At 68.0% G+C, this 57,108-nt stretch carries 54 protein-coding genes (2 of these 54 only partly in view); 22 read left to right on the top strand and 32 right to left on the bottom strand.

Translation table 11 applies throughout. The annotated features are described in order from the left end of the window. The 3 genes in view from AB4879_RS01270 to upp are tightly spaced (each overlapping or abutting the next) and all read left to right on the top strand, a layout consistent with a single transcriptional unit that may run on beyond the window. Nucleotides 1-297, top strand: the final stretch of a protein-coding gene (locus tag AB4879_RS01270; protein ID WP_370506093.1) for a GTP cyclohydrolase II. 978 nt of this gene lie to the left of the window's left edge; only the last 297 of its 1,275 coding nucleotides appear in the window; the start codon falls outside the window, past its left edge; it ends in the stop codon at nucleotides 295-297. Then, nucleotides 297-1,514, top strand: a complete 1,218-nt coding sequence (locus tag AB4879_RS01275; protein ID WP_370506094.1) for a URC4/urg3 family protein — start codon at nucleotides 297-299, stop codon at nucleotides 1,512-1,514. Before AB4879_RS01270 ends, AB4879_RS01275 begins: the two co-directional genes overlap by 1 nt. Then, a complete protein-coding gene (gene upp / locus AB4879_RS01280; protein WP_370506095.1) occupies nucleotides 1,514-2,143 on the top strand; it encodes a uracil phosphoribosyltransferase in 630 nt (209 codons plus the stop codon). Before AB4879_RS01275 ends, upp begins: the two co-directional genes overlap by 1 nt. Nucleotides 2,144-2,168: 25 nt before the next feature. On the opposite strand, the gene AB4879_RS01285 is transcribed toward upp, so the two are convergent. Both AB4879_RS01285 and AB4879_RS01290 read right to left on the bottom strand, forming a co-directional pair. Next, complete coding sequence (locus tag AB4879_RS01285; RefSeq protein ID WP_102808465.1) at nucleotides 2,169-2,438, bottom strand: SHOCT domain-containing protein; 270 nt, start codon at nucleotides 2,436-2,438, stop codon at nucleotides 2,169-2,171. Between the two features lie 21 nt (nucleotides 2,439-2,459). Then, nucleotides 2,460-4,004 carry a multicopper oxidase family protein gene (locus AB4879_RS01290; protein WP_370506096.1) on the bottom strand — a complete coding sequence of 515 codons (1,545 nt, stop codon included), beginning with the start codon at nucleotides 4,002-4,004 and terminating at the stop codon, nucleotides 2,460-2,462. Between the two features lie 125 nt (nucleotides 4,005-4,129). Between AB4879_RS01290 and AB4879_RS01295 the strand changes: the two genes are divergently transcribed. Then, on the top strand, nucleotides 4,130-5,308 hold the full coding sequence (locus tag AB4879_RS01295) for a cell wall metabolism sensor histidine kinase WalK (RefSeq protein WP_233209391.1): 1,179 nt from the start codon (nucleotides 4,130-4,132) through the stop codon (nucleotides 5,306-5,308). A gap of 13 nt (nucleotides 5,309-5,321) precedes the next feature. On the opposite strand, the gene AB4879_RS01300 is transcribed toward AB4879_RS01295, so the two are convergent. Next, nucleotides 5,322-6,011 carry a DUF305 domain-containing protein gene (locus tag AB4879_RS01300; RefSeq protein WP_370506097.1) on the bottom strand — a complete coding sequence of 230 codons (690 nt, stop codon included), beginning with the start codon at nucleotides 6,009-6,011 and terminating at the stop codon, nucleotides 5,322-5,324. A 146-nt stretch (nucleotides 6,012-6,157) separates the two neighbouring features. Beyond that, on the bottom strand, nucleotides 6,158-6,817 hold the full coding sequence (locus AB4879_RS01305; RefSeq protein ID WP_370506098.1) for a hypothetical protein: 660 nt from the start codon (nucleotides 6,815-6,817) through the stop codon (nucleotides 6,158-6,160). A 120-nt stretch (nucleotides 6,818-6,937) separates the two neighbouring features. Here AB4879_RS01305 and AB4879_RS01310 point away from each other — a divergent pair, with 120 nt between their 5' ends. Continuing rightward, entirely contained in the window at nucleotides 6,938-8,848 is a 1,911-nt protein-coding gene (locus AB4879_RS01310; RefSeq protein ID WP_370506099.1) for an ArnT family glycosyltransferase, read from the top strand. On the opposite strand, the gene AB4879_RS01315 is transcribed toward AB4879_RS01310, so the two are convergent. Beyond that, a complete protein-coding gene (locus AB4879_RS01315) occupies nucleotides 8,849-9,946 on the bottom strand; it encodes a fatty acid desaturase (RefSeq protein ID WP_370506100.1) in 1,098 nt (365 codons plus the stop codon). Nucleotides 9,947-9,962: 16 nt separating this feature from the next. Beyond that, entirely contained in the window at nucleotides 9,963-11,009 is a 1,047-nt protein-coding gene (locus AB4879_RS01320) for a ferredoxin reductase (protein ID WP_370506101.1), read from the bottom strand. 70 nt (nucleotides 11,010-11,079) lie between these two features. Between AB4879_RS01320 and AB4879_RS01325 the strand changes: the two genes are divergently transcribed. From AB4879_RS01325 to glgX, 5 genes are all read left to right on the top strand, one after another. Then, nucleotides 11,080-11,790: a TetR family transcriptional regulator gene (locus AB4879_RS01325; protein WP_370506143.1), complete on the top strand. Its 711-nt coding sequence runs from the start codon at nucleotides 11,080-11,082 to the stop codon at nucleotides 11,788-11,790. Between the two features lie 87 nt (nucleotides 11,791-11,877). After that, nucleotides 11,878-12,543, top strand: a complete 666-nt coding sequence (locus tag AB4879_RS01330; protein ID WP_370506102.1) for an HAD family hydrolase — start codon at nucleotides 11,878-11,880, stop codon at nucleotides 12,541-12,543. A gap of 40 nt (nucleotides 12,544-12,583) precedes the next feature. Beyond that, complete coding sequence (locus AB4879_RS01335; RefSeq protein ID WP_370506103.1) at nucleotides 12,584-13,327, top strand: pyrimidine reductase family protein; 744 nt, start codon at nucleotides 12,584-12,586, stop codon at nucleotides 13,325-13,327. Beyond that, nucleotides 13,324-13,749 carry a hypothetical protein gene (locus AB4879_RS01340; RefSeq protein WP_370506104.1) on the top strand — a complete coding sequence of 142 codons (426 nt, stop codon included), beginning with the start codon at nucleotides 13,324-13,326 and terminating at the stop codon, nucleotides 13,747-13,749. The genes AB4879_RS01335 and AB4879_RS01340 overlap by 4 nt, the downstream gene beginning before the upstream one ends. A 100-nt stretch (nucleotides 13,750-13,849) precedes the next feature. Beyond that, nucleotides 13,850-15,979 carry a glycogen debranching protein GlgX gene (gene glgX / locus AB4879_RS01345; RefSeq protein WP_370506105.1) on the top strand — a complete coding sequence of 710 codons (2,130 nt, stop codon included), beginning with the start codon at nucleotides 13,850-13,852 and terminating at the stop codon, nucleotides 15,977-15,979. 235 nt (nucleotides 15,980-16,214) lie between these two features. Here the strand turns inward: glgX and AB4879_RS01350 are convergent, their stop codons facing one another. The 6 genes from AB4879_RS01350 to AB4879_RS01375 form a co-directional block, all read right to left on the bottom strand. Then, entirely contained in the window at nucleotides 16,215-16,538 is a 324-nt protein-coding gene (locus AB4879_RS01350) for a hypothetical protein (protein ID WP_370506106.1), read from the bottom strand. A gap of 46 nt (nucleotides 16,539-16,584) precedes the next feature. Beyond that, the gene (locus AB4879_RS01355; RefSeq protein WP_370506107.1) at nucleotides 16,585-17,190 is read right to left on the bottom strand and encodes a GNAT family N-acetyltransferase; all 606 of its coding nucleotides are present in this window, start codon (nucleotides 17,188-17,190) and stop codon (nucleotides 16,585-16,587) included. Between the two features lie 9 nt (nucleotides 17,191-17,199). Further along, complete coding sequence (locus AB4879_RS01360; RefSeq protein ID WP_370506108.1) at nucleotides 17,200-18,084, bottom strand: SDR family NAD(P)-dependent oxidoreductase; 885 nt, start codon at nucleotides 18,082-18,084, stop codon at nucleotides 17,200-17,202. Next, on the bottom strand, nucleotides 18,081-18,884 hold the full coding sequence (locus tag AB4879_RS01365) for an enoyl-CoA hydratase/isomerase family protein (RefSeq protein WP_370506109.1): 804 nt from the start codon (nucleotides 18,882-18,884) through the stop codon (nucleotides 18,081-18,083). Before AB4879_RS01365 ends, AB4879_RS01360 begins: the two co-directional genes overlap by 4 nt. 385 nt (nucleotides 18,885-19,269) lie before the next feature. Beyond that, nucleotides 19,270-20,508 (bottom strand): NRAMP family divalent metal transporter, encoded by a 1,239-nt coding sequence (locus tag AB4879_RS01370; RefSeq protein WP_370506110.1) that lies wholly within the window; start codon nucleotides 20,506-20,508, stop codon nucleotides 19,270-19,272. Next, entirely contained in the window at nucleotides 20,505-21,329 is an 825-nt protein-coding gene (locus AB4879_RS01375) for a magnesium transporter (protein WP_370506111.1), read from the bottom strand. The genes AB4879_RS01370 and AB4879_RS01375 overlap by 4 nt, the downstream gene beginning before the upstream one ends. 110 nt (nucleotides 21,330-21,439) lie before the next feature. On the opposite strand from AB4879_RS01375, the gene AB4879_RS01380 reads away from it, so the two are divergent. Together AB4879_RS01380 and AB4879_RS01385 are read left to right on the top strand one after the other, a co-directional pair. Further along, nucleotides 21,440-22,735 (top strand): acyl-CoA dehydrogenase family protein, encoded by a 1,296-nt coding sequence (locus AB4879_RS01380; protein WP_370506112.1) that lies wholly within the window; start codon nucleotides 21,440-21,442, stop codon nucleotides 22,733-22,735. Between the two features lie 11 nt (nucleotides 22,736-22,746). Continuing rightward, a complete protein-coding gene (locus AB4879_RS01385; protein WP_370506113.1) occupies nucleotides 22,747-23,412 on the top strand; it encodes a helix-turn-helix domain-containing protein in 666 nt (221 codons plus the stop codon). Here the strand turns inward: AB4879_RS01385 and AB4879_RS01390 are convergent. From AB4879_RS01390 to AB4879_RS01400, 3 genes are read right to left on the bottom strand one after another with little or no spacing between them, the layout of a single operon-like run. After that, entirely contained in the window at nucleotides 23,382-24,182 is an 801-nt protein-coding gene (locus AB4879_RS01390; RefSeq protein WP_370506114.1) for an acyl-CoA thioesterase, read from the bottom strand. The two genes, AB4879_RS01385 and AB4879_RS01390, sit on opposite strands and share 31 nt — an antisense overlap. Then, complete coding sequence (locus AB4879_RS01395) at nucleotides 24,179-25,393, bottom strand: CoA transferase (RefSeq protein WP_370506115.1); 1,215 nt, start codon at nucleotides 25,391-25,393, stop codon at nucleotides 24,179-24,181. The genes AB4879_RS01390 and AB4879_RS01395 overlap by 4 nt, the downstream gene beginning before the upstream one ends. 24 nt (nucleotides 25,394-25,417) lie before the next feature. Continuing rightward, nucleotides 25,418-25,723 carry a hypothetical protein gene (locus AB4879_RS01400; RefSeq protein WP_102808445.1) on the bottom strand — a complete coding sequence of 102 codons (306 nt, stop codon included), beginning with the start codon at nucleotides 25,721-25,723 and terminating at the stop codon, nucleotides 25,418-25,420. A gap of 90 nt (nucleotides 25,724-25,813) precedes the next feature. Here AB4879_RS01400 and AB4879_RS01405 point away from each other — a divergent pair, with 90 nt between their 5' ends. From AB4879_RS01405 to AB4879_RS01425, 5 genes are read left to right on the top strand one after another with little or no spacing between them, the layout of a single operon-like run. Then, complete coding sequence (locus AB4879_RS01405; RefSeq protein WP_370506116.1) at nucleotides 25,814-25,981, top strand: hypothetical protein; 168 nt, start codon at nucleotides 25,814-25,816, stop codon at nucleotides 25,979-25,981. Nucleotides 25,982-26,002: 21 nt separating this feature from the next. After that, the gene (locus tag AB4879_RS01410) at nucleotides 26,003-26,503 is read left to right on the top strand and encodes a metallophosphoesterase (RefSeq protein WP_370506117.1); all 501 of its coding nucleotides are present in this window, start codon (nucleotides 26,003-26,005) and stop codon (nucleotides 26,501-26,503) included. Between the two features lie 26 nt (nucleotides 26,504-26,529). Further along, nucleotides 26,530-26,976, top strand: coding sequence for a MarR family transcriptional regulator (locus AB4879_RS01415; RefSeq protein WP_102808443.1), 447 nt, complete (start codon nucleotides 26,530-26,532; stop codon nucleotides 26,974-26,976). Continuing rightward, nucleotides 26,973-27,782, top strand: a complete 810-nt coding sequence (locus tag AB4879_RS01420; RefSeq protein WP_370506118.1) for an ATP-binding cassette domain-containing protein — start codon at nucleotides 26,973-26,975, stop codon at nucleotides 27,780-27,782. The genes AB4879_RS01415 and AB4879_RS01420 overlap by 4 nt, the downstream gene beginning before the upstream one ends. Beyond that, the gene (locus tag AB4879_RS01425) at nucleotides 27,772-28,596 is read left to right on the top strand and encodes an ABC transporter permease (protein ID WP_370506119.1); all 825 of its coding nucleotides are present in this window, start codon (nucleotides 27,772-27,774) and stop codon (nucleotides 28,594-28,596) included. The genes AB4879_RS01420 and AB4879_RS01425 overlap by 11 nt, the downstream gene beginning before the upstream one ends. Nucleotides 28,597-28,611: 15 nt before the next feature. On the opposite strand, the gene AB4879_RS01430 is transcribed toward AB4879_RS01425, so the two are convergent. Then, nucleotides 28,612-29,058 (bottom strand): nitroreductase family deazaflavin-dependent oxidoreductase, encoded by a 447-nt coding sequence (locus AB4879_RS01430; protein ID WP_370506120.1) that lies wholly within the window; start codon nucleotides 29,056-29,058, stop codon nucleotides 28,612-28,614. A gap of 74 nt (nucleotides 29,059-29,132) precedes the next feature. Between AB4879_RS01430 and sigI the strand changes: the two genes are divergently transcribed. Next, a complete protein-coding gene (gene sigI / locus AB4879_RS01435; protein ID WP_370506121.1) occupies nucleotides 29,133-29,984 on the top strand; it encodes an RNA polymerase sigma factor SigI in 852 nt (283 codons plus the stop codon). Nucleotides 29,985-29,999: 15 nt separating this feature from the next. Here sigI and recD read toward each other — a convergent pair whose 3' ends face one another. From recD to recC, 3 genes are read right to left on the bottom strand one after another with little or no spacing between them, the layout of a single operon-like run. After that, nucleotides 30,000-31,733, bottom strand: coding sequence for an exodeoxyribonuclease V subunit alpha (gene recD / locus AB4879_RS01440; protein WP_370506122.1), 1,734 nt, complete (start codon nucleotides 31,731-31,733; stop codon nucleotides 30,000-30,002). Beyond that, on the bottom strand, nucleotides 31,730-35,029 hold the full coding sequence (recB, locus tag AB4879_RS01445; protein ID WP_370506123.1) for an exodeoxyribonuclease V subunit beta: 3,300 nt from the start codon (nucleotides 35,027-35,029) through the stop codon (nucleotides 31,730-31,732). Before recB ends, recD begins: the two co-directional genes overlap by 4 nt. Continuing rightward, a complete protein-coding gene (recC, locus tag AB4879_RS01450; protein ID WP_370506124.1) occupies nucleotides 35,029-38,292 on the bottom strand; it encodes an exodeoxyribonuclease V subunit gamma in 3,264 nt (1,087 codons plus the stop codon). Before recC ends, recB begins: the two co-directional genes overlap by 1 nt. A gap of 700 nt (nucleotides 38,293-38,992) precedes the next feature. Here recC and AB4879_RS01455 point away from each other — a divergent pair. Next, nucleotides 38,993-42,817, top strand: a complete 3,825-nt coding sequence (locus AB4879_RS01455) for a Calx-beta domain-containing protein (protein WP_370506125.1) — start codon at nucleotides 38,993-38,995, stop codon at nucleotides 42,815-42,817. 32 nt (nucleotides 42,818-42,849) lie between these two features. Here AB4879_RS01455 and AB4879_RS01460 read toward each other — a convergent pair whose 3' ends face one another. The 8 genes from AB4879_RS01460 to AB4879_RS01495 all read right to left on the bottom strand — a co-directional run bounded on the left by AB4879_RS01460 (nucleotide 42,850) and on the right by AB4879_RS01495 (nucleotide 51,383). Beyond that, nucleotides 42,850-44,529: a sulfatase-like hydrolase/transferase gene (locus AB4879_RS01460; RefSeq protein ID WP_370506144.1), complete on the bottom strand. Its 1,680-nt coding sequence runs from the start codon at nucleotides 44,527-44,529 to the stop codon at nucleotides 42,850-42,852. A gap of 46 nt (nucleotides 44,530-44,575) precedes the next feature. Next, the gene (locus tag AB4879_RS01465) at nucleotides 44,576-45,850 is read right to left on the bottom strand and encodes a phosphotransferase (RefSeq protein ID WP_370506145.1); all 1,275 of its coding nucleotides are present in this window, start codon (nucleotides 45,848-45,850) and stop codon (nucleotides 44,576-44,578) included. A 96-nt stretch (nucleotides 45,851-45,946) separates the two neighbouring features. Continuing rightward, nucleotides 45,947-46,921 carry an NADPH:quinone oxidoreductase family protein gene (locus AB4879_RS01470; protein WP_370506126.1) on the bottom strand — a complete coding sequence of 325 codons (975 nt, stop codon included), beginning with the start codon at nucleotides 46,919-46,921 and terminating at the stop codon, nucleotides 45,947-45,949. A gap of 7 nt (nucleotides 46,922-46,928) precedes the next feature. Then, entirely contained in the window at nucleotides 46,929-47,414 is a 486-nt protein-coding gene (locus tag AB4879_RS01475) for a GreA/GreB family elongation factor (RefSeq protein ID WP_102808434.1), read from the bottom strand. Nucleotides 47,415-47,483: 69 nt separating this feature from the next. After that, nucleotides 47,484-48,614: an ABC transporter ATP-binding protein gene (locus tag AB4879_RS01480; protein ID WP_370506127.1), complete on the bottom strand. Its 1,131-nt coding sequence runs from the start codon at nucleotides 48,612-48,614 to the stop codon at nucleotides 47,484-47,486. After that, nucleotides 48,611-49,327, bottom strand: a complete 717-nt coding sequence (locus AB4879_RS01485; RefSeq protein ID WP_370506146.1) for an ABC transporter permease — start codon at nucleotides 49,325-49,327, stop codon at nucleotides 48,611-48,613. The genes AB4879_RS01480 and AB4879_RS01485 overlap by 4 nt, the downstream gene beginning before the upstream one ends. Before the next feature lie 65 nt (nucleotides 49,328-49,392). Then, entirely contained in the window at nucleotides 49,393-50,256 is an 864-nt protein-coding gene (locus AB4879_RS01490; protein ID WP_370506128.1) for an ABC transporter permease, read from the bottom strand. 8 nt (nucleotides 50,257-50,264) lie between these two features. Continuing rightward, the gene (locus AB4879_RS01495; RefSeq protein ID WP_370506129.1) at nucleotides 50,265-51,383 is read right to left on the bottom strand and encodes an ABC transporter substrate-binding protein; all 1,119 of its coding nucleotides are present in this window, start codon (nucleotides 51,381-51,383) and stop codon (nucleotides 50,265-50,267) included. Nucleotides 51,384-51,668: 285 nt separating this feature from the next. Between AB4879_RS01495 and AB4879_RS01500 the strand changes: the two genes are divergently transcribed. After that, a complete protein-coding gene (locus tag AB4879_RS01500; RefSeq protein WP_370506130.1) occupies nucleotides 51,669-52,475 on the top strand; it encodes a HugZ family protein in 807 nt (268 codons plus the stop codon). Here AB4879_RS01500 and AB4879_RS01505 read toward each other — a convergent pair. Genes AB4879_RS01505 through AB4879_RS01515 form a run of 3 tightly spaced genes read right to left on the bottom strand, consistent with a single transcriptional unit; the run spans nucleotide 52,472 to nucleotide 53,980 of the window. After that, the gene (locus tag AB4879_RS01505; protein ID WP_370506131.1) at nucleotides 52,472-52,717 is read right to left on the bottom strand and encodes a hypothetical protein; all 246 of its coding nucleotides are present in this window, start codon (nucleotides 52,715-52,717) and stop codon (nucleotides 52,472-52,474) included. The genes AB4879_RS01500 and AB4879_RS01505 overlap by 4 nt on opposite strands. Next, entirely contained in the window at nucleotides 52,717-52,923 is a 207-nt protein-coding gene (locus AB4879_RS01510; RefSeq protein WP_102808429.1) for a DUF3072 domain-containing protein, read from the bottom strand. Before AB4879_RS01510 ends, AB4879_RS01505 begins: the two co-directional genes overlap by 1 nt. 52 nt (nucleotides 52,924-52,975) lie before the next feature. Further along, complete coding sequence (locus AB4879_RS01515) at nucleotides 52,976-53,980, bottom strand: VWA domain-containing protein (protein ID WP_370506132.1); 1,005 nt, start codon at nucleotides 53,978-53,980, stop codon at nucleotides 52,976-52,978. A gap of 94 nt (nucleotides 53,981-54,074) precedes the next feature. Between AB4879_RS01515 and AB4879_RS01520 the strand changes: the two genes are divergently transcribed. Further along, nucleotides 54,075-55,079 (top strand): VWA domain-containing protein, encoded by a 1,005-nt coding sequence (locus tag AB4879_RS01520; protein ID WP_370506133.1) that lies wholly within the window; start codon nucleotides 54,075-54,077, stop codon nucleotides 55,077-55,079. On the opposite strand, the gene AB4879_RS01525 is transcribed toward AB4879_RS01520, so the two are convergent. Continuing rightward, nucleotides 55,035-56,441, bottom strand: coding sequence for a cytochrome P450 (locus AB4879_RS01525; protein ID WP_370506134.1), 1,407 nt, complete (start codon nucleotides 56,439-56,441; stop codon nucleotides 55,035-55,037). The two genes, AB4879_RS01520 and AB4879_RS01525, sit on opposite strands and share 45 nt — an antisense overlap. 158 nt (nucleotides 56,442-56,599) lie before the next feature. Here AB4879_RS01525 and AB4879_RS01530 point away from each other — a divergent pair, with 158 nt between their 5' ends. Continuing rightward, a complete protein-coding gene (locus AB4879_RS01530) occupies nucleotides 56,600-56,824 on the top strand; it encodes a hypothetical protein (RefSeq protein WP_102808427.1) in 225 nt (74 codons plus the stop codon). Between the two features lie 6 nt (nucleotides 56,825-56,830). Here the strand turns inward: AB4879_RS01530 and AB4879_RS01535 are convergent, their stop codons facing one another. Further along, nucleotides 56,831-57,108, bottom strand: the end of a protein-coding gene (locus AB4879_RS01535; protein ID WP_370506135.1) for a TetR/AcrR family transcriptional regulator. Its footprint extends 349 nt past the window's final position; only the last 278 of its 627 coding nucleotides appear in the window; its start codon lies beyond the right edge, outside the window; its stop codon occupies nucleotides 56,831-56,833.

Below are 57,108 nucleotides of genomic sequence, written 5' to 3' on the forward strand. Positions count from 1 at the left end.
ACGGAATGCGTTGCGGGAGTGCAGGATATGCGGTTCCAGGAGCTGATGCCCGACGTACTGCACTGGCTGGGCATCCAGAAGATCCACCGCCTGGTGTCGATGAGCAACATGAAGTACGACGCGATCGTGGGCTCCGGGATCGAGGTCGGCGAGCGGGTCAACATCCCCGACGACCTGATCCCGGCCGACGCACGGGTGGAGATCGACGCCAAGATGGCCGCAGGCTATTTCACGCCAGGCCCGGTCCCCGATGCCGCCGAATTGAAGAAGGCCAAGGGTCGCGGGCTGGAGCACTGATGGCCGCCGCCATCGAGGTCGACCTCGACAGCCCGGCGGGGGCGGCCGCGGCGCTGCGCAATACCCGCGCCGTGCGTGAGCGGTCCGGACTGTTGACCGAACGGGCCCGCGCCGGCGGCTCGCGCTGGTTCACCGTGCACGACGATGCACTGGACTCGGCCGCCGAGCTGGTCGCCGACGTCACCCGACGCAATTATCCGGATCTGCAGGTCCCGTTCCACAGCCGGTGGCGCCATTTCGAGGCCGGAGGTGTCGATCGCAGGGCCGAGCTACTCGGCGGCGCCGACGCCACGGCGCTGGTCGACCTCACTGTGGTCAGCGTGCTGCTCGACGCCGGCGCCGGCCCGTCGTGGTCCTATGCCGAGCCGGCGACGGGGCTGCAGCTGAGCCGCTCAGAAGGCCTGGGGGTAGCGAGCTTTCACGCCTTCACCGCCGGGCTGTTCTCCTCCCAGCCGGACGACCCGCTACGGGTCGACGCCGCCGGGCTGGCGGAGCTCACCGAGCAGCAGCTGGCCGACGCGTTCCAGGTCGACGACACGAATCCGCTCGTCGGGCTTGACGGCCGGGTGGCGATTCTGCACCGGCTGGGTGCGGTCACCGCCGCGGACCCGGAGGTGTTCGGCCCCGACGGCCGCCCCGGCGGATTGCTCGACGCCGTGGGCGGGAGCTCGGCGCGCGCCTCCGAGCTGCTGTCCACGGTCCTTGGCTCGCTGGCACCAATCTGGCCGGGCGGCAGCAGGATCGGTGACCAACCGCTCGGGGACTGCTGGCGCCATTCCGCGCTGGCCGGTGCTGGCCTGACGGCGGGCTGGATGCCGTTTCACAAACTCTCGCAGTGGCTCACGTACTCGTTGCTGGAGCCGTTCGGCTGGGCCGGGGTCACCGTCACCGATCTCGACGAGCTGACCGGCCTCCCCGAATACCGCAATGGCGGACTACTGCTGGACACCGGCGTCCTCCGGTTGCGTGATGACGCGGATTCCACTCGAAGTGTCAGCGTCACAGACGAATTGGTGGTCGAATGGCGCGCGCTGACCGTCACTCTGCTCGACGAGCTGGCTCCCCTGGTGCGCAGGCGCCTCGGCGTCGACGCCGACCAGATGCCGCTGGCCCGAATCTTGGAGGGCGGTACCTGGGCGGCGGGCAGGACGCTGGCCCAGCGGCTGCGCGGCGGCCTCCCGCCGCTGTCCATCGTCAGCGATGGCACAGTGTTCTGATGCGCGACGTCCACGTCATCGACCATCCGCTGGTGCAGCACAAGCTGACCTTGATGCGGCGCAAGGTCACGTCCACCAACACGTTCCGCAGGCTGGCCAACGAGATGGCCACACTGCTGGCCTACGAGGTGCTGCGTGACACCCCGACCCACGAGATCGCGGTGGAGACGCCGCTGGAGACCACCACCGGCACCGTCATCGACGGCAAGAAGCTGGTGTTCGTCGCCATCCTGCGGGCCGGCAGCGGCATCCTGGACGGGATGCTGACCGTCGTGCCCGGCGCCCGGATCGGACACATCGGCTTGTACCGGGATCCGAAAACCCGCGTCGCCGTGGAGTACTACTTCAAGATGCCCAGCGACCTGCACGAGCGCGAAGTGGTCGTGGTCGACCCGATGCTGGCCACCGGCAACTCGGCCGTGGCGGCGGTGGACCGCCTGAAGGAATTCCGGCCCCGGTCCATCAAATTCGTCTGCCTACTCACCTGCCCCGAAGGGATCTCCGTCCTGCACGACGCGCATCCCGAGGTGCCGATCTACACCGCGGCGGTGGACCGTGGACTCGATGAGCACGGCTACATCGTGCCCGGTCTCGGCGACGCGGGCGATCGCCTCTTCGGCACGAAATAGGTTCCTATCAGTGACCGTGCACCGTTCACTGATACGGGCTGGCACGCAGTGCGGCCAATCTCTGGCGGTATTCCGCTTCGTCGATCTCACCCCGCGCGAACCGCGCCGCCAGCAGCCGCTCGGGCGACTCGCCGTATGGCGGGAACTGGGGCAGGGCCGGACCTTGCGGCGCCCCGGTGGTGTACCGGATCAACATGACGATTCCGGCGATGATCAGGACCCAGAACACCACCATCCCGATCGCCATACCCGCGTAGCCCCAACCGCTCATGTCGTGGCCATACCAGAACATCATCGGTTTCTCCTTCCTCGCCCGTCAGCGGACGTAGTTCAAGGTCGTCATCATCCCGGCCGCCATGTGATACGTGTTGTGACAGTGCAGCATCCAGTCGCCGGGATTGTCCGCGACCATCCGCACCGCCACCGTCTGCATCGGTTGGACGATCACGGTGTCCTTCCGCGGCCCTGCGCTGCCATCAGGCTTGAGCACCTGGAAGGTGTGGCCGTGCAGGTGCATCGGGTGCCACATCATCGAGTCGTTGACGAACGTCAGTGTCGCGTGCTGGCCCTGATGGACCGTCAGCGGAACCGTCTGATCGTAGGGCCGGCCGTTGATCATCCAGTCGTAGCGCATCATCATGCCCGACAGCCGAACCTGCAACGTGTGGTCACTGGCGGCCGGCAGCTGGACTTCCGGTGCTGCGGTGAAGGTGTCGACCGTTCCGATCCGCCCGGTGAGTTGCGGGGGCCGGAACGCGGCGTCCGGCACGGTGCCGCCACCGGCCGACAACAGCGCACGTGCGACCGCGTTCTTGCCCTCCGCGGCGGCAACGAGGGGAAACACGCCTTCACCCGCGGTCACGATGACGTCGTAACGTTCGCCCATACCTATCAGGAGCGCATCGACCTCCTCCGGCCGGACGGGGAATCCGTCGGTGTGGGTGACGGTCATGCGATGCCCGGCCAACGCGACGCGGAACGCGGTATCGGCTGCGGCATTGATGATCCGGATGCGAATGCGGTTTCCGGGTTTCGCGGTGAATGTCGTGGCAGCCGAAGGGATTCGGCCGTTGATGACGTAGTACGGGTAGCTGACGTCACCGGCGTCGCCGCCGAGCAGGTCACTGGTTCCCACACCGCCGACGCCGGGAACGCCAGGCATCGATCCCATTCCGCCCATACCGGGCATGTGTCCCATGCCGCCCATCCCCGGTCTCTGCATCTGCCCCATGCCACCCATCGATTGCAGCCCTGCGAAGATCTGCTCAGGGCTGGTACCGACGCCGGAGGTCCAGTCGTCGAGCATCACGATCCACTCGGCGTCGTAGCGTCCGGGCTCCGCCGGATCGTCGACGATGACCGGTAGGTACAACCCGTAGTCGGTGTCCAGCCCGGTATGCGGGTGCGCCCAGTACGTTCCGGGATGAGGGGAGCTGAACCGATAGGCGAAGCCGGTGGCGGGTCCGATGTTCGGCGTGGCCGGGCTGGCCCCGTCCATGTCGTTGCGCAAGGCGATCCCGTGCCAGTGCACCGAGGTCGGGTGATCCAGTCCGTTGTCGACGATGACCGCGATGTCGTCGCCGACGTTGGCTCTGATCAGCGGGCCCGGGACCTGACCGTTGTAGGCCAGCGTGCGGGCTGTGGTCCCGCCGAGGTCGATGTCGGCAAGGCCTGGGGCCAGGTGTGCGGTGACGGTCCTGCCGGTGTGCGGCCGGGCTGCCTCGGCCGCGGCGATCGCACTCGGCGACGGGGAGCCGCCGGTGGCCGGGGGATGGGTCGTCCGACCGCAGGCCACCAACGCCGCGCCGCCGAGGACTCCTGCTGCCAGAAAGCCGCGCCGGGTGAGCGCCTGTCGACTCATCACAATCCTGTCTACTCGAGGGTTCGTCTTCCAGATTGCGGCGGCCCCTCGGCGGGTTTGGTGTTGGTTCTGTGAAGATTCGCTCAAGACCCGATCCCGGTGCGCCGGCACGGCACGATGAAGGCATGAAGCTCTCCTCGCAGGCATCACCGCACGTGACGGTGACCGCCGTCGGTGGATTCGGCATGCGCAGGCGACTGCTGCTCGCGCAGACGCTGGTTCTCCTCGCCGGCGGGGTGACCACCTGGGTCGTCGCATCAGTGGTGGGGCCGCCGCTGTTCCGAGAGCACCTGCACATGGCCGGCGTCGCCCATGATTCCAACGAGCAGTATCACGCCGAGCAGGCCTACCAACACGCCACTGCGCTCTCGATCGGGGTCGCGATCACGGTGGCCGCCCTGACCGCGCTGATCGCCACCGCCTACCTGAGCCGGCGGTTGCAGCACTCCGTCGCCGAGGTTTCGGCAGCCGCGTCGGCGGTGGCCGAGGGTCGCTACGACATTCGGGTCGCACCGCCTCGGCTCGGCCGTGAATTCGACGAGATGGCAACCGCTTTCAACAAGATGGCGGATCGGCTGCAGGCTGTGGAATCAAGCCGGCGCCAGCTGTTCGGCGATCTCGCTCACGAGATCCGCACGCCGGTGGCCGTGCTGGAGGCCTATCTGGAAGCCGTTGAGGACGGCGTGCGAGTCCTGGACCAGCCGACCATCGCGATGTTGCGGGAGCAGACCGGCCGCCTGGTGCGATTCTCGGCCGACGCCGCCGCCCTGGCCCAGGCCGAAGAAGCTCATGCCACGATCACCCCGGGATGGGTCGAGGCCGACGAGGTCGCCCGCTCCGTCAGTGCCGCAGTGACCGACCGCTACGCTGCGAAGAATGTCACGCTGAGCCTCCAGGTGAGTGAAGGGACCCGGTTCTGGGCCGACCGTCAACGCCTGACGCAGGTGTTGAACAACCTGCTGGACAACGCATTACGTCATACTGCGCCCGGCGGCCACGTTCGACTCACCGCGGAGCCGATGGGTAACGATGTCGTCTTCACGGTGAGCGATGACGGCGAGGGTGTTGCGGCAGAGCACCTTCCGCACGTTTTCGAGCGTTTCTACCGTGCCGACTCGGCGCGCAACCGCGATCGGGGCGGCTCCGGCATCGGCCTGGCCATCGCCAAGGCATTGACCGAAGCGCACGGCGGGACCATCACCGCGACCAGCGCCGGCCCCGGGGCAGGCACCACCTTCACGGTGACGGTGCCCAGCCTGCCGGTGGCCGGGGCCCGCCGCGGCAATCAACGCGAATACGCGTGACCTACTGCTGCGACTACAGGGAACTCAGAATCTGGTTCATGGTGTCGATCTCCTTTTGCTGGCTGGTGGCGATCGACTTGGCGAGGGCGATGGCGTCGGCGAATTGTCCCCCCTTGATCTCGTTCTGCGCCATGGTGATTGCGCCCTGGTGATGCTTGATCATCTGGGTCAGGTACAGCTTGCCGGCCTGGACGCCTTGGGCGTTCTGCAGTGCCTGCATATCGGCCGGTGACATCATCCCCTCCATGCCTGGCACGTCATCCATTCCGGGCATATCCGATCCGTGCATGCCGCCGTGATCTGAGGGCGCATTGCTGGTCGTGCCGTTCATCCCCGGCATGTTGTCCATTCCCGGCATGCCGGGCATTCCCCACTGGTTCAGCCAGCCCTGCATCGTGTCGATCTCCGGGCCCTGCGCCGCCTTGATCTGCTTGGCCAGGTCCACCACCCGCGCATCGATGCCCTGCTTCGCCAGGATCATGTCGCTCATCTCGATCGCCTGCCGGTGATGCGGAATCATCATGCGGGCGAACATCATGTCGGCCTGATTGTGGGCGGCTGCCGGCGCCGCGGTCGAACTCTGGACAGTGGACGGTGCCGCCGACGCCGCCACATCCTTGGTGCCCGAGTCACTACACGCGCCGATGGCGGCAACCGCGGCCAACGCGGCCACTCCGGTCACCACAGTCCTCGCTTTGCTCACACCACATCCCTTTCGTCGCACACGGATCACTCGATCCCCGCCCAGCTTCGCCAGACTCCGGCAGGTGCGGCGTAGTGGTTCTGTGAAGATTCGATAAAGAACCCGATTCGCGAGGGCGCAGAGCCACACCTGCCGTGGAGGTGCCGTCAGCCGTGGTGATCGTGCTGGTGCCCGTCAGAGCTCGACGGAGGGTGCTCGCCGCCCGTGCTCAGCTTCATGTCCGTCACCGGTCTGCCCGGCTCCGCAGGTGCCCCGTGCGCCGCATCACGTCCGGCCTCGGCGTCGACGGGCGCGCCATGGTGATGCTGGTGGCCCTGGAGGCCGGAGGCCAGGCCTGCGGTCACAGCGAGTGCCATCACGGTGTTGGCGCCCACAAGTACCAGTGTCCGCCCGACACCCGAAAACGCGTGCGCCCGGTAACGCCGAAGCAACACCCAGGCGGCACCCATGACCACGTAGCACTGCAGGAGCAGAACACAGATCCCTGCTGCTTCCACGCCCTCCGCAGCACCTGCGTTGGGACCGAACGGCGCACCAGCCGTTCTGGATACCACCCACAGGGCGGCGGAACCGACATTGGCGGCGATTCCGGCCGCCAACAGCAGTCGCGTCGGCCGTGACCAGGCGAGAAAGCCCCAGGCGAGCTGGAACACCGCGATGGACGCGAAGAACACCCCGGAGGGCACCCAGTCTTTCCAGTGCATCGGCGCGACCGCGAAGTGGATGGCTGCGGCACCGATCGACGACACCGCCGCACACCGTGCGGCCAGCCGGTTATCGATCTTTCTCGCGTCTTTCGCGGTCACAGCGTCGACGCTGACACAGCAGGTGGGCCCGGACGAGCAGCGGCCGATAACAGTCAGATGCCGGATCGGCTACGGCGCTCGCAGCGTCCTTTCAGTCAACCGTCAGCCGCAGATGGGTCAATGGGCGTTGTGACAACGACGTTTCCGGCCGAAGCACCGCAGGATTCCGCCGAAGTCGCACCCGCGGTGACCAGCCCGTCGCGACGGGACCGCATCGGGCTGATGGTGCTGCTCGCCTCGACCACGGTCATGTACCTGTGGAACATCACCGTCAACGGAATGGGCAACCAGTTCTATGCAGGCGCCGCACAGGCCGGCTCCAAGAACTGGGAGGCGCTGCTGTTCGGGTCGCTCGACTCGGCCAACTTCATCACCGTCGACAAACCCCCGGTGTCGCAGTGGGTGATGGGCCTGTCCGGTCAGCTGTTCGGCTTCAGCAGCGCCAGCATGCTGATACCCGAGGCACTGATGGCCGTGGCGACGGTGTGGCTGCTCTACTCCGCGGTCGCGCGCATCTGCGGCCCGCGGGCCGGGTTGCTGGCCGGTGCCGCGCTGGCGCTGACCCCGGTCGCCGCGCTGATGTTCCGGTTCAACAACCCCGACGCCGCGATGGTGCTGCTGATGATGGCCTCGGCGTACTGCACCGTGCGCGCGCTCGAGCGGGCAGGGGGCAAGTGGCTGGCGTGGGCGGGTGTCGCGCTCGGGTTCGCATTCCTGGCCAAGATGCTGGAAGGCCTGATGATCGCCCCCGCGGTGGGCCTGGCCTACCTGATCGCGGCACCGACGCCGCTGCGCACCCGGCTGCAGCATCTGCTGGGCGCCGCGGCGGCTTTCGTGGTGTCGGCGGGCTGGTTCGTGATCCTGACCCTGGTGTGGCCGTCGTCGTCGCGGCCTTACATCGCCGGGTCGACCGATGACAACTTCATGAATCTGGTGCTGGGTTACAACGGATTCGCGCGCGTGCTCGGCCGCAATCACATGAATTTCGGGCCTGGCGATCCGCTCGGCAATTCGGCCGGCGACGAGCTCCGACACCTGGGCGGCTTCGGCGGCATGGGCAATCAGAAGGAGGGTCTGGGCCGGCTGTTCGCGGGCGAGTTCGGTTTCGAGATCGGCTGGTTGATCCCGGCAGCCCTGCTCAGTCTGGTTCTCGCGCTGATCGCCCGCGGTCGTGCGCCGCGCACCGACCCGGTTCGGGCCGGCGTCATGCTGTTCGGCAGCTGGCTGGTGATCGACGGTGTGGTGCTCAGCTATATGAAGGGCATGGTGCACCCGTACTACTGCCTGTCGCTGGCGCCGGCGGTGGCCGGCACGGCTGCCATTGGCGCACAACAGATGTGGATCCGCAGACAAACCTGGTTCGGCCGAGCCGGATTGACGGGGCTGATCGCGGTGACGGGTGTCTGGAGCTGGTGGGTGCTCGGCCGAAACGAGGACTGGTTGCCCGCTCTGCGGTGGACGGTCTTGGTCGTCACCGTGCTGGCCGCCGCCGCACTCGCCCTGTCGGCGCCGCGGTGGCGCCGGGTCACGATGGCCGCGGCGGTAGTTGGTGTGGTGGCCGTCTTGGCCGGGCCGACCGCCTACGCCGTCGCCACACTCGGCGCTCCGCATCGCGGTGGCGGGCCGACGGTTGGCCCGGTCCGATCGACGACCGGGTTCGGAGCAGGGTTCGGTGTGTCGAAGGACAATCCGAAACTGGACGCACTGCTACGCGCGACCACCACGCAGTGGTCGGCGGCGATCTCCGGCTCGTCGGCCGCTGCAGGACTCGAATTGTCCACCGGCACAGCGGTGATGGCCATCGGCGGGTTCCTCGGCAGTGATCCCGCCCCGAGTCTGGGCCAGTTCAAGGCGGATGTGGCTGCGGGCAAGGTGGCCTACTACATCGTCGAGCGGGACTGGCGGGGCCGGGCCGGCGGGTGGCCGGGCATCAACCGCAACCACACCGGCATCACCGACTGGGTGAGCGCGACGTTCCCGGTCACCCAGGTCGGCGACGACGACGTCTACGACCTGTCCCGGCCCAAGTGATCAGGCCGCCTCGACCAGTGCGGTCTGCGCACTGCGCTGGCGGGTGGGCAGTGCCAGCTTGACGATCTTGCGCACCACGGTGGCGAACTGCTTGGGCAGCGGTCCCGCGTTGTAGGGGATGCCGTAGCGCTCGCACACCTCGCGGACGTGCGGGGCCATCTCGGCGTAGCGGCGCGCAGGCACATCCGGGAACAGATGGTGCTCGATCTGGTGGGACAGGTTGCCCGACAACAGGTGGAACAGCTTGCCGCCGGTCAGGTTGGCCGAGCCGAGGACCTGCCGGAAGTACCACTGGCCCCGTGACTCGTTGCGGGTCTCTTCGACCGTGAATTCCTGTGTGCCGTCCGGGAAGTGGCCGCAAAAGATGATCATGTACGACCACACGTTGCGGATCAGGTTGGCGGTCATGTTGCCGGTGAACACGAACGGCGCCATCGGCCCGGCCAGCAGCGGGAAGGCCACGTAGTCCTTGAGCAGCTGGCGACGGGTCTTGCGCCAGATTTCACTGGCGATGTCGCGCTTGTCCGCGATCGAGATCTCGCCGGAACGGATGCGGTCGGCCTCCAGCTCGTGCAGCGCGACGCCGTATTGGAAGAGCACCATCAGCAGGAAGGCGTACACCGGATTGCCCAGATAGTAGGGCCGCCACGGCTGATCCGGGCTCATCCGCAGGATGCCGTAGCCGATGTCGCGGTCCATGCCGACGATGTTGGTGAAGGTGTGGTGGGAGTAGTTGTGCGAGTGCCGCCACTGGTCGGCCGGGCACGCGGTGTCCCACTCGAAGGTGCGGCCGCGCAGGGCCGGGTCGCCGGTCCACTCGTACTGCCCGTGCATGACGTTGTGGCCGATCTCCATGTTGTCCAAGATCTTCGAGATCCCCAGCAGCGCGGTGCCGGCCAGCCAGGCCGGCGGGAAGATGCCGGCCATCAGCAGCGCGCGGCCGCCGATCTCCATGGCGCGCTGAGCCTTGATGACCCGGCGGATGTAGTCGACGTCGGTCTGGCCGAGGTCGGCGATCACCCGTTCCTTGATGGCGTCGAGTTCACGGCCGAACTCGTCGGCCTGCTCGCGGGTCAGTGTGATGTGTTGGGTGTTCATGGTCGTCCCTTTCTGCTCAGAGCGCGATCTCGACGTCACCGACAGGCACCGACACGCAGATCTGCACGTCCTCCTCGTCGGCGGTGGAGACCGCTCCGGTGGTCAGGTTGCGCACGGCGCCGCGATGCTTGCGGCGAGTGCAGGTGTGGCAGATGCCCATTCGGCATCCGCTGGTCGGGTTCAGTCCGGCGTCCTCGGCCTGGTCCAGGAGGGGACGCCCGTCATCCTGGGCGTCGATACCGCTGTCCCGGAAGCTGATTCGGCCGCCCGACGGTGCGTCGGGGACGACGAAGGGCACCGGGACGAAGCTCTCCGACAACGCGTTCGGGCAGTGTTCGCGCACCGCCGCGACCAGTGCGGGCGGCCCGCACACGTAGACGGCGTCCGGATCGGGCATCGCGACGCCGAGGTGCTCGGGGCCGAAGCGGCCGTCGAGCTCGCCGCCCGGCGCGCGGGTGTAGCCGTGCAGCACCCGGACACCGGTGGCGGCCAGTTCGGCTCGGTAGCAGGCCTCCGCCGGCGTGCGGGCGTAGTGGACGAAGGCGATCTCGCCGTCGAAGCCCTCGGCGTGAAGGGTTCGCAGCATGGACATCACCGGGGTGATGCCACTGCCGCCGGAGACGAACAGGATGCGGCGGGGCCTGACCTCGGGGAGCACGAAGTCGCCGGCGGGGTCGGACAGGTCGACCACCATGCCGGGGCGGGCGTGCCGGTAGAGGTGGTTGGACACCAGGCCCCCGTCGTGGGATCCGATCGTCAATTCGATCAGCGGTGATCCCTCGGCGCTGGCCGGTGAATAGCAGCGGGTGTGGCGACGGCCGTCGATCTCCACCGTCAGGTTCAGGTGCTGGCCGGCGCGGTAGCCGGTGACGGCCGAGTTGGGGTCGAGGAGCAGAGTGACGCTGCGCGGCGTGGAGCGACGTACGTCGACCACCCGGGCCCGGGCGTCGGTGGTCCAGGTCGGGTTCACCAGCTCGGTGTAGCGGTCCACGCCATGCGGGCCGGTGAGCAGATCGACCAGCGGCGAACGGAGCACCTTCTGGGTCAAAGTTTGAGTGAACATGTGTACACTCTGGGTCGTGAAAGTGCACGTCGTCAAGGAATCGGACCAGTCTGTGGTAGGGTTCACACCGGTGAACAGTCGTACGCCCAGCTCACGTCGTGAGCGTTCAGGGAAGTCACGTTCCCGCGACACACCATCGCGGGAAGAGCGCAAAGAGGCCACCCGCCGGGCCATCATCGCGGCCGCGCTGAAGCTCCTCGACGAGCGCAGCTTCAGCGGTCTGAGCCTGCGTGAGGTCACCCGCGAGGCCGGGATTGTGCCTGCCGCGTTCTACCGCCACTTCGAATCGATGGACGCCCTCGGACTGGTGCTCATCGACGAGTCGTTCCGCACCCTGCGCGAGATGTTGCGCAGTGCCCGCGCGGGCAAGCTGGACCCGAACCGTGTCATCGAGTCGACGGTCGACATCCTGGTCGCCGGGGTGGCCGAGCAGCGCGAGCATTGGCGCTTCATCGGGCGCGAACGCTCCAGCGGTGTGACGGTGCTGCGCTACGCGATCCGCACCGAGATCCGGCTGATCACCTCCGAGCTGGCCACCGACCTTGCCCGGTTCCCCGGGCTCAACGAGTGGAGCACCGAGGACCTCAACATCCTGGCCAGCCTGTTCGTGAACTCGATGATCATCATCGCCGAGGCCATCGAGGACGCCCATGACGCGGCCGCGCTCGACGAGATCAAACGCACGGCGGTCAAGCAGCTGCGGATGATCACGATCGGTGTCAACGCCTGGGAGCCGGCGCCGGTCGTCGACGAGGATGACGAACCGGACACGCGAGAGTGAACTCACGCGCGGAACGTGCGAGTAGCGTGCCGCGCCAGTTCAATCTCGCGAAGCCGAGCCATCCGCAAAACCGGGTACACCACGCCCATGGACAAGCCCGCAGTGCTCTTCGACATCGACGGCACCCTCGTCGACTCGAACTACCTTCACGTCCACGCCTGGCAGCAGGCCTTCCATGAGGTCGGGCTTCCGGTCCAGGCCTGGCATGTCCACCGCTCGATCGGCATGGACGGGTCCACCATGGTCGAGGAGCTGTCCAACGGCGCCGATGACGATGCGCAGAAGCGTCTCAAGGACTCTCACACCCGCCACTACGAGGCCGGCGCCGATCTGCTGACCGCGTTGCCCGGGGCGCGCGAACTGCTGAAGCGGGTTGCCGACCTGGGCCTGCAGGTGGTGCTGGCGACCTCTGCGCCGGAGAACGAGCTGGCCCTGCTGCGCAAAACGCTGGGGTGCGACGACCTCGTGTCGGCCATCACCTCGTCCGAGGACGTCGAGGAGGCCAAGCCCCGCCCGGACATCGTCAATGTCGCGCTGGACAAGGCCGGGGTGCCGGCGCAGCGGGCGGTGTTCGTCGGCGACACCGTCTGGGACGTCGAGGCCAGTGCCCGCGCAGGAGTGCCGTGCATCGCGGTGCTGTCCGGCGGCGTGGGCAGAGGTGAACTCGAAAAGGCCGGCGCCGCAGCCATCTTCGACGACGTCCGGGAGTTGCTCGACAACCTCGACAGTTCACCCATCGCCGCCCTGCTCTGAGGTGGGTTTTGCCCCATCCACGGCCGGGTAGAGACTGCCCATGACTCAGGCGGTGCAACAGCCGAAACGGGCCACCGCACCGGAAGAACTGGTAGCGCTCTACCGCGATCCGCCCGACGGGCTGCGCGCGAACATGATCATGTCGCTCGACGGCGCCGCGGCGTTCGACGGTGTGGCCGGTCCGCTTTCGGACGCCAACGACCAGAGCCTGCTGCTCGCGTTGCGCGGCTACGCCGATGTCGTGCTCGTCGGCGCGGGCACCGTGCGCGCCGAAGGATATGGCCCGGTGCGATTGACCGCCGCTCAGGTGGCCGAACGCCGGGAGCGCTGGGGCACCGACGTCGTCCCGCCGATCGCGGTGGTCACCCACACCGGCCGCGTCCCGGCATCATTGTTCGCCGAGCCCAGCCAACGGCCCATCCTGATCACCACCGCGGTCGCCGCCCGCGAACGCCCGCGGCTGGCCGAGCACGCCGACCTGCTGATCGCCGGTGACAGCGCGGTCAACCTGGAGTCCGCGCTGCGCACCCTGCACGCCCGGGGCATGCGCCGAATCTTGTGCGAGGGCGGCCCCACCCTGCTCGACGAGCTGGTCGCGGGCGATCTGGTCGACGAGATGTGCCTGACGGTCTCGCCCACGCTGGTCGCGAGCACCACCACCGCCCGGCCGGGCGGCCCGGCGCTCGCGGTTCCTGCCCGCCTTACGCTGGGCCATGCGGTGACCCTCGAGAACTACGTCTATCTGCGTTACGTGCGGGACCAGGAGAGGCAGGTCGGTACATGAGCGGCGACGAATTACTGAGCCGTCGGCCAGAGGGCGTCGACGACGACACGGTGGAGGCGGTCGGATCGCTGTCCGAGGCGCTGGAGTACGTGGAGCGCGCCCGCGGCCACCTGTACTCCTTTCACCAGCTGATGGGCCACGCCGACCTGCTGCTCGGCGAGGCCTGCGACAAGCTGCGCGGTGCCGGTCACGCCGACATCGCCGACAGCCTGACCGAGGAGATGGTCGGCCGCAATGTGCTCCACGGCCGCTGGACGTTCCAGATCGTCGAGGAATTCGACGACGACTACTGGTCGGTGCTGCGCGAACGCGAGCGCGCCGTACGTGATCAGCTGATGGGCGGGCACCGCCACGTGTTCGAAGCCGAGATGAAGGAGCGCCGCCGGACCAGCGGCCGGCCCGGCCACGAAGCTGTTCCGTGACGTACCTTGTCACCCCTGTCACAAACCTGTTCCGACTGATTTGGCGCGACCCATTGCGGGGTACACGCCACAGTCCACCCGCCTATTTAGGGAGTCCCACGTGACCAACGCTGCAACTGAGGTATGGCCGGGTAAGGCCTACCCGCTGGGCGCCTCCTACGACGGCTACGGCACAAACTTCGCGGTGTTCTCCGAAGTGGCCGAGCGGGTGGAGTTGTGCCTGTTCGAGGAAGACGGTGCCGAGACACGTATCGCCCTGCCCGAGGTCGACGGATTCGTCTGGCACGGGTTTCTGCCTGGCATCGAACCGGGCCAGCGCTACGGCTACCGGGTGCACGGCCCGCATGATCCGGCCGAAGGGCACCGCTGCAATCCCAACAAGCTGCTGCTGGACCCGTACGCCAAAGCCATCGACGGTCATTTCGACTGGAACCAGTCGCTGTTCGGCTACAACTTCGGCGAACCCGACAGCCGCAACGACGACGACTCGGCCGCGAGCATGCCCAAATCGGTCGTCATCAACCCGTACTTCGACTGGGGTGTCGACCGGCCCCCGCAGCGGGAGTATGCCGACAGCGTCATCTACGAGGCGCACGTCAAAGGCCTGACGCAAACCCATCCCGACATTCCGGACGCCATTCGCGGGACGTACTCGGCGATCTCACACCCGGCGATCATCGACCACCTGAATGCGATCGGCGCCACGGCCATCGAGTTGATGCCGGTGCACCACTTCGCCAACGACTCCACCCTGATCGACAAAGGCCTGTCGAACTACTGGGGCTACAACACAATTGGGTTCTTCGCCCCGGACAGCAAGTACTCGGCCAGCTCGACGCCCGGTGGGCAGGTGCAGGAATTCAAGGCGATGGTTCGCACGCTGCACGAAGCCGGGATCGAGGTGATCCTCGACGTGGTGTACAACCACACCGCGGAAGGCAACCACATGGGGCCGACGCTGTCCTTCCGCGGCATCGACAACGCCGCCTACTACCGGCTCGTCGATGACGACAAGCGCTACTACATGGACTACACCGGCACCGGCAACAGTCTCAACGTCGGGCATCCGCACTCGCTGCAGTTGATCATGGATTCGCTGCGGTACTGGGTGACCGAGATGCACGTGGACGGCTTCCGGTTCGACCTCGCCTCAACCCTGGCCCGCGAGTTCTATGACGTCGACCGCCTGAGCGCGTTCTTCGAACTCGTGCAACAAGATCCGACCGTCAGTCAGGTGAAGTTGATCGCCGAGCCGTGGGACGTCGGGCCCGGCGGCTACCAGGTGGGTAACTTCCCGCCGCAGTGGACGGAGTGGAACGGCAAGTACCGCGACACCGTCCGCGACTTCTGGCGCGGCGAAGACGCCAGCCTCGGCGAATTCGCCTCCCGGCTGACCGGCTCGGCCGACCTCTACGAGCACACCGCCCGCCGACCGGTCGCGTCGATCAACTTCGTCACCGCCCACGACGGCTTCACGTTGCGAGACCTGGTGTCCTACAACGAGAAACACAATGAGGCCAACGGCGAGGATAATAACGACGGCGAGAGCAACAACAAGTCGTGGAATTGCGGGGCGGAGGGACCGACCGACGATCCGGAGATCAACGAGCTGCGTAATCGCCAGCAGCGCAACCTGATTGCCACCACGATCTTGTCCCAGGGCGTTCCGATGATCTGCCACGGCGACGAGCTGGGCCGGACCCAGGGCGGCAACAACAACGGCTACTGCCAGGACAACGAGATCACCTGGATCGACTGGGATTCGGCCGACGACGAGCTGCTGGAGTTCACGGCCTCGGTGTCGGCACTTCGCGCGGCCCATCCGGTGTTTCGCAGGCGGCGGTTCTTCAACGGCCGACCGGTGCGGCGCCGGGGCAGCGAAGGCCTGCCGGACATCTCCTGGTTCCGCCCGGACGGTTCGGAGATGAACGACGAGGACTGGGATTCGGGCTTCGGCAAGTCGGTGGCTGTATACCTCAACGGCCACGGCATACCCGATCGTGATGCCCGCGGGCAGCGCGTCTCCGACGACTCCTTCGTGCTGTGCTTCAACGCCCACCACGAACCGATCGAATTCGTCTTGCCGCCGGCCGAGTTTGGTAAGGCTTGGCAACCTGTCGTCAACACGTCGGCGGGGGCAGGCGAGATCGACGAAGCGGCGGTGGTGAAAGCGGCCACACCGGTGCGAGTCGAGTCCCGCTCGATGGTGGTGCTGCGCGCAGCGGAGTAGGAAAAGCGAACGGACCATGGCCGATCCCCTCCCCTCCGGGGGACCGCCATGGTCCGAAGCACCGCTGGCCCGATTATCACAATGGGGAACGCGCGATGCGCAGTTTTCACCAACTTGAATTCAAGATTTTCCGGCACTCAGCAAACGTTCAGGCGAGATCGCCGCAGATGTCAATTCCGCTTAACGTGAAGCGGTTACGGCACGCCCGCGGCGCCAGGGGTCGTCAGTCCACAACTCAGTCCACAAGGGGGTACAGCGAGTCACCGTCTTCGGGGGTCCCGCTGATCTGGCCGCGATGCGCCCGATCCGAGGCGGTGTCGTCCGTCTCGATGTCGGCGATCACGTCGGGCTCTTCTTCGCTGAGCCGGGCGTCCAACGACTCGCCCTCGCGTTCCTCCCGCGCTGTGATGCCGAACTTGGTTGCCCCACTCCATCCTTCAGGTGGGTCCACAACATCGTCGCCGTCGCTGTTGCGCACCTCGTCGGAGTCGAGCGACTCCGAGCCGCTCAGGGTGTCGCCGGGGCCACTGTCATCTGCGAAGTCGGCTGGATTGGTCATGCCGACGGGCTGCCCGGCTGCCGGGACGGTTAAACCGCCCGCGGTGTCATCGCGCTGCGCGCCACATCGGCCACAATGACGGGCCGCCTTCGGGCAGCGTGATCTCCCCGGTCACCTCGAAACCGAACCGTTGGTAGTACGGAATGTTGTCGGGGTTGCTGGACTCGAGGTAGGCGGGAGCGTATTCGGCGTCGCAGCGATCCAGCCGCGAGCACATCAGCGCGTGACCGAACCCGCCACCACGCACGCTGGGGTCGCTGCCGATGACGCCCAGGTACCAGTGCGGCTCCTCCGGATGGTGCTCTTTCATCAGGTCGGTCACCGCCCGCCCGGCGGCCAGCCGGCCGCGAAAGGCGCGGATGACGCCGGGCAGCATCGCCAGCTGTTCGCGCGGCGACTGCTGCCACCGGCCGGGCGGATCCCACAGCGCGGCTGCCGCGATCCCGTCGTCGAATACTGCCACCTCGGTGCCACGACCGGCCAGGAAGTGGTGGCGGGTCAGGGCGCTGAACATTCCGGGCAGTGCAGCCTTGCGCCGCTCGACGTCGGGTTGCACCCACGCCATCACCGGGTCGTCGTGAAACGCCCGACCCAGGACCCGCGCCAAAGCCGGGATGTCAGCCTTGCGGGCGGGACGGACGTCGATGGGCACCACTGCAGGTTAGTCACCCAAATTAAGCGTGGCCTGGCGCGCAGACCACTCCCACAACCGGGCGGCCTGCCCGGGGTCGACCGCCCAGGGCGCGTACCCGCCCTCGACACCGTCGACCATCGCGTCGGCAACGTGGCAGTCCTCGAGATAAAGACCGCCCCGCCCGTCGAGTTCGGGGCTGGTGGCCGCCCACACCGTGGTCGCCGCTCCGTGCTCGACGTCGGTCACCTCGAGGTTGGCCAGCGTGCCGCCCGCACGGAAATCGTCGCGGGTCATGTGCCGGGCCAGATCGGTGAACACCACCCCGGGATGCACGGCGAACGAATGCACGCCCAGCGGTCCCCACCGCCGTTCCGATTCGACGGTGAACAGCACATTGGCGGTCTTGCTCTGCCCGTACGCCTGCCACTTGTCGTAGGCGCTCTCGTCGTCGTAGTTCGGGTCATCCCATCGGATCCCGCCGAGCTGGTGTCCGCGGCTGCTGAGGTTGACGATGCGCGTGCCGTCCCCAAAGCGGTCAGCCAGTCCGGTGGTGAGCACGAAGTGACCGAGATGGTTGGTGCCGACCTGCATTTCGTAGCCCTGCACGGTGCGGGTCAGTGGCGGGGCCATCACCCCGGCGTTGTTGATGAGCACGTCGATGCGGTCGTGACGGGTGGCGATCGCCTCGGCCGCGGCGCGCGCCGAACGCAGGTCGCCGAGTTCGAGGTGCACGGTCTCGCAGTCGATCACCGAGCGGGTCTTGTCCAGATCGCGTACCGCCGCGACGATCTCGGCGCCGACGGACTGCATGGCCCAGGCGGTCTGCAGCCCCAGGCCGGTCGAGGCGCCGGTGATGACGACCGTCCGGCCGGTCAGATCGACTCCGGAGAGAACCTCGGCCGTGGTGGTCATGCGGGGTCTCCCGTCTCGCCGGCCGTGGACCGCCACACCGGGGGCCGCTTCTCCCGCCAGGCGGCCGGGCCCTCGGCCGCGTCCGGGCCGCCCATCAATTTCAGGTGCACCGTAGTCTCCTCGTCGGCCACCGCGTCGAGGTCGGTCTCAGTCCACAGCAGTCGCTTGCTGTATGCCACCGAGGCCGGGTTGGCGGCCAGCGCCACGTCGCGGGCGAGCTCCAGCGCGGCCGGCAGCACCTCGCCGGAGGGGAGCGCGCGGCTGGCGATCCCGAGGGCGGCCGCCTCCCGGCCGGTGAACGTGCGGCCGGTGAGCAGGATGTCGGCGGCCACGGCCAGGCCGACGGCGCGCTTGAGGGTGGCGTGCACGGCGCAGTCGCCGATCATGCCGCGGCGCACCTGCGGGATCGCGAGCTTGGCGTCCTCGGCGACCAGCCGGATGTCGCATTGCAGCGCCAGGGTCAGCCCGATGCCGATCGCCGGGCCGTTGATCGCAGCGATCACCAGCTTGCGCACCCGCCAGGCCGGCGGCTGGATGGGCGAGGCGCTGAAGCCCTCGTCGGGGGCGTCGAACGCCGCAGCGGCGGCGGTCATGTCGGCCCCGGCACAGAATGCCCGGCCTGCGCCGGTGACCACCACGGCGCGGACGGCATCGTCGGCGTCGCACCGGCGATAGGCCTGGCCGAGTTGGCGGGCGGTGTCGGCGGAGAACGCGTTGAGCCGTTCCGGGCCGTCCAGAGTGATCAGGGCGACGCCGGAGTCGTCGACGTCGAGCGCGACTGTCGTGGCGTCGTTGCTCACGCGGCGATCCTGACATACCCGCGCGATGGGCCCGTGAGGCGAGTCATTCGACACCGTCGCCGGGGACAAATGTCCCTCGCTGCCAGTGACTGCCGACTGTGCCCACACCTGATGCCACCGACATAGCGTCGATGATCTGGGATACCACACGGGGTATCCGGGGACTGGAGGGGCTCACCAGTCCAAGCATCGAGGCAGCGCGTCTGCGCGGCGGGTGTGCAGGTAGGTGAGCAGCGGCGGGGCGGCGACAGTCGCGGCGCAGGCGACACGGGTGGCGACGGCGCGAGGGGTGCTGCCGGCACACCGGCAACGGTGGCCATGGGGGGCCTGTCGCCTCGACCGCGCACGCTGCCCCGTCGGCTCCGGCAGCGAGGCTCGCCTGCTGTCAGCCGAAGGCCGTCGTGATGCCCAGTGCCGCCACACAGACCACGACCACGACCGTGGTGACGCTGTAGACGATCGTCCCGGAACGGCGCATCGCGAACCGGCCCATGAGTTCACGGTCGCGGCCCAGCCCGATCATCGCGACCATCAGCGGAATCAGCAGCACCGCGTTGAGCACCTGGGTACCGATGAGGATCGGTACCAGCGGGGCGTTGGGGGCCAGGACGATGACGGCGCCGAGCACGGTGACGATCCCGTACGTCAGATAGAACGTGCGGGCCTCGCGGTAGGGATCGTCGATCGCGGCCTCCACGCCGGCGTATTCGCAGACGGCGTAGGCGGTGGACAGCGGCAGGATGGAGGCGGCCAGGAACGCCGCGCCGATCAGTCCCACGGCGAACAACGTGCCCGCCGCCTCACCGGCCAGCGGTTGCAGGGCGACCGCGGCATCGGCGGCGTCGTTGATGCCGCGCCCGTCACGGTGCAGGGTCGCCGCGCAGGCGACCACCACGAAGAACCCGATGACACCGGTCAGCACCGCGCCGGTGATCACGTCCACCCGCTCCAGCGGGAGGTCGTCGGTGCGGAGTTTCTTGTCGACGGCGTAGGACTGCATGAACGACAACCCCCACGGCGCCAGCGTGGTGCCCAGCGTGGCCGTCACGATTGCGATCGCCGGTCCGGTCATCGGCATCGTCGGCACGAACGTCCCGTGCAGTGCAGCCCCCCAGTCGGGTTTGGCCAGGAATCCGGACGCGACGTAGGCGAGGAAGACTGTGGACAACGCCAGCAGCAGCCGCTCGACGCGGTGGAAGCTGCCGCGCAGCACCAGCAGCGAGACGGCGACCGCCGCGGCGGGAACACTGATGTATCGACTGAGGCCGAAGAGTTCGAATCCTGCTGCGATACCGGCGAATTCGGCGCAGGTGGTTCCGACGTTGGCGATCACCAGGGCGGCCAGGATGGCTGCGCCCACCCGGACGCCGTAGCGCTGCCGTACCAACCCGATCAACCCTTGACCGGTGACCACCCCCATCCTGGCGGCCAGACTGTGGAAGACGATCAGCGCGACGGTGGACAGCAGCAGCACCCACAGCAGCTGGTAGCCGTGGTCGGCACCGAGCACTGAATAGGTGGTGATACCGGCCGGATCGTCGTCGGACAGCCCGGCCAGCAGTCCGGGGCCGAGGACGGCGAGCAGTGCGCCGACCCTGGTGGTGGTGCGGGCCGCCGCGGTCATGACGTCACGTCACCGAGGTGCCGGCGCCGCGGCCACACCCGCGAGCGCAGAAAGTGCCGGCCGGGAGCATGCCTGAGTCGTTCGCGCCACCGCCCGGCGTGCTCGTCGGACATGGCCGCCACGATCTGGGCGGCGTGCGCGCCCGGCATCGCGCGCAGGACGCGTTCAGCCACCGACGGATGGGCGGCGCGGACGACGTCGGCGGCCAGCCGGGGACCTCTGACCGCGAGTATCTCGGTGGCCGATTCGGTGTCCACCCGGCTGACCAGTGCCGCCAGGCCGCGGGCGTCGAGGCGGTGCACGGCCGAGCGCCGGCAGGCGAGCTGGGCTGCGTGGCCGCGTTCGGAGGTCAGGTGGAGGTCAGCCCAGTCGACGATGTCGCGACCGACGCGCACACCGAGCGGTTCCAGCCGCAGGCGCCGCAACACCGCGCCGAAACCCACCTCCACACCGACCAGTTCGAGGCGGTGGGCCTCCGTTCGCGCCAGCACCACGTCCGCGACGCGGGCCACCCGCTGCCCCACCACGTCGACGACCTGGGTGTCCAGTACGTCTCGCACCAGCCGGATCTCGTGCTCACGCAGCTCGAAGTCGGCGTTCTGGACGTCCCCGGCGATCGTGAGTTTGTCGCGCTCGAAGCTGATCACCTGGTCCCACGGCACCAGCAGCGGGGGCTCCCGGCGGCGGGTGATCAGTAACCGCTCGACGAGAAGGCGTCCCGACGGCTGGCTGAGGAGCACGGTCAGGTCAGCGAGTCGGCCGATGACCCGGTCACCGGCCGCCCGCACGTCCTGGCCGGCGATCCGGCTGAGCAACAGCACGCTGGAAGCATGCCTGATCCGGTGGGCCGGTGATCGCCGGTCATTGATTAATGCAGATGCATGAAGTTATGATCGCGGCGCCTTAACGCTGCCGATCCGAGGACGTCACCATGTGGGATTTCGAAACCGACCCCGAGTACCAGAAGAAGCTCGACTGGGTCGAGGAGTTCATGCAGGACAAGCTCGAGCCGCTGGACTTCGCCCCGCTGGACCCGTACGAGAAGACCAATCCCCAGGTGCTGCGGGTGCTGCGTCCCCTGCAGCAGGCGGTCCGCGAGCAGGGGCTGTGGGCGGCGCACCTGAGCCCGGAGCTCGGCGGCCAGGGCTACGGCCAGGTCAAGCTGGCGTTGCTCAACGAGATCGTCGGCCGCTCACGTTGGGCGCCTTCGGTTTTCGGCTCACAGGCGCCGGACTCCGGTAATGCCGAGATCCTCGCGATGTTCGGCACCGAGGAACAGAAGAAGCGCTACCTGCAGCCGCTGCTCGACGGCGAGATCTCGTCGTGCTACTCGATGACCGAGCCGCATGGTGGTTCGGATCCCGGCCTGTTCACCACCCATGCCGAGCGCGACGGGGACGAGTGGGTCATCAACGGCGAGAAGTGGTTTTCCTCCAATGCCCGCAACGCCAGCTTCTTCATCGTCATGGTGGTGACCAATCCGGAGGCCCGCACGCATCAGAAGATGTCGCTGTTCATCGTGCCGGCCGAGACCCCGGGTATCGAGATCATCCGCAACGTCGGCGTCGGCGGCGAGTCCGACGACCGCGCCGGCCATGGCTACATCCGCTACAACGACGTCCGGGTGCCTGCCGACCACGTGCTCGGTGGTGAGGGGCAGGCGTTCGCGATCGCGCAGACCCGGCTCGGCGGCGGCCGGGTGCACCACGCCATGCGCACGATCGCGCTGGCCCGCAAGGCATTCGACATGATGTGTGAGCGGGCGGTGTCGCGTCAGACCCGCAGCGGTCCCCTCGGCGACTACCAGATGACGCAGGAGAAGATCGCCGACAGCTGGATCCAGATCGAACAGTTCCGGCTGCTGGTGCTGCGCACCGCGTGGAAGATCGACAAGTACCACGACTACCAGAAGGTGCGCCGGGACATCGCCGCGGTGAAGGTCGCGATGCCGCAGGTGTTGCACGACGTGGTGCAGCGGGCCATGCATCTGCATGGGGCACTGGGTGTTTCCGACGAGATGCCGTTCGTGAAGATGTTGGTGGGCGCGGAATCGCTGGCGATCGCCGACGGTCCGACCGAGGTGCACAAGCTGACCGTCGCGCGCCGCACACTCAAGGAGTACGAGCCGGTCCACACCCTGTTCCCGTCGCAGCACATCCCGACCCGGCGTGCCGCTGCCCAGGCGAAGCTGGCCGAACTGCTCGAACACGAGGTCGCCCAGCTGTGATGGCGCGCTGAATGGCCGCCGACACGTCGGCCAATCTGGTGGCAACCGCCGAGCGGTTGTTCGCCGAGCGTGGCGTCGACGCGGTCAGCCTGCGGGAGATCGCCCGCGAGGCGGGTGCCCGCAATGTGATGGCGGTGCAGTACCACTTCACCGACCGCGCCGGGGTGCTCGCGGCGATCGCCGACAAGCACCTGCCGGTCGTCGACGCGCGCCGAGATGCCCTGCTGGACGGCATCGAGGGCGAGGCCACGCCGTCGATGCGGGCGATGGCCTCGGCGCTGGTCCGCCCGCTGGCCGCCAAGCTGGCCGACCCCGACGGCGGCCCGGCGTTCCTGCGCGTCCACGCCGACCTGCTGAACCGGCCGGTGCCGTCGTTCGACCTGACCGGGCGCTCCGGCAGCCTGCAACGCTGGCGCGCCTTGTTGGAGCCGATGCTCGATCCGGTGGCTGTCACCCTGCACCCGCGGCTGGGTGCGCTGGTCTACGCCGCGGTGGAGTTGGGGCGCCGCGCGGCCACCGCGCCGCACGCCGACGACCGGCTGTTCATCAGTCATCTGGTCGACACCGTCGCCGCGATGCTGGGCGCGCCGTTGTCCGACGAGACCCGGGCGTTGGCGACGGAGCGGCAGGCTCGCCGGTCGCGTCCTCAAGACCGGACGATCGCCAGCCCTTCCTGAACCAGGGTGGCGGTCAGCACCTTGTCGGCGTCGTAGAGGTTCAACGTCACCAGACCGCGCCCCCGCGCGGCGGCCGGGGAGCGCGATTCCAGCAGATTCCATTGCCCGGCGTCGATCGGCCGGTGGAACCAGATGGACGAGTCGGTGGTCGCGGTGCGGTGGCTGCGGTCGACCATCGAGTGGCCGTGCACCTGCAGTACCGGATCGATGCCGTAGATATCGGTGACGTAGACCGCCGCGCAGGCGCCCAGCCATGCCGGACCGTCCAGCGGCACGGTGACTCGCCACCACAGCCGGCGCACGAATTCGCCTGTGCTGCGGTCATCGTCGGTGCGGATGTCGATCTCGTCGAGCGGCAGTGACGGCGCCGGGCCGATGGGACCGGTGGCGGGCAGTTGCTCGGGATCACCGGACGTTGTCGCCTGTGCCGCGTGCTCGGGACCGTCCGCCGCGGCGGAGAACGAGATGGTCGCGGTGGTCAGCAGCCGCCCATCCTGGCGGGCCAGCACCCGCCGCGACGCCGTGGTGCGGCCGTCGTAGACGTGGTCGACCTCGTAGTGGACCGGCGCACCCGCGTCCCCGCCGCGCAGGAACTGGACGTGCAGGCTGGTCGGCGCCTTGTCGGCATCGACGGTGTGGCAGGCCGCGGCCATCGCCTGTGCGGCGAGGTGGCCGCCGTAGGCGCGTTTGTCCGGCGGTCCGCTCGCCTCGCCCACGAACACACCGGCTCCGTCGGCGGTGACGTTCAGCAGCCGCGACAGCGTGCTCACGCGGGACCGGTTCCCGTTGTCACAGTGCCGGATTCGACCAGCTCGGTGATCTCGTCGTCGGTGAGCCCGAACTCGGTCAGCACGGCCGCGGTGTCATCACCGAGCGCGGGCGCGGGCTGAGCGGCTACGTGTGCACCGTCGACCGACATCGGCAGCCCCGGTGCCAGGTAGGTGCCGATCCTGGGCTGCTCCACTGCGCTGAACAACGGATTAGCCGTCACCCGCGGGTCCTTCGCGACTTCGGCGAAGTCGAGGTAGCGGTCCCACAGCACCGAGCTGGCCGACAGCGCCGCGCTCACCTCGTCGGCGGTGTGGCTTCGGAACCACGGCGCGAACAGGCCGGTCAGCACCGCCCGGTGCTCGTAGCGCTGACCCTCGTCGGCGAAGTCGGCACCCAGCGCTTCGGCAACGGCGGCAACGGCTTTCGTCGTCCCGGTGAGCTCGGTGAGGTCACGGAAGTGCCGGTTGGTCAGCGCGACCAGCATGAAGGTGGCGCCGTCGCTGCTGGTGTAGTCCTGGCCGTACTGGCCGTAGATCGCATTGCCCAGACGCGGCCGCTGGGTGCCGTTGACCATCGGCTCGGTGAGGAAGCCGAGGTTTGCCGCGGTGGCCAGTGCGACGTCGTCGAGCGGAAGCCGGATGCGGCTGCCCGCCCCCGTCGCATCCCTGCGCCGCAGGGCTACCAGGATCGCGAGCGCGGCATACAGACCGCAGCTGACGTCCCAGGCAGGCAGCACGTGGTTCACCGGACCGCCCTGGCTCGGCGAGCCGGTGACGAGAGGAAATCCGGTGGCGGCGTTGACGGTGTAGTCCACCCCGGTGGACCCGTCGCCACGGCCGACCACTTCCAGATGGATGAGGTCGGGGCGGACAGCGCTCAGCTCGTCGTAGGAATGCCATTGCCGCCCGGCAACATTGGTGATCAATACACCCGCGTCGGCGATCAGCCGGGCGACCAGCCGCTGTCCCTTCTCCGAGCGCATGTCGGCGGCGACCGAGCGCTTGCTCTTGTTCAGGCCCGCCCAATAGATGCTGTCCCCGGCCTCCGTCAGTGGCCAGCGCTTGTAGTCGGCCGCGCCGCCGACCGGGTCGACACGGATGACCTCGGCGCCCAGTTGGGCCAGCGTCATACCGGCCAGCGGAACTGCCACGAAGCTGGAGATCTCGACGATGCGGACACCGGCCAACGGCAGGTCAGGGGTATCAGTCACCTGACGAGTATGGCGGTGACCCGCTCACCACACCCCGACGGGGACACCCAGGCAGAACAGGAACAGGGCCAGCAGGATCCAGCCCGCGCCCTGCCAGATCGGCCAGGTGCCCTCGGTTCGCCACACCCGATAGGTCTTGATGAACGCACCGACACCACCGGTGAACAGGATCACCGGAACCAGCACGCCCGCGATCAGCGAGTGCCAGAGCACGGTCGCCGCGAACGCCACGGCAGCGACCGCGACGACGGATACGACGTAGATCACCGCAGCGCGGAAGGTTGCCGGGTCGTGCCAGCTCTTCTCGACGTCGTCGCTGTCCATAGTCATCCCAGCGTAAAGCGTTGAATGAGCGCTCACGTTCGGCATCCAGGTGAAATATGCGGCGTAAGCGCTCAATCAATGGGGTAACCCGGCCTGATGACGGAACCTACTGACAAGAGCGAAGAGGACGTCCACGAGGACCCGAAGGTGGCGTCGTCGCGGGCCGGCAAGGACGGCGACGACGGCAGCTATGTCGGCGAGACCGGTCCCGACGACACGTTCGACGCCGGCGAGACCGGAGCGGAGGCGCGCAGCGAGGGCTGAGGTTCGTGCAAGGATCGATCCATGCGTCTGCTGCTGTTGGCCGACACTCACATTCCCAAGCGCGCCCGCGATCTGCCCGCACAGGTGTGGCACGAGGTCGAGCAGTGCGACGTCGTCATCCACGCCGGTGACTGGGTCGAGGTGGGCTTGCTCGACGAGTTGTCGGCGCGCTCTCGCCGTCTGATCGCCTGCTGGGGCAACAACGACGGGCCAGAGCTGCGGTCGCGGCTACCTGAACGCAACGACGTGACGTTGGATGGTCTGCGCTTCACCGTCGTGCACGAAACCGGGGCGGCATCGGGTCGGGAAGCCCGGATGGCGCAACAGTATCCGCACACCGATGTGCTGGTGTTCGGCCACAGCCATATCCCGTGGGATACCACCACCAAGACCGGACTGCGGCTGCTGAACCCCGGCTCGCCGACCGATCGCCGTCGCCAGCCGTTCTGCACGTACATGACGGTGGTGACCCGGTCGGGAGTGTTGGCCGACGTGCAACAACACCGGATCGAGAAGACTTAGCTCTGAAACAGAGTTAAGTTGGTGGGGTGACCCTCCGCACCGATCTCGTCGCCGAGCTGTTCGGCACCGTCGGCCGGTTCCGGCGCACGGTCCGCCGAACCGCCGGTGCCTCCTTCGCCGGACTGACCGAATCGCAGGCCGAGCTATTGCGGCTGGTCGGACGGCAGCCGGGGATCTCGGTCAGCGCGGCCGCCACCGAGCTCGGGCTGGCCGCCAACACCGCGTCCACGCTGGTGTCGAAGCTGTCATCCGACGGACTGCTGACGCGCACCCCCGACCCCGACGACCGCCGGGTCGGCCGCCTGACCCTCACCCCACCGGCGCAGAAGCTCGCCGACGCCTCGCGGGCCGCACGAAGAGCGGCCCTGGCCGACGCCCTCGATGAGCTCGACGACGACGACGCCCGAGCCCTGGCCGAGGGCATGCGAGTGCTCGCCGCCCTGACCGCCACCCTGCAGGAGAAGCGACCATGACCGCACCCGCGATCGACTGCCGGCACCTGACCCACCGCTACGGCGACTTCACCGCCGTCGACGATCTGACGTTGCAGGTACAACCCGGCGAAACGGTCGGCCTACTGGGCCCCAACGGAGCAGGCAAGACCACCGTCGTTCGCGTTCTGACCACACTGACTCCGGTTCAGCACGGTCAGGTCCACATCTTCGGACTCGACTCGCGACGCGACACCATGGACATCCGATACAACCTCGGCTATGTGCCTCAACAACTTTCGATCGAACCCGCACTGACCGGCAGGCAGAACGTGGAATGGTTCGCCCGGCTCTACGACGTTCCGCGCGCGGTGCGCAAGCGACGGGTCGACGAGGCACTGGCGGCGATGCAACTGGTCGACGTCGCCAACCGGCTGGCCAACACCTACTCCGGGGGCATGGTCCGCAGGCTCGAGCTGGCCCAGGCCCTGGTTAACCAGCCGTCGCTGCTGATCCTCGACGAACCCACCGTGGGCCTGGATCCCATTGCCCGCGACAGTGTTTGGGACCAGGTGCACAGCATGCAACAGGAGTTCGGCATGACCGTCCTGCTGACCACCCACTACATGGAAGAAGCCGACGTGCTCTGCGACCGGGTGGCACTGATGCACCACGGACGGCTGCGGGCGGTGGGCACGCCGGCCGAACTCAAGACGAAAGTCGGCCCCCAGGCATCCCTGGAGGATGTGTTCCGCCATTACGCCGGGTCGGGGCTCGACGACACCGTGGAGCACAACGGCCTCGGCGGGATCCGGGCCGGACGGAAGGCGGCGCGCAATGCCGGTTGATTCCACGGCAGGCACCCGGCTGCTTCGGGCACCCCGCGGCTGGCGACGGGTGCCCAGCATGGCCGCCCGGATGCAGACGTTCGCCTGGGTCGAGTTGCAGAAACTGCGCCACGACCGCACCGAGCTGCTGACCCGCACGGTGCAGCCGGCGTTGTGGCTGTTGATCTTCGGGACGACGTTCAACCGGCTACACGTCATCGATACCGGCTCGGTGCCGTATCTGGAATTCCTGGCGCCCGGGATCATCGCCCAGTCGGCGCTGTTCATCTCGATTTTCTACGGCATCCAGATCATCTGGGATCGGGATGCCGGGATCCTGGCCAAGCTGATGGTGACCCCGGCGCCGGCGTCGGCGTTGGTGACGGGCAAGGCGTTCGCCGCGGGTGTGCGGTCGGTCGCGCAGGTGATCGGGGTCCTGGTGTTGGCCTACCTGATGGGCATCGGGATGACGCACAACCCGTTGCGGATCGTGGCGGCGATGGGTGTGGTGATGCTCGGGTCGGCGTTCTTCGCATGCCTGTCAATGACATTGGCCGGGCTGGTACGCAACCGGGACCGGCTGATGGGCATCGGGCAGGCGATCACCATGCCGTTGTTCTTCGCCTCGAACGCGCTCTACCCGGTGGCGGTGATGCCGGAGTGGCTGCGCTGGTTGTCGCGAATCAATCCGCTGTCCTACGAAGTGGATTCACTTCGGCTGCTGCTGGTGGGCATTCCGTCGGCGCATCCGTGGCTCGACCTCGCCGTGCTCGCGCTGGCGGCGGTGCTCGGTATCGCGGCGGCGTCGGCGCTGCTACGCAGGCTGGTCCGCTAGCTTTCGCGCCCAGCGTCACGTTTGGGGCGGATCGAAACGGAAGACCGCGAGTGTGCCTGCCAACGCCTCGAATTCGTCGGGCGTGCCGTCACGCACCAGGCCGGAGCGTTTGGCGAACATCACTCCGACCGGCACCTGTTCGGGGAACGCCCGCAGCACCGGTTTCGCTTCCTCGGCGCCGAGTTCGACGATCGTGACCTGGCGGGAACTCCGCCCGCGGCTCAGCGTCCCGGCGCCGGCCGCCTTCGCGTTGCGCGCCCAGTCCGCCCCGGGATATCCGGCGACGGTGTACAGACCGCCGTCGTATTCGAACGGTGTCATCGGGGTGCTGCGCGGCTTTCCCGATTTCCGACCGGGGACGGTCAGTACGTAGGCAGGCCCGGTATGCAGCCCGATTTTCTGCACGGCCATCATGACGCGGTTCATCGGCTTGAGCCAACGCGGTGGTTGTGGATTGGTCATACCAACAACGACGAGATGGCGCACCGGAAGGTGACAGCGGTAACTTTTGGGCATGCCGATTCGTCGTCTATGACATGAGCGACACCCTTCCCGCCCTGCTCAAGGCCCACCGCCCGTACCTGATCAACCTGGCCTACCAGATGGTCGGCGATGTCGGCGACGCGGAAGACATTGTGCAGGAGGCATTCCTGCGGCTGTCCCAGACCGATCTGGACGACATCGATGACCCGCGCGGCTGGCTCACCGTGGTCAGCAGCAGACTCTGCCTCGACCACGTACGGTCGGCCCGGCACCGACGGGTGACCACCGCCGAACCCGAGCGGATGGAACTCCGGACGCCGCTGCACCACAGCGCGATGCCTGATCCAGGTGACCGGGTCACCTTGGACGACGAGGTGCACGACGCGCTGTTCGAGGTGCTGGCCCGGCTCAGTCCCGCCGAGCGGGTGGCGTTCGTCCTGCACGACGTCTTCCGGGTGCCGTTCGAGGACATCGCCGATACCGTCGGGCGTCCCGCCGCGACGTGCCGTCAACTCGCCCGCCGCGCCCGCAGCAAGATCCACGCCGCCGCACCGGTCACCGCCGCGGTCGACGACACCGAACACCATCTGGTCACCGAGCGGTTCATCGCCGCGTGCGCCGACGGCGACCTCGCGGCGTTGACCGAGGTTCTGGCACCCGACGTGTGGGGCTCCGGCACCGTCCTGGCCGATCCGGCGCCACCTCCGCAGGTGAACCACGGCAGGCACGCTGTCGGGCGGAACCTGCTGCGCTACCTCACCGGCGCGACGCTCGTCAGCGGCCCGGTCGGGCGGCCCGTCGTGCTGGCGTTCAGCCACCGGCGGCTGTTCGCCGTCGTCGTGCTCACCATCCGCGACGGCCTGGTCGCCACGATCGAGGCGACCGCCGACCCGTCAGCGCGCTGACTCCGCCGCCGAGCGTCACTGGGTGAGGCGGCGGCTGAGCCCGCTGGCCCGCGCCGCCCGTCGCCCCACGGCGGCACGCAGCTGCTCGGCCGAGCCGACCACCCGCACCTTGGTCTTGGCGCGAGTCACCGCGGTGTACAACAACTCCCGGCTGAGCAACCGCGAATCCGTCGGCGGCATCAGCACCGTCACCTCCTCGACCTGACTGCCCTGGCTCTTGTGGATCGTCATCGCATGCATGGTCTCGATATCGGCAAGCCGGCTGGTGGCGAACTCGGCGGTGCCGTCGGCCCCCGCCATCGCCACCCGCAGCACACCGTCGCGCAGCACGGTGACCCCGATGTCACCGTTGTAGAGCCGCAGTCCGTAGTCGTTGGCGGTCACCAGCACCGGGCGACCGGCGTACCACGAAGCCCATTGCGGGGCATCGGTTTCCTCGACCAGCCACCGCTCGACCTGACGATTCCAATACGCCACCCCGTGCGGCCCGCGCCGGTGCGCACACAGCAGCCGGTGCTCCTCGAGAGCGGCCAGCGCGGCCGGTCCGTTGCCCAGCACCGCGGCCTCGCGCAATCCGATCGCATGCGGAACCAGCACCTGACGAAGCGCCGCGGTGGGCTCCTCGGTGTCGATCCATTCGATGTGTTCACCACCGGCATTCAGGACGTCGATCGCGCGGTTGGCGTCACCGACCCGGATCGCCAGCGCCAGCGCCCCGATCGATGCGCCGAACCGGTGCGACGTGATCAGCTTGGCCACCGGCGTATCGCCGCGCGCACTGAGTCCCTCCACCAAATCCGCCAGTACCGCACCGGCTTCCACCGAGGCCAGCTGGTCGGGGTCGCCCACCAGCAGCAGCCGCGAGTCTGGCCGGACCGCTTCCACCAGGCGGGCCATCATCGTCAGCGACACCATCGACGTTTCGTCGACGACGATCACGTCGTGCGGCAGCCGATTCTCCCGGTGGTGCCGAAACCGGGCCGAGGTCCTGGGCATCGGACCCAGCAGCCGGTGCAGCGTGGTGGCGCGCAGCCCGTGCAGCCGATCGCGATCGGCGGGCGTCAGTTCGTCGACCTCAGCCTGCACCGCCTCCTGCAGCCGGGCGGCCGCCTTGCCGGTCGGCGCGGCCAGCGCGATCCGCAGACCCGGCGTGCCTTCGAGTTCCGCCTGCTCGGCCAGCAGTGCCAGCAGCCTCGCCACGGTGGTGGTCTTGCCGGTGCCCGGCCCCCCGGTCAGCACCGTGAGCCCCTGGGCCAAGGCGACCTCCGCGACCCGGCGTTGTTCGTCGTATCCCGCCGGGAAAAGCCGTGCAATGTCGGGTAACCGGCGCTGCGGCCGGGCGGCGGTCAGCGCCAGTACATCGGTGGCGACCTGGCGTTCCTCCAGCCAGTACCGGTCGAAGTAGAGCAGGCCTTCGTCGAGGTGCAACACCGCCGGGGAGTGCAGCAGTGGACTGGCCGCGACGGCCGCCAGCCACTCCCCCGGCTCCGGCCACGGCACGTCGTCGATGTCGACCTGCTCCGCCACCGCCGCGAGTTCCACGCACACCGATCCGCCGCGCACCGCGCGCACCACGAACGCGATCGCCAGCGCGACCAGCTCGTCGGGCTCCTTGCCCAGTGCCGTGAGCCGTTGGGCGACAAGGACATCAGCTGCTTCGATGGCCCCGGCTTCGTTGAACACCCGCAGCAATCCGGTGGCACCGGCGCACCGCCGCCAGTCTGCGGCGTCGGTCACCTCGACGGTCACGCCGGCACCCGCGGTCCGTCGAGCAGGTCGGACACCGCCGTCACCAACGCCGCGGGCGGCCGCCAGCTGAACACCCCGGCAGGGTGACCGCCGGCGGTCGGCGTGTCCGGGCCGCACATACCGCGGACGAACAGATACAGCACCCCACCCAGGTGCTGGTCCGGCTGGTACCCGGGCAGCCGCCAGCGCAGGAACCGGTGCAGCACAACGCTGTACAGCAACGCCTGCAGGGGATAGTCGGAATGCAGCATCGCCTCAGCCATCCGATCGCGGTCGTAGTCGGCGGCAGACAGCGGCCGGTCAGCCTCCCCTAGCCAGTTGGTCTTGTAGTCGACCACCAGATAGCGATGCCCCGCACCGTCGGGTATCCGCAACACCGCGTCCACGGATCCGGACAGATAGCCGCGCAACGACTGCGCGCCGAGCGGGCCGCCGCTGAGCCGCTCGACGTAGGGCGCCAGCGGGTCGTCGGCGGGCAGGTGCGCGCTCAGCAGCCGGCCGACGTCAGCCAGCCGCGTCTCGGGTCGGCCTGTCCCCCGATCGCCGCCGGACAGCGGGAACTCGAAGTCCATCTCGCACAACCGGTCCCGCATGCCGATCTGGCGCAAGGTCAGTTCGCCGGCGAGCGGGCCGAGGGGGGTGTCGTGCATCGGCACCAGGGCCGTGGCCAATTCCGCCGCGGCGACATCCACCGGCCACCACACCGAGTGCCGCTCGATCTGGGTCTGCAGTTCAGCCGCCAGGTCGCCGGCGAACGGGTCGGCGGTTTCCAAGACTGCGTGCACCAGGCTGCCGAACGTGGCGCCGGTCGGCAGGTCGGCCATCGGGGATGGCACATCCGATCCCGACAGCGGTGCGCTCACCGCGATGTCGGCGACCTCGTCGTCGAGCTGGATCACCTCGGGCTCACTGCCGACCCCGGTCGTCTCAGCGGCGCGGATCAGGCCGGAGTAGGAGGTTCGCCGCCACGTGGTGTCGATGCCGCGATGAAAGTGCCGGACACCCAGGTCTTCTCGTGGCTGCTCCACGGCCAGCTCGGCAGGCTCGGCGACGACCGACTCTTCCAGCACGGGGCCGCCTGCGGTTTCCCATTCCCTGAGTAGCGCCATCGCGTCGGCGTCGTCGACCCGTTCGGGATCGCAGCGGTCCGGAACCGTGCTCTGCCCCGGCCGGCGGCCCCGCAGCAGGCGCGACAGGCCGCCGTTGGGTTCGTCCCAGGACGGCGCCCACCATGTCACCACCTGCGACTGCGCCCGCGTCATCGCGACATACGTCAGCCTGGTCTCCTCGCCGGCGGACTCCTGCCTGCCGAGCCGTTGCGCCGTTGCCAGCTCGGCGCTCTGGTCACCGCCGACGTGCAGGCAGCGCCGCTCCTGGTCGTGGAAACGGACCAGATCCTCGCTGCGCACATAGCGATTGAACGCCAATGGCAAGTAGACGATCGGGAACTGGAGCCCCTTGCTCACCCACACCGTCATGATCTGCACCGCGGCGGCATCGCTGTCGAGGCGGCGGTTTCGTTCCGGCGCGCCGCTGCGCTCCTCGCGCTGAGTACGCAGCCAGTCGCGTAATGCGGTGAGGCTGAGCTGGTCCCGGTGGGACACCTCGTGCAGCAGCTGAGTGACATGGGCGAGATCGGTCATGTTGCGTTCGCCGCCGGCCCAGGACAGCACCCGGCGGCCCATACCCGCCAGCTGCGCCGCCTCGAACACCGCCGCCACGCCGGCTTCACGGGCATGATCTGCCCACTGCCGCAAGGTGTCCGCGACCCGGTCGGTCAGCGTGTCACCGCCGCTGGCGAGATCCTCGGCGGTCTTGCCGAAGAACATCGTCGTCGCGGCGGCGCGCACCAGCCCCGGCCGGTGCAGCTGGTCGAACGCCTCCAGCAGGCTCAGCCAGTCGTCGGCGGCCTGCGACCTGAGCACATCGGTGTCACCGGTGTAGACGGCCGGAACGCCTGCGGTCACCAGCGCGTCGAAGCACGCCCTGGCGTCGGCGTGGCTTTCGGTGATGACGGCGATGTCGTTGGCCTGCAGAGGACTGCCGTCGAAGGTGGCCTTGCTCGCCAGCAGCGCGGCGATGTCGGCTGCCAGGTCGGCGGCGATGTGTGGGCGCAGGGCGTCCATGCGGATTGTGCGGGTACCCCGTTGCCCGAAGCTGTCCCTGCTGACCACCCGCAACCGGAACGGGTCGTTGTGCGGGGCACCCGCCAACCGGTGCCCACGATGGTGGGCCTGTACGGGAAGGACTTTGATGTCGGGGTCGCCGAGTTCGGCCCCGCCCAACACGTTCTGCAGGCGGTCGACCAGCACCGAATCACTGCGCCAGTTCATGCCGAGTGTGCGGCGCTGCCCCGCGGTCTTGGCGGCATGCAGGTAGGTGACGATGTCCCCGCCCCGAAAGGCGTAGATCGCCTGCTTGGGATCGCCGATGAGGATGAGCGTCGACTGGCGGCCGAACGCGCGCTCGATCACCTGCCACTGCACCGGATCGGTGTCCTGGAACTCGTCGACCATCACCACTGACCACCGCTGGTGCATGCGGGTCGCGGCCGGCGATTCGGCCGATTCCAGCGCATCGGCCAGCCGGCCGAGCAGATCGTCGTAGCTGAGGATCCCGCGGCGGCGTTTGCGCCGATCCAGCTCGGTCAGAACATCGTTGGCGAAGCCGACCCGGACCGCGGGCTGCGAGCCCGGCGGCGGATTCAACGGCCGAAGCTCGGTGCCCGGATTCGCGACCACCTCACGGCCCAGCTTGAGCGCCTCCGCGCGGCTGATCGGCGGCTGCTCACGCTCCTGACCGAAGTGGGCCAGGTACAGGTCGTCGACGATCTCGGCGACCAGTTCGTCCAAGCTCTCGGCCAGAGTCACATGGGAGTCGGTGTCCCCGGCAACACCAAGGGATTTCAGCACCAGGTGGCAGAACTGGTGGGTGGTGGCGATCGTGGCGGCATCGAACCCGGCCAGCGCGTCGCGTAACCGGTGCCGACGTTCAACCAGTTCTGCCGGCGCACCACGGGTCAGCGCGGCCACAACATCGTTGCCCTGAGCGAATTCGGGGTCGTCGAACGCGCGCAACGCCTCCTGCAGCGCGCGCCGTACACGCTCGCGCAACTCCTGGGTGGCCGCGCGGCTGAACGTGATCAGCAGCATCTGGTCCAGCCTGGCCCGGCCCTCGGCCACATAGCGGGTCACCAGTGCGGCGAGCGTGAATGTCTTGCCGGTCCCGGCGCTGGCTTCCAGCACCGTCGTCGAACCGTGCTCCGGCAAGGGGCCCAGCAGATCGAACTGATCCATCAGGCACCGTCCTCGGCACGCAGCAGCGGTGCCCACAGCCGCGCCGCATAGGCTCCCAGCCGGGTCAGCTCACCGGGCGTTTCCTCCCCGGGACGTGGCTCGGTCAGCAACGGGTCCAGATCGGGATCCCGGCCCCAGACCCGCTCGATGGCGCGGTCATCGCGCTCGTAACGCCACTTCGACCAGGCTTCGCTTCGGGGGTCCTGGCCACTGATCCGTGCCACGGCCCAGGCATGAGACGTCTTGATGGGCAGGGGAATCGGCTCGCGGCGGCCGGCGTCATAGATCGCGACCAGATCCCGCAGCAGCGCGGTCGGGTCCTCCTGCGGTGCCCCCAGCAGACGCTCGACCACCCCGTTGCGGCGCCGCTGCCTGCCGATGCACACCGCGGACCACTGCCCAGGATGGGCCGCACACAGCGCCAGCATCGGGATCCACGCCCGCAGCAGGTGCGGAGCGTCCAGCTTGGAGAACGTCACCTCCAAGAGCCGCTTGCCGTACACACCGGAGACGGTGCCGGTGAGACGACGGCCGCCGCCCAGATCGACGTCCACGTCGTAGGCGTGCGGGGTCCCGGTTCGATGAGCCAGCGCTGCCCGCGCCAGTTCCGTTGCCTGGTCGCGCAATTCGCCGGCGGTTCGCCAGCCCAGCCGCCCCGGTGGCAGCGTGCCCCGGCGCCATTCCGCCTGCCCGGCCCGATCGGGATCCATTCCGGCCAGCATGTCGGTGAGCAGTCGCTGGCCGACGGTCCACTGCTGCAGGTTGTCGATCTCGACAGGCATGGCGTCCTCGACACCCTCGACGTCCCACGGCAGCGTCACGTCCAGGGCGGTGAAGAAGCCTTTGACCGGATTGGCGAAGAACTTCGACAGATCGGCCAGCGTGACATCGTCGGGCCCTGGTGCGGGCAGCGGGTTCGCCAGGAGGTCGGGCTGTTCGGGGCGGTGACCGCCGGTGATCGACGCAGCAGCGAGCGCGCTGGAATCGAAGGTGAACGGTTCGTCGGGAACCCCGAGCGCACCCGGCGTCACATTGCGAACATCGAAGGGCTGCAACGGGTGCCGAATGAGTATCTCCTCACGCACCGGCGCTTCGGTGGTGCGGTCCAGCGCGTCGAGCAGTTCGGCCAACGGAACCGCGGGCGGCCGCTGTTGCCCGGAGTACTCGTTGGCTCCCGTGTAGGTGATCACCAACTTGTCGGTCGCGGCGCAGATCGCGTCCAGCAGCAGCTGACGGTCCTCGGAGCGGATGTCGCGCTCACCGGTCCTCGGGTCGCGCGCCAGCACGTCGTCGCCGTCGACCACGCCGATCCGGGGAAACACGGTGTCGTCCAATCCGACCAGGCACACCACCCGGTGCGGCACCGAGCGCATCGGAACCATGGTGCACACCGTCAGCGTGCCGGTGCGGAAGTTCGCCCGGGTCGGCCGCCCGGACAGATGCCGACCCAGCAGTGCGGTGACGTCCGGAAGCCGCAGATCGGTGTCCGCCCGGTGCCCGGCCGAGGTCAGCACGTCGCCGAACTCGCGTTGCAGCTGACTGGTCTGCCAAGCATCGTCACCGGTGGTGGCCGTGAGCATGCCGACACCGTCTTGCAGCGCGGTCAGCCACTGCCGTAACGGACGGACCCCGCTCAGCGCGTCGACGATGCGCTGCAACCGGTCCACACACTCGGCCAGCCGGCCTGCCAGTTCGACGCTGTTGCTACCGACATCATCCAGCGGCAGGGTCACATCCAGCCAGTCCTTGGAATCGTCGGACATCGCGACCCCGGCCAGCACCCGGTCCAGACCGAACCGCCAGGTGTTCTGGATGAACGGGATTCCGAACGGGGCCCGGTGCTCGGCATCGAAGCCCCACCGGATGTTGGCCTGCTGCACCCAGCGGGTGATGGTCTCCAGGTCATCGTCACTGAAGGCGAATCGCGCCCGCACCGGTTCCAGATGGGCGAAGTCCAGCACCTCGGTCGCGGTCACCCGGCTGCCTGCCAACGCCAACAGTTTGGCCGCCACCCCGAGCAGTGGGTTGGTCTGGATCAACGCACGATCGGCCAGCCGCACCCGCAGCTGGTGGGCGGGATGCGCACCAGGCACCACGTCGCCGAGGCCGAAGTCCGCGACGATCAGCGGGGCGTAGGTCTCGATGTCCGGGCACATCACCAGAATGTCGCGGGGTTCCAGGGTGCGGTCCTCGGCGAGTAGACCGAGCAGGACCTCACGCAGCACATCGACCTGGCGGGCCGCGCCGTGACAGCTGTGCACCTGCACCGACCGGTCGCCGGCGTACGAACGACCCTGCGGCCGTTCGGCATTGGCGGCGATATCGGATTGCAGCCAGCCCAGCAGCGTGTCCGGAAGACGCTCGGCGCCCAGGAACTCGTCAGTGGCCACCGAGGCGGGCAGGCCCCGCTGGAGTTCGCGGACGTCGCGGCCGAGGGTGGCCAGCAACGGGTGGGCGGCGAACCGGTGGCTGGTGTCGTCGCTGCGCACGACGGTGCCCCGCACGCCGCTCAGCGCGGTCCACAGCGCGGCGCTGGGATGCGGCAGCCACAGGTGCACATCGTGGTGTTCGGCCAGCGCGCCGACGAGTTCGATCTCGGTGCTCGGCAGCCGGGTATGCCCGAACAGCGATACCCTGGCCGGCAGGTCCACCCCCGACTCGTGCAGCCGGGCAAGTGTTTTGGCGTGCCGCTCGTGAGGCGGGTCGATGCCCATCCTGGCAACCAGGGCACGCCAGAGGTGTGGCTGCCACCGCAGGTCGGCGCCCAGACCGTCGGGTTCGCCGGCCAGCCACTCGACCAGGAGCCGGGGGCGCTGGCGGGCGTAGGAGGCGAACAGTGCGGCCAGCCGGCGGGCCACCGCGTACCGCCTGCCCCGACGCAGCTCCTTCTCCTCGCCGGCCACGAAGTGGCCGAGGTGGGTGGCCAGCGTGCGGCACCACGGCTCGTCGAGGCTCGCGTCGATGACTTCCAGCAGCGGCCAGGCCATCGCGTCGGGCGACCACGGATCGTCGTCCTCGGTCCCGGCGATCTCGGCGATCAACGATGCCGGCGACCGGAACGACACCCCGGCGCAGACGCCCCCGGCACCGTCCCCGCCACCGAGGACGTGCGATAGCCGCTGACTGAGCCAGCGTTCCACGCCGCGGGCCGGCACCACCACGAGTTCGGCGGCGAACGGGTCGGATTGCGGGACGGCCAGCAGCGCGCCGAGACCGTCGGCGAGCAGGTCGGTTCGCTCGGCGCGGTGCAGGTGCAGGGCCATCGGGATCACCGTAGCCGCGCCGGGGGACATCCCCGGCGCGCGGCTGTGACGCCGCGGCGGGGAAATCACACCGCCCCACGCCGAGGGCGTGGCGATCGGCGCGCCCGGCCGGCCGGCCCCTGCTGTGTCCAGGCCCTTGACGCCCCCGCCAAATTTGTCCAGGGCCTGTACACAGCAAAGACTTTTTTGGCTCCATTTTCGGTCAAATGCGTGACATGTCTGAACCTTTCAGCAACGCTGTGAATTCTCTTGGAGGAAGGGCAGAGCAATGAATGCTGCGGCACATCATGGCGGGGATGCGGCGAAGATCGACAACGACGGTCCGAAGCGGGGATCGCGCCGCCGGGGGCGCAGAGAACCCTACGGCTGGCTGGGTGTGGGGGCGCTGAGTCTGGGTGTCGGGGCCGCTTTGACGACCGGCGCGGGGCTGGCACATGCGGATACCACCGCCGGTGGTGGCTCCTCGTCGCCGAGTAGCGCCACCCGGGACGCCTCGTCGGGCGCGTCGGCCGGCGGCCATACTGCTCGGCGGCAGACGACCAAGCTCAGGGCCGCCGCCTCCGCTTCGTCGGGGTCCAAGCCACCGAGGACCGCCGCTACGCTAACTACCCCATCCACCCCGCGCGCGGCGGTTGGCAACATAACAGAGCCTGACGCCTCATCCGTGCGGGTCGGAACAGTCGAATCAAGCAGCAATTCAGTGACGGCCCCCGCCGAGGCGCTCAGCCGCGCCGTGACGGACCCCGCACCGCCGGTCGCAGCACGAAAACTGGCATTCACGCCGCCGAGTCTGCTGCAGATCCCCCTCTCGCTTCCGTCGCAGGCGCAGGTGCTGCGCTCGCTGGGGATCGCCCCCGTCCTTCCGGCCCTGCCGGTCGGCAATCCGATCAACGATCTGCTTGTCGGCCTGTACCGGCAGACCCAGTCGCTGCTGGCGATGCCCAGGGCCACCGGGAAGGCGGCCGCGCTCACGACGTCGACGCCGACCGCCAGCTATAGCGTGGTCTCCGACTGGGGCTCGGGTCACACCGCCAACATCACCGTCACCGCGGGTGGCGCCGCCGTGAACGGCTGGACGGTCGAATTCGATACTCCCGCCCAGATCACCAACATCTGGAACGGCCAGATCACCAGCCATGTCGGCACCCACTACGTGATCAGCAACATGACCTACAACGGTGCCGTCGCCGCAGGCAAGAGCACCACCTTCGGCTATCAGGCCACCCCCGGCGCCGTCGGTTCGGCGCCGACGAACCTCACGTTCAACGGCGTCGCGGTCAGCACGCCCCCGACCACACCGAGCGTGTCCATCGCCGATGTGACGGTCGCCGAGGGCAATAGCGGCTCGAGCAACGCCACCTTCACCGTCACATTGTCCAAGGCCGCCACCACCCCGGTCACCGTCAACTACTCCACTGTCAGCGGCACCGCCACCGCCGGAGCCGACTTCACCAGCACCACAGGCACTCTCACCTTCACTCCCGGCGTCACGTCGCAGGCCGTCACCGTCAAGGTCGCCGGCGATACGACGGTCGAACCCACCGAAACCTTCACCGTCGCACTGTCCAACCCCTCCGGGGCGACCATCTCTCGTGGCACCGCCACCGGGACCATCACCAACGACGACGTCGCCTCGAACCCGGGCACCAACTCTGTCTCCTACAGCGTGGCCAGTGACTGGGGGTCCGGGCACAACGCGAACATCACGGTGACCGCAGGCCAGAACCTCAACGGCTGGACGGTCGAATTCGATACTCCCGCCCAGATCACCAACATCTGGAACGGCCAGATCACCAGCCATGTCGGCACCCACTACGTGATCAGCAACATGACCTACAACGCCACCGTCGCGGCCGGCCAGAGCACATCGTTCGGCTATCAGGCCACCCCCGGCGCCCTCGGTTCGGCGCCGACCAACCTCACGGTCAACGGCGTCGCGGTCAGCACGCCGCCGACCACCCCCACCATCTCGATCGCCGATGTGACGGTCGCCGAGGGCAACAGCGGCTCGAGCAACGCCACCTTCACCGTCACGTTGTCCAAGGCCGCGACCACGCCCGTCGCCGTCGGCTACACCACCGCGAACGGCACCGCCACCGCCGGGGCCGACTTCACCAGCACCACAGGCACTCTCACCTTCGCGGCCGGCGTGACGTCGCAGACCGTCACGGTCAAGATCACCGGCGATACGACGGTCGAGCCCAGCGAAACCTTCACCGTCGCACTGTCCAACCCCTCCGGGGCGACCATCTCCCGCGGCACCGCCACCGGCACCATCACCAACGACGACGTGGCGACAACGCCCGGCCTCAGCATCTCCGATGCATCGGCGACGGAACCCGGTTCCACCGGCATGGCGGCAGGATTCCTACACACCTCGGGCAACCAGATCCTGGATTCCCAAGGCAAACCCGTCCAGATCTCGGGCGTCAACTGGTTCGGCGCGGAGGGCTCCAACGGGGTGCCGGACGGTCTGTGGACCCGCAACTACAAAGACATGATCGACCAGATGTCGGCCCAGGGCTTCAACACCATTCGCATCCCGTACTCCAGCGAGATGCTGCACACCTCCGCGGCGCCGTCCGGTATCAACTACAACCTGAACCCGGACCTGCAAGGGCTGTCCCGTATGCAGGTGCTCGATCAGATCATCGCCTACGCCGGCCAGGACGGGATGCGGGTCATCCTCGACCACCACCGCAGTACCGCCGGTGCGGGCACAAGTGAGAACGGGCTCTGGTACAACAGCCAGTACTCCGAAGACCAATGGGTCTCCGACTGGCAGACACTGGCGACCCGCTACAAGGACAATCCGACCGTCATCGGCTTCGATCTTCACAACGAGCCGTACAACGGGACCTGGGGCGGCGGCGGAGTCAACGACTGGGCGCGCGCGGCGGAGCGAGCCGGAAACGCTGTCCTGCAGGCGAATCCGAACCTGCTGATCTTCGTCGAAGGGGTCGGGACCTATCAGGGCCAAAACTATTGGTGGGGCGGCAATCTGATGGGTGTGAAAGACCGCCCGATCGTGCTCAACGTGCCCAACCAGGTCGTCTACTCACCGCACGACTATCCGAACTCCGTATACGCCCAACCGTGGTTCCAGACCGCCAATTTCGGGGCCGGCCTGCCCGGCGTCTTCCGGAAAGCCTGGGGCTACATCTACGAGGACAACATCGCGCCGATCTACGTCGGCGAGTTCGGCACCAAACTCACCGATCCCAAGGATGCCGTCTGGTTAGAGGCGCTGACGTCCTACCTGTCGGGTGATTTCGACAACAACGGCACGGTTGACATCGCCGCCGGAACCGAAGACATGAGTTGGACGTATTGGTCGTGGAACCCGAATTCCGGTGACACCGGGGGCATCCTGGCCGACGACTGGAAGACGATCAACCAGAACAAGATGGCCTACCTGACGCCCATCGAATTCACCGGGGGAAGTGGCACGTCGGTGGCGTCGTTCGTGGTGACCCTGGCCGCACCGTCGACTCAGAAGGTGACGGTGCAGTACGCAACGTCGAACGGCACCGCGACCGCAGGGCTCGACTACGTCAGCGTCACGGGCACAGTCACTTTCGCGCCAGGCGAAACTCAGAAGGTGATCACCATTCCGGTGAAGAGCGATTCCCTGACGGAAAGCAGCGAGACGTTCACCGTCATGTTGTCGAATCCCACCGGGGCGACGCTCACCGACGCGACCGGCATGGGAACCATCCTCGATCGTCCGGTGGGCACAACATCCGGGGGCGGCACGCAGACTCCGCCGACCGACCCCGGGATGCCGATGCCCGATCCCCCGGCAAGCGGTCAGTACACCGACATCATGTCGTTCGGCATGTTCCACGGCAGCAGCCACACCGGCATGGATGGGCTCGCGGGCGGCCGGACGGCGATCACGACCGAGGCACTGGTCGCCTACAACGACCAGCGCACGTTCGCCGGCCTGGGCACGGTGGCCCTCGAGGATGTCGGCAACTGGGCGTTCGCCAACAAGCTGACCAACAACGCGCAGGCCTGGAACCAGGACCTGCAGGGCGTCGGACTGTATTACGCCATGCAGGGCGCCAAAGTCGGCTGGATAGCCGACGACAAGTACACCCCGCAGATCGTGGCGGACATCGAACGGACGGCGCGGCTCGGTTCGGCAGCCGATGTGATGGCCATGGTGGCGCAGTACGGCCATACCGGCTTCGCCGAGTACCTGATGGACACCGGTGGTGAGACGGCCTTCATCGACACCCTGAAAATGGAGCCACACTACGGGGGATGGATGCACGATCGAGCGAATGGCCGCCTCGTCCTCGAGGGTTCCGCCACCGCCCACGACGTCAACCATTTGACGGTTCTCAGCCACGATCAGATGCAACCGTTCATGAACGACACCTGGGACTGGCCGCAATGGCCCGCACTGGACGTCTCAGACAAGCGGGTGATCGAGTACTTCCAGAGCATGGTGGCCCTCGGCGATCCGCTCGGCAACAACCTGAGCGCACTCGACGTTTCGGTGCCGGTGTCGCTCTGAGTCCCCCCGGATCGCTGCCGCCCGTGGATCTGCTAGGTGCCGCGGGCGGCGGCGACCTGTTGGAGGTTGGCCAGCCCCAGTTCCTGCGCCGCGTGTAGCGCGGGCGGCAGCGGCGCCTGCACTTCGGGAAGCACCTCGTTGTCCAGCAATGCCTGCAACGCAGCCTGTTTGGCGTTGCGGCCCGCCTGATTGTCGACCTCGCGCCGGCCCTCCGGGGTGGCGTAGTCGTACAGCTCGTTATCGATCGGGCGCGACGCGTCGATCTGCATGCCGCCGGGCCGCCAGTACGCATAGCTGCCGAACTTGGCGTCGCGGGTACGGACCGCGACGAGGTGACTGGGGGCCGTCGTCGGGATGTGCGTCGGATTAGCGTTGACGCCCAGCATCTTTCGCACCCGATCGGATGTCATCAAGGCGGCCATCTCCTCGACCGATACGTCGTCGGTGACATGCGCGATCCAGGGCCGGCCGGGCGCGGTGGCATCGGCGGCGATCGCGGCCAGGTCGGCACGGTGCGCCAGGTGCTCGCATCCGGGGTCGGTACGCCAGCCGTTTCCGCCGTCGGCGATCGTCAACAGCAGCGGCGCGAGATCGACGCTGGAGGTCAACTGATCCCGCGTCTCACCGGGCCTTGGGGTGAGCCGGCCGGACGGGTCGCGGATGTAGAGGGGCACCCTGATGCCCTCTTCGTACATGCTCGCGCCCTTGCCGCGCATTCCGTGTGATCCGGCATACTCACCGTGGTCGGATGTGAACACCACGATCGTATTGCGATCGATGTCGGGGCGCGAAGCCAAAGTCTGTGTCACACGCCCGATCTGGGCATCGACCTGCTGCTGAAGCCACAGGTACATGTCCAGGCCTCGCGCCCACTGCCTGGTGACGTCGGGTCCGGTGTAGGGCAGCGCGCCGGTGATCAGCGGGCTCATGAAGTCGATGTAGTCCAGTTGCAGCTGCGGCTTGTTGCGGCGACGGATGTCCTCGGGTGTCTCGAAGTTGGCGGGCAGATCGGTGAATACCCGCGGAACATCCTCGGGCAGTGGGCTTCTCGGCCACCACATGATGTCGTGCGGGTTCACCAACGAGACCGTCGTACACCACGGACCGTCACCCGCGTGCTGGTCGAACCACTCGACGAACTGGTCGGTGATGTGGGGATCCTGGTGCAGGCCCTGGCTCGGCCCGCCATTAGGGGACGGGTAGGTACCACCGGAGAAGCCGTGCACGTCCAGACCGTCGGGGGTGTTGTCCGCCTCGGCACCCAAGTGCCACTTACCCCACCACCAGGTGCGGTAGCCGCGGTCACGCAGCAGCGTGCCCCAGGTCGGGAACTGCGGCGCCAGCGTCGACTCGGTGGCTCCGTCACCGGTGAACAGACAACCGGTCTGGTGTGAATACAGGCCCGTGGTCATGGTCCCGCGGGCCGGGGTGCACATGTTCGACGCGGTGTAGTGACGGTCGAAAGACACGCTCGCACGGCGCAGCGCGCTCAGGTGGGGCAGGCGGGTGTCCAACGCGGCGGCGTCGGGAAACCATTGCGGGGTGCGCATCTGGTCGACGATCACGACCAGGATGTTGGGCTTGCCGGCGGCGGGGGTCCCGGATCGGGCGCGCTGTTCCCGGGTGATGAGCTCGACCCCGCCAAGGCCGGCCGCCGCGGCTCCGACCGCGGCCACCGTCCCGAGTGCTGTCCTGCGCTTGACTGCCATCAGCCCAACTTACTAGCCGATCTAAGAACCGGCTCGGGCTCGCGGCCGCTCAGCCGACCAGGCGGGCGATCGAACGCATCGGGATGTTCAGCCAGTTGGGCCGGTAACGCGCCTCGTAGCCGGCCTCATAGACCGCCTTGTCCAACTCGTAGGCGGCCAGCACCGCGGCATGATCGCGCGGGTCGGTACCGGCTTCGGCGGCGTACCCGTCGCAGAACGACGCGCAGTTACGGTCCACCCAGTCCTTCACCCGCGCCGCCAACTCCGGGTCCGGGGTCCGGTCGACCATCTGCTGATATGCCGCGTACTCGAACGACCGCAGCATGCCCGCGACGTCGCGCATCGCCGAGTCGGGCCTGCGCCGCTCGTCGACCGGCTGACCCGGCTCACCCTCGAAGTCGATCAGCAGCCAACCGTCCGCCGTGCGCAGCACCTGACCCAGGTGCAGGTCGCCGTGGACGCGCTGAACGACCACCGGCTCTTCGGCGACTTTGGCGTAGCGCTCCTCGATGGCGGCCTGATACTCGGCGAGTTCGGGCACGGCCGACGCGGCCGCGGCCAGCCGCTGGCGCATCACATCGACGGGCAGCAGGTCGGTCGAGGTCCCCAACTCCTGCGCGAGCGTCGCGTGTACGGACGCCACCGCCTTGCCCAACTGGTAGGCCTCACCAGAAAAGCCGTCACCGGCGCCGTCGGCCGTCAGCGCACGGGTGCTCGCGGTGGCCATGTCCCAGCCCTCAGTCGAATTCGCGGCGAAAGCCGTCACCATCCCGAGCGGGCAGGGCTGACCGTCCATGGTGGTGTCGAACGAGCCCAGCAGCCGGGCCACGTGCCGGTTCTCGGCCCGGCCCAACACCCGGTTCAGTTCGATATCGGGGTTGATCCCCGCGGCGACCCGGCGGAACAACTTGAAGATCGCCTGGTCGGCGAACACCACGCTGGTATTGCTCTGCTCGGCCGTCGACACCCGCGGGGTGACCTCGAGCGGCAACGTGACGCCGGGCTCCTTGGTGAACGTGACGTCGCCGATCGTGGTGCCCGAGTCCATCAGTGCCAGCAGGAACTGCGCCGACGACGGGTCGTGCAGGCCGTCGAAGGCGCCGTCGGTGATGCTCGCGCCCGCGTTCGATGGCGGAGTCGAATCCCATTGGACCACAACCTGATACCGCTCGGCGGGCCCAGTGGTGTAGGTGACGTCGACCAGCATCAGGTCAAGCTGTGGCCGCAGCGGCACCACGTCGACGGTGTCAGCGGACACCAGGGTGCGGGTGCGACCGGCATACCACCGCTGGGTCGGCAGCCACTCGGTCCAGGGCAGGGTCACCGGTGAGCTCATTGCTTCTCCTCGGACGGGCGCATCTAAGTTCCACTACCCCAGACCCGCCGAGCCCACACCGCGTGAGCCGAACCGTCGCCCGGGTCAATCCCTGACGCGGACCACGACCTTGCCTTTGGCGGTGCGATTCTCCAGCGAGGAGACCGCCGCGGCAGCCTGCTCCAGCGGATACACCTCAGGTTGCGGTGCGGGCAGCGCACCGGAGGTCAGCAGCTCGGCCAGCCCGTCCCACTGCTCGGTCAGCGCCCCGGGGTGCGTCATGGTCCAGGCCCCCCAGCCGACGCCGACGACGTCGATGTTGTTGAGCAGCAGCCGATTTACCTTCACGGTGGGAATCTCACCTCCGGTGAAGCCGACCACCAGCAGCCGCCCGGCCGGCGCCAGCGAGCGCAGCGAATCGGTGAACCGGTCGCCGCCCACCGGATCCATGACGATGTCGACACCCTTGCCGCCGGTCAGCTCGGCGACCGCGTCCTTGAACCCGTCGGCCAGCACGACGTCGGTGGCGCCGGCGGCCCTGGCCACGTCCGCCTTGTCCTCGGTGCTGACCACCGCGATCACCCGGCTGGCGCCGAGCGCGGGCGCGAGCCGCAGCGTGGAGGTGCCGATACCGCCGGCCGCGCCGTGGACCAGCACCGACTCGCCCTTGGCCAGCCTGCCGCGCACGGTCAGAGCGAAGTACACGGTCAGGTCGTTGAACAGCAGACCCGCGCCGGCCTCGAAGCTGACATTGTCCGGCAGCGGGAACACCCGGTCCGGCGTGAGCACGACGGTCTCGGCCATCGCGCCGGTGATCATCGTCAGACCGACGACCCGGTCACCGGCTTTCACGGGGGCGCCGGAGGGGGCGGACCGGACGACACCGGCGACCTCGGCTCCCAGGGTGAAGGGCAGTTCCGGCTTGTACTGATAGAGCCCGCGGGTGAGCAGGGCGTCCGGGAAGGCCACCCCGGCGGCGTGGACGTCGACCAGGATCGCGCCCTCATCGGTCGGCTCGTCGATCTCGACCAGTTGCACCGACTCCGGACCGGCCAGTTCGGTCACCCGTATCGCCCGCATCACACCTCTATCGCTCGTTCGGAATATCGATGGCCAGCAGCTCGACCTGCAGCTCGCCCCGTGGCGTCGAGTAGGTGACGGTCTCACCGGCCCGCCGCCCGAACAACGCTAGACCGAGCGGGCTGTCGGAGGTCAGCGTGGTGTCCTCTTCGCCGGCCGGCGTCTCCTCCAGGAAGTGGATGATCCGCATGCGCACCGGCTCGTCACCCGGGAAGCGCACGGTCACCTCCGTGCCGTTGGGCAGTTGCCCTGGCGCGTCAGCGTTCCCCCCGGCGAGCAGCCAGGTCAACCGGTTGATCTGCTCGTCGATGCCGGCCAGATCCTCCGACCGTTGCAGCGCGTCGGCGGCATCGCCGCGGTCGCCCACGGTGTCGGCGTCGCCCTGCAGTTCGGCGCGCATCTGATCGCGGCGGCGACGCAGATCCGCCAGCTCCTCGTCGATCCGGTCGCGTTCCTGCGCGGTGAAATTCGGCGTTCCCTCATCCTGACCCATGCCCGACAACGTACCTGCGTGCCTGCCTCGGAGATGCTGGGTTCGGGGACTTTTCGTCCTGCGCGCGGTCTAGCCGTCCGCCGGGATCACCAGCACCTCGGATTGCTCGACGCGCACGGCGACGCGATCGCCCTGGGTCAGCCCGGCCGCATGGGTGCTCGAGCTCTGGGCGACCAGTCGGGTGCCGTCGTCAAAGGTGCAGTGGATCAACGAGATCGGGCCCAGGAATGACACCGAGGCGACGGTGGCCGACCCGTCGCGGGCGGCGTCGATTCGTACCGACTCCGGTCGCACCAGCGCGACGCCGGCACCCGTCGCCACCGAGCCGGCCGCCGCGGGCAGGGTGGTCCCGAGCAGGTGGACCCGCCCGTCGGCCACCTGGACGTCGATCCTGTTGTTCAAGCCCACGAACTCGGCGACGAACGGGGTGGCCGGATGGGCGTAGACGTCGGCGGGCGCGGCGATCTGTTCCAGTCGGCCCTGGTTCATGACGCCGACCCGGTCGGCGACGGCCAGAGCTTCTTCCTGGTCGTGGGTGACGAACAGCGTCGTCGTGCCGACTTCGAGTTGGACCCGCCGGATTTCGTCGCGCAACTGCGCGCGCACCTTCGCATCGAGGGCCGACAGCGGCTCGTCCAGCAGCAACACCCGCGGCTGGATGGCCAGGGCACGCGCCAGCGCCACCCGCTGCTGCTGGCCGCCGGAGAGCTGGCTGGCGTACTTCTGCTTGTGTTCGGACAACCCCACCAGATCAAGCATGTCCGCCGCCCTCGCCGTTCGGTCGGCTTTGTCCTGGCCGCGCAACTTGAGCCCGAACGCGACGTTGTCGAGAACGGTCAGGTGCGGAAAGAGGCTGTAGGCCTGGAACACCATGCCCATGTCCCGCTTGTTGGGCGGCACACCGGTGATGTCGTCACCGCCGACGGCCACCCGGCCCGCGGTCGGCTCGTCCAGCCCGGCCAGGATCCGCAGCGCGGTGGTCTTGCCGCATCCCGACGGACCGAGCAGGGCGACCATCTCGCCGGGCTCCAAGTGCAGCGTCAGTCCGTCGAGCGCATGGACGGTCCCGACGCCCGCCTTTCCGACGGCTCCGCCGACGCCCGACTTTCCGACGGCTCCGCCGACGCCCGCCTTTCCGACGGCTCCGCCGTAAATCCTTGTCACGTCGGTGAAATCGACAGCCACACCGTTGCCGGTCATCGGCTTCCCTTCCCGTCGACCACGCCGGCGTGCCGGCGACGGCGGGTCACCAGCGAGAGGATCAGCAGCAGGAGGAAACCGAACACCAATGTCGCCAGCGACGCCGCCACCGAGGTCGGCCCGTCGCTCTTGCCGATCGCGACGATCACCACCTGCAGGTTCTGGTATCCGCTCAACGACGCGATGGTGTACTCGCCCAGCACCACGGCGATGGAGATGAACGCGGCCGACAGAATGCCCGACCAGATGTTGGGCACCACCACCCGCAGGATCGTGGTAGTCCAGCCCGCGCCGAGGGAACGTGCCGCTTCGGCAAGGGTTTTCAGGTCGATCGACGACAGGGCGCCATCAAGGGACCGATACGCGAACGGCAACACGAGGACCACGTAGACGAACGTCAGCGTCAACGCCGACTCCCCGAGGAAATAGACCACCCACAGGTAGACGTTGCGCAGCCCCACCACAATCACCAGCGCGGGGATGGTCAAGGGCAGCAGGCAGAGGAACTCGATCGGCCGCTTGCCCCACGGCGCACGCAGCCGCACCCAGATCATCGTCGGCACCAGGATCACCAGCATCAGCACAACGGTGAACACCGCCAGCAGTAGCGAGACGATAATCGCCTGATACAGCATCTCGTTCTGTACCAGGTTCTTCCACGCCGCCAGCGTGCGTCCGCCGTGAATGAGGTTGCGGGTACTGAAATCCGCCATCGCATACAGCGGGAACAGGAAGAACACCCCGAACAGTGTCAGCAGCACCGCCCGCCCGACCCGATTCACTGCAGCCACCTCGACGTGCGGCGCACCAGCAGGTTGTAGGCGACCATGACCACGGCGACCACGACAACCATCTCGAGCGCCAGCGCGTAGGCGAACCCGGACTGTCCGAGCACCACCTCCGACGTCAGGGCCGAGCGGATGAGCAGCGGCAGGATCGGGCTGCCCTGACTGACCAATGCCGCGGCGGTGGCGTAGGCGGCAAACGCGTTGGCGAACAACAACAACGCGGACCCGAGGAACGCCGGTGTCAGCAGCGGAAAGCCCACCTCTCGCCAGTAGGCCCACCGGGAGGCGCCCAGGCTGACCGCCGCCTCGCGCCACTCCGCTCGCAAGCCCTCCAGCGCCGGGGTGAAGACGATCACCATCAGCGGGATCTGAAAGTAGGTGTACACCAGGATCAGTCCGCGCAACGAGTACAGCCACCCGTCGCCGGCCAGGTTGAACCCGAACCGGTCGAACACCCAGACGGTCAGCACACCGTTGAGGCCGATCGTCGCCAGGAACGCGAATGCCAATGCCACGCCGCCGAATTGGGCGAGCACACTGCACAGCGACAGCACCACCCGACGCATCGGTGACGTCGGCGAACTGGTGACCACCAGCCACGCCAGCACCGCACCCAGAATCGCTCCGATCGCGGCGGTTACCGTCGAGAGCAGCACGCTCTTACCGAGCGCGGCCACCGCGGTGCCGGAGAACAGCAATCCGATTCGCTGTAGCGAGAACACCCCGTCCAGGTAGAACGCGGACACGATCACCGTCACGGTCGGGATGATCAGGAAGACCGTGACGAACACTGCGAACGGCACCAAGGGCAGTGCTTGCCGGAGACGTTCGGCCGGCGACTGATGGCGGAGCACGCGCGGTGTCAGCCCATCGCTTTGGCCCAGTTGTCGGCCAGGTATCGGGTCGCGGCGTCGGTCTGGGCCTGGGTCATGATGACGGGCTTACCGCTGATCGGGGGCAGCTTTTCGTAGGCGGCGGTGTCGATGGTGCCGGCCTTGACCATCGCGTCGGCCCGCACCGGTCGCGCGCCGCCGGCCAGGTACAGGTTCTGGCCCTCGTCGCTGAACAGGAACTCCTGCCACAACCTTGCGGCCGCCGGATGCGGGGCATCTTTGTTGATCGCCTGGAAGTAGTACCCGCCCAGCACCGCGTCCTGCGGCACGAACACCTTCCAGCTGGGTAGCTTCTTGGTTTCCGCGGCGTTCAGGTAGTCCCAGTCGATGACGATGGGCGTCTGGCCGGACTCGATGGTGGCCGGCGTCGGGTCGACCGGCAGGAAGTTGCCGGCCTGCTTCAGCTTGGCGAAGAAGTCGACGCCGGGCGCGACATTGTCGGCCGAGCCGCCCTGCGACAGGGCCACCATCGCCACACCGGAAAAGGCGGCGCCGGCCTGGGTCGGGTCGCCGTTGAGTGCCACCTTGCCCTTGTAGTCCGGCTTCAGCAGATCGTTGACGGAGCTCAGGTCGGGAACCTTGGCGGAGTCGTAGCCGATCGACATGTAACCGCCGTAGTCGTTGACCAGCGCGCCGTCAGCCGCCTTCATATCGGCCGGGATGCTGTCGAAGGTCGCCACCTTGTACGGCGCGAACATCGCCTTGTTGGCCAATGCCACCGACTGACCGAGGTCGAAGACGTCCGGTGCGGTGCTGCGGCCCTTCTGCTGATTGGCGGCGTTGATCTCGTCCTGGCTGGCGGCGTCCGGCTGAGCCGAGTTCACCTTGATGCCGTACTTGTCGCCGAACGCCTTGATGATGGCGCCGTAGTTGGCCCAGTCCGGCGGCAGGGCGATCACATTGAGCTCGCCCTCCTTCTTGGCCGCCGAGATCAGCCCGTCCATGCCGCCGAAATCGGACATCGACGTGGCCTGGCCTGCGGCGGTGCCGTCACCGCCGCCGCCGCTCTTCTTCTCCGGTGGTGCGCAGGCGACACCGGCGACCACGACAGCGGCCGCGACAACAGCGATCAGACGTACGTTCCTCATGACCGAACCTTCTTATGACTTCGAAGCGATGCGGTGGCGCCGCGGTGTCCGCGGTGTTTCGTGACGGTGAACGGGATCGTCACGACGATCTGACACTACCTGCACGAGCGCGCGGGTTTCGCCGCAATTCGCGCTTTTCGTTCTTGCGGTTCTTGCCGCCGACACCGTCGCGCAACATCGGATTCGATGATGTCGCTTGCGATCTCATCGTCGGCAGCACCACGCAGGATGGACCGGATCAGAATCGGGTCTCTCGCCGGACGGTGGGCGCGGTATCGTGCCGACGTGGCATCACGCGATCATGGCGACCCGGGCGACGCCCCTTCGGTTCCGCCGCCGCTGACCGCCGTCGTCGACGCGACCCGGCCCTCGGCGGCCGAGGAGGCCCGCAGTATTGCGGCGTCGACCAATACCGCGACGCTGGCCTCCCTGACCGCCACCGGCGATCCATGGGCCTCGTTCGTCACCTACGGGCTTCTCGGCGGTCAGCCGGTGCTGTGCGTGTCGAACATGGCCGAGCACGGCCGCAATCTCGCCGGCGATCCGCGCGCCAGTCTTGCCGTCGTCGCGCCCACCACGGAGACCGACCCGCTGGCCAGCGGACGGATCACACTGGCCGGCGTCGTGGAACGCCCGACCGGTGACGAAGCCCGCGCTGCCCGTGACGCGCATCTGGCCGCCGTCGCGGCGGCGAAGTACTACGTCGACTACTCCGACTTCACGCTCTGGGTGCTGCGCGTGCACCGCGTGCGCTGGGTGGGCGGTTACGGCCGGATGGATTCGGCGACCGCCGAGGACTACGCGGCGGCCGCCGCCGACCCGGTTCGACCGCAGGCCGCCGGCGCCATCACCCACCTCAACGCCGATCACGCCGAGTCACTGGTGGCGATGGCGCGCGCACTCGGCGGCTATCCGGACACCACGGCCGCGGTGTGCACCGGCGTCGACCGCTACGGGCTCGACCTGCGGGTCGACACGCCGCGTGGCACCGGATACACCCGGGTCGGATTCGGTGCACCGTTGTCCTCCGCCGACGAATTACGTTCGGCCTCGGTCGAATTGGTGAAACGCGCCCACGGCGCGGAAAGCTAGCCGCCCAGTTCGGCGATCGCGGTCTCCAGGGCCGCGGCCTGCTCGGACAGTTCACGATCCGAGAGTTTTTCGCCGCCGGCCTGCTCGACCAGTTCCGCGCGGGTGATCACCTGCAGCGCCCCACGGTAGTCATCGGTGTCCAAAGCAGCCGGCCCGACGACCTCGGTGCGGCCTTCGATGAGCACCAGCACCGCGTCGGGGTCGCCGTCGAGAAGCCGGCGCACGTCATCGGGAGTGATCATCAGGCACCTCGTCCGGTCTTCGTCTGCAGTTCGTCGATCATCTCCGAGGCCTGTGCCTTGGTCAGCTGCTCGGGCACCTCGACGCCGGCCTCCTGCGCCAGGGTGCTCAGATAACTGCGTTGTGGACCGGTCATCGGCTCATCGCCGGTCACCCATTCCGATTGATCCTTGGCGGGGTTCTCCCGGGGCGCGGTGTCGTCGCTCATGCGGCTGGACCTCCTCTGCTGTCGCGGTAGCTATGCCCACCCGAGCGGACATCTACGCGGGCAGATTCCGGTTGACTGCCAGCGCGAGGAACGCCGCGACGGTCAGCAGAACCACCGCCAGCCGCAGCCATCCGGTGGTCGCGGGCGCGCTGATCGTCTGGTACCCGACCTGTTGCAGGACCGCCCCGTAGCTCTTGTTCAGCTCGTCGATATTGGTGGCGGTGTAGTTCTGCCCGCCCGACAGTTCGGCGATCCGCTTCATCTGGGTGCCGTCCGACGGCACCGGGATGGTGTCCTCCTTGAGCGTCACCACCCCGTCCCGGGTGCCGAACGTGATCGTCGAGACCGGCACCCCCTGGTCCTTGGCGGCCCGTGCGGCGGTGAAGTCCCCACGCGGATTGTCCGGATTGGCGGGTTTGTTCTCGCCGCCGTCGGACAGCAGCACGATGCGCGCCGGTGGTGGTGTGGCATCGCCCGCGCTGAGCACGGTGCTCACGGTCTGAATCGCCTCCAGCGAGGTGAACAGCGCCTCACCGGTGGCGGTCGAGTTGTCCGGCTGCAACTTGTCCAAGGCGGTGACGGTGGCCGCGTGATCGGGGGTCGGCGACACCAGCAGATTCACGTTGCCGCCGAACGACACCAAGCCCAGGTTCACCCCGGGGGTCAGCTGCTGGGCGAAGGTCTTGGCCGCGTCTTGCGCGGCCCGTAGACGGGTCGGGGCAACATCTTTGGCCTGCATCGACTGTGAGACGTCGATGACCAGCATCACGACGGCCCGATTGCGAGGGATGCGGGCCTCATGGGTGGGCCCGGCAAGCGCGACGATGAGCAGCAGTAGTGCACCGAGCGACAGCGCAATAGGCAAGTGCCGCAGGCGATGTGGCCGCTTCGGCGTCAGCCGCTGCAGCGCTGCCGCGTCGCCGAACTGCCGCAGGCGCCGCCGTCGCTGGAGCTGCCCGAGGACGTACAGGCCCAGCAGCAGTGCGGGTATCACGGCCAGCACCAGCAGGCCGGGATGCGCCAGCCCGCTCAGGGGCAACGAACCGATACCGGGCAACAACCCACTCCTGTCATCACTGTCGGCCAGCCCCAAGAAACTGTGGCTAACGTGTCCTTTGTACCGGGGTTAGTTGAGAGGTGGTCCCGCCGGCGTGGATGCTGTGAAATCGCTGTCACTTTCGGGCTTCACAACCCCGTGGTTGTTCTGCTATCTCGTCGTCGTGCTCGCCGCCGTGGCCGCCTACCTGCTGGTTCAGCGAAGCCGACGGCGGCGGGTGCTGCGCTTTGCGAACATGGCGCTGCTGGAGCAGGTTGCCGCCGGCCAGAAGCCGCGCAGGTGGCGGCATCTGCCCGCGGCCCTGCTGGTGGCCGCCCTGGCGTTGCTCACCACCGCGATGGCCGGGCCCACCCATGACGTGCGGATCCCCCGCAACCGGGCCGTCGTCATGCTCGTCATCGATGTCTCGGAATCCATGTCGGCCACCGATGTCGCCCCCAGCCGAATCGAGGCGGCCCGCGAGGCCGGCAAGCATTTCGCCGACATGCTCACCCCGGGCATCAATCTCGGGCTGGTGAAGTTCTCGTCAGGGGCCACGCTGCTGGTCGCGCCGACGATCGACCGGCAGCAGGTCAAGCAGGCGATCGACAAGCTGGTTCCCGAACCGCGCACCGCAACGGGCGAGGGTATCTTCACTGCGCTGCAAGCGATTGCGACCACCGGTGCGGTGATGGGCGGTGGTGACGGGCCGCCACCGGCCCGCATCGTGCTGGAGTCCGACGGCAAGGAGACGGTGCCGCCGAACCTGGACTCTCCGCGTGGGGCGTTCACCGCCGCGCAGGCTGCCAAAGAGCAGGGGGTACCGATCTCGACGATCTCGTTCGGCACGCCGAACGGTGTGGTCCAGGTCGACGGTCAATCGATTCCGGTTCCGACCGATGACGCCTCGCTGGCCAGGATCGCCGATCTCAGTGGCGGCCAAGCCTTCCGTGCCGCCAGCCTCGGCGAACTGAACCAGGTGTACTCGACCCTGGACGAGCAGATCGGCTACCAGGTGGTGCACGGTGACGCCAGTGCAGGCTGGGTTGCACTGGGCGCGCTGGCACTGACGTTGTCAGTCGGTGCGGGCATTCTGCTGAATCGCCGGCTCCCCGCCTGACGCAATTCCCAGCAGACTCCCAGAAGCCGCCCAATCCGGCGGCGTCCCGGCATCGGACCGCCGGTGCACGATCGCGCGGCCACCGTCGGCCGGGGCGTTGGCGATCCCCCGCGAGTGGTACGCCTCCCCCGGTGCGGTGGTGGGAACGAAAGTGAACTCGCGCAACAGGATTCGCAGGGTGACGTTCATCTCCATGTTGGCGAACGCGGCGCCGATGCACCGGCGGATCCCGCCGCCGAACGGGATCCAGGCGTAGTTGTCCGGCGGGCTGCCGACGAACCGGTCCGGGTCGAACGCCGACGGTCCGGCGAATCGGTCCGGGTTGGCGTGCGCCATCGGGATGCTGACGATGACCACATGACCTTCGGGAATCACCCACTCCCCGAGGCGGATTCGCTGTAACGCCCGTCGCGATGTGCCGTCGATGACGGGCCGCAGCCGCTGTACCTCCCAGATCGTGGCCTGCTGCAATTCCGAGCCGCCGGCGTCGGCTTCCGCGGTGAGGCGCTCCAGCAGCTGCGGATGCCGGCGTACCCGCTCGACCAGCCAGGCAAGGGTGGTCGCAGTGGTCTCGTGCCCGGCGGTCAGCAGGGTCAACAGCTCGTCGGCGATGTGCCGGTCCGGGATCGCCGTGCCGTCCTCGTAACGCGCCCGCAGCATCAGCGACAAGACGTCCGGGCGCTCGTCGAACGCCGGGTCGCGACGGGCGTCGGCGATCAGCGAGTCGACGATCTCGTCGTAGCGCCGTCGGTGCCGACCGATGGCGCCACCGGGACTGCGGGGGCCGAAGTCACGCCGAAAGATCCTCGGCAGCAAGGCGAGCCGCGATCCGACGGCCACCAGGCGGGGCAGCTGCTCGCGTAGTTCGTCGAAGGCGGCACCCTCGGCCCCGAATACCGCGCGCAGGATGGCGTTGAGCGTGATCCGCATCATCGACGGCAGCGTGTCGAATTCGACGCCCTCGGGCCAGTTCGCGACCTCGCGCAGTACTTCTTCTTCGATGATGGCCTCGTAGCTGTGCATGCGCTTGCCGTGGAACGGCGGCACCAGAAGTTTGCGTCGCTCGCGGTGTTCCTCGCCGTCCAGGCTGAAGGTCGAGCCCGGGCCCAACACCTCGCCGAGATTGGTGGCCCGCCCCACCAGATCACTGCCGGTGGTGAACAGGTCTTTGATCAGGGCGGGGTCGCTGATCAACACGGTTCTGCCGAATATCGGCAGGTTCAGGGTGACCGCCGACCCGTATCGCCTGGCGAGGTCGCCCACCACGGCCCGGCGTGCGGTGAGGAAGCGAATTCCCTGCAGCAGCCGTGGGGCGTTCGGGCCGGGCGGGAGTCGGATCGGATCGGTCGTCGCGTGCGCCATGGTTCCCATCCTCCGCTTCGGTACGTCGCTGTACCGGCCACGGTACGCCGATGTACCGGGCGACACAACGGCAGCCGGCCGGGGTCCTCCCCGTACTGTTGACCCCCGGGGCGCGCGTATCGCCGCCCAAGAGGAGCGCCCAAGAGGAGTAGTCACTGATGTCTGGCACGGACGAGCGGCTGGCCATTTCCGAGGCCGGCGAAGACAAGGGCTGGCAGCGTCGCGAAAGCGGGCGCGTCGACGTCTACCTGCGTGACCGGTACCGGGTCCGAGTGATCTGGCAGGGCAATGACGTCATCAGCGGCGCGTCGTTCTTCGACGACGAGATGTACGAGGCCTATACCCGCGACCTGGCCAAAGTTCGCGCCTGGCTCAAGAAGTAGCCCGGCTCAACCGCCGCGATGAGGGCCGAGTAGGGCGATGGCCGCGGCGACCGCCTCGTCGGTGATGTCCTTCATCCGGCCGCCGCTCTCGACGGTGACCGCGGTCAGTTCCCGCAATCCGCCGATCAGCATGATCGCCCGCTGACGGGACACCATCGGGATGCCGGCGGCCCGCAGTTCCTCGGTGTCGGACAGCGTCCGGACCATCACGATGAACGACTCGGTGACTTCCCGCTGCAGCGTCCTGGCGGCCATGCCGAGCGCCGGGACGTCACGGATCCAAC

The sequence above is a fragment of the Mycobacterium sp. SA01 genome (assembly GCF_041287105.1).
Taxonomy (GTDB): Bacteria; Actinomycetota; Actinomycetes; order Mycobacteriales; family Mycobacteriaceae; genus Mycobacterium.

Excerpts from the sequence above, each read along its gene's own strand:
- AB4879_RS01350 (WP_370506106.1), bottom strand. The coding sequence starts at position 16,538 with ATGACCAATCCAGCCGACTTCGCAGATGACAGTGGCCCCGGCGACACC.
- AB4879_RS01385 (WP_370506113.1), top strand. The coding sequence starts at position 22,747 with ATGGCCGCCGACACGTCGGCCAATCTGGTGGCAACCGCCGAGCGGTTG.
- AB4879_RS01470 (WP_370506126.1), bottom strand. The coding sequence starts at position 46,921 with ATGCGGGCGATACGGGTGACCGAACTGGCCGGTCCGGAGTCGGTGCAA.
- AB4879_RS01405 (WP_370506116.1), top strand. The coding sequence starts at position 25,814 with ATGACGGAACCTACTGACAAGAGCGAAGAGGACGTCCACGAGGACCCG.
- sigI (WP_370506121.1), top strand. The coding sequence starts at position 29,133 with ATGAGCGACACCCTTCCCGCCCTGCTCAAGGCCCACCGCCCGTACCTG.
- AB4879_RS01485 (WP_370506146.1), bottom strand. The coding sequence starts at position 49,327 with ATGGCGGATTTCAGTACCCGCAACCTCATTCACGGCGGACGCACGCTG.
- AB4879_RS01525 (WP_370506134.1), bottom strand. The coding sequence starts at position 56,441 with ATGGCGCACGCGACGACCGATCCGATCCGACTCCCGCCCGGCCCGAAC.
- recC (WP_370506124.1), bottom strand. The coding sequence starts at position 38,292 with ATGGCCCTGCACCTGCACCGCGCCGAGCGAACCGACCTGCTCGCCGAC.
- AB4879_RS01295 (WP_233209391.1), top strand. The coding sequence starts at position 4,130 with ATGAAGCTCTCCTCGCAGGCATCACCGCACGTGACGGTGACCGCCGTC.
- recB (WP_370506123.1), bottom strand. The coding sequence starts at position 35,029 with ATGGATCAGTTCGATCTGCTGGGCCCCTTGCCGGAGCACGGTTCGACG.
- AB4879_RS01370 (WP_370506110.1), bottom strand. The coding sequence starts at position 20,508 with ATGACCGCGGCGGCCCGCACCACCACCAGGGTCGGCGCACTGCTCGCC.
- AB4879_RS01360 (WP_370506108.1), bottom strand. The coding sequence starts at position 18,084 with ATGACCACCACGGCCGAGGTTCTCTCCGGAGTCGATCTGACCGGCCGG.
- AB4879_RS01430 (WP_370506120.1), bottom strand. The coding sequence starts at position 29,058 with ATGACCAATCCACAACCACCGCGTTGGCTCAAGCCGATGAACCGCGTC.
- AB4879_RS01340 (WP_370506104.1), top strand. The coding sequence starts at position 13,324 with ATGAGCGGCGACGAATTACTGAGCCGTCGGCCAGAGGGCGTCGACGAC.
- AB4879_RS01400 (WP_102808445.1), bottom strand. The coding sequence starts at position 25,723 with ATGACTATGGACAGCGACGACGTCGAGAAGAGCTGGCACGACCCGGCA.
- AB4879_RS01330 (WP_370506102.1), top strand. The coding sequence starts at position 11,878 with ATGGACAAGCCCGCAGTGCTCTTCGACATCGACGGCACCCTCGTCGAC.
- AB4879_RS01310 (WP_370506099.1), top strand. The coding sequence starts at position 6,938 with ATGGGCGTTGTGACAACGACGTTTCCGGCCGAAGCACCGCAGGATTCC.
- AB4879_RS01510 (WP_102808429.1), bottom strand. The coding sequence starts at position 52,923 with ATGAGCGACGACACCGCGCCCCGGGAGAACCCCGCCAAGGATCAATCG.
- AB4879_RS01285 (WP_102808465.1), bottom strand. The coding sequence starts at position 2,438 with ATGATGTTCTGGTATGGCCACGACATGAGCGGTTGGGGCTACGCGGGT.
- AB4879_RS01315 (WP_370506100.1), bottom strand. The coding sequence starts at position 9,946 with ATGAACACCCAACACATCACACTGACCCGCGAGCAGGCCGACGAGTTC.
- AB4879_RS01335 (WP_370506103.1), top strand. The coding sequence starts at position 12,584 with ATGACTCAGGCGGTGCAACAGCCGAAACGGGCCACCGCACCGGAAGAA.
- AB4879_RS01290 (WP_370506096.1), bottom strand. The coding sequence starts at position 4,004 with ATGAGTCGACAGGCGCTCACCCGGCGCGGCTTTCTGGCAGCAGGAGTC.
- AB4879_RS01475 (WP_102808434.1), bottom strand. The coding sequence starts at position 47,414 with ATGGGTCAGGATGAGGGAACGCCGAATTTCACCGCGCAGGAACGCGAC.
- AB4879_RS01275 (WP_370506094.1), top strand. The coding sequence starts at position 297 with ATGGCCGCCGCCATCGAGGTCGACCTCGACAGCCCGGCGGGGGCGGCC.
- AB4879_RS01530 (WP_102808427.1), top strand. The coding sequence starts at position 56,600 with ATGTCTGGCACGGACGAGCGGCTGGCCATTTCCGAGGCCGGCGAAGAC.
- upp (WP_370506095.1), top strand. The coding sequence starts at position 1,514 with ATGCGCGACGTCCACGTCATCGACCATCCGCTGGTGCAGCACAAGCTG.
- AB4879_RS01420 (WP_370506118.1), top strand. The coding sequence starts at position 26,973 with ATGACCGCACCCGCGATCGACTGCCGGCACCTGACCCACCGCTACGGC.
- AB4879_RS01380 (WP_370506112.1), top strand. The coding sequence starts at position 21,440 with ATGTGGGATTTCGAAACCGACCCCGAGTACCAGAAGAAGCTCGACTGG.
- AB4879_RS01480 (WP_370506127.1), bottom strand. The coding sequence starts at position 48,614 with ATGACCGGCAACGGTGTGGCTGTCGATTTCACCGACGTGACAAGGATT.
- AB4879_RS01410 (WP_370506117.1), top strand. The coding sequence starts at position 26,003 with ATGCGTCTGCTGCTGTTGGCCGACACTCACATTCCCAAGCGCGCCCGC.
- AB4879_RS01320 (WP_370506101.1), bottom strand. The coding sequence starts at position 11,009 with ATGTTCACTCAAACTTTGACCCAGAAGGTGCTCCGTTCGCCGCTGGTC.
- AB4879_RS01425 (WP_370506119.1), top strand. The coding sequence starts at position 27,772 with ATGCCGGTTGATTCCACGGCAGGCACCCGGCTGCTTCGGGCACCCCGC.
- AB4879_RS01495 (WP_370506129.1), bottom strand. The coding sequence starts at position 51,383 with ATGAGGAACGTACGTCTGATCGCTGTTGTCGCGGCCGCTGTCGTGGTC.
- AB4879_RS01505 (WP_370506131.1), bottom strand. The coding sequence starts at position 52,717 with ATGATCACTCCCGATGACGTGCGCCGGCTTCTCGACGGCGACCCCGAC.